Origin of the sequence: Litchfieldella xinjiangensis, from assembly GCF_000759345.1 — a bacterium.
GTDB lineage: Bacteria > Pseudomonadota > Gammaproteobacteria > Pseudomonadales > Halomonadaceae > Litchfieldella_A > Litchfieldella_A xinjiangensis.
This window is the reverse complement of the sequence record NZ_JPZL01000001.1, coordinates 1,202,266-1,259,936: the sequence shown is the minus strand read 5'-3', so window position 1 is coordinate 1,259,936 and position 57,671 is coordinate 1,202,266. Positions and strand designations below refer to the sequence as shown.

Sequence of the window (57,671 nt, the reverse complement as noted above, 5' to 3'; positions counted from 1 at the left end):
CGTGCCGATACCTATCACCTGAGTGTCAACAATTGGGCCAACATCATGATGCTGGGCGCCATTGGCGTGGCGTTCTTCCTGGCCAACGGGCTGGGGTGGGCCAGTGCCTCGGTGGCCGCGACCTTTGCCTTGACCCTGCTGTTCCTGCGCACGCCATTGATCCAAGCCGTCGGTGCCTGGCCGACACTGATCAACGCCCAGGTCGCCTTCGACAAGCTCAACAGTCTCGAGCTGACCGAGTACCAGGCGGGCTTTGAAGTAGACGATGCCTTGGCTGACTGGCGACAGATCGAGCTGCGGGGCGTCACGTACCGCTATGCGTCAGGCGAAGCCGGGGAGGGCTTCGTCGTCGGGCCGATCGACCTGACACTGGTACGCGGAGAGCAGGTCTTCCTGATTGGGGGCAATGGAAGCGGCAAGTCGACCCTGGCGCGGCTGCTGTCCGGGCTCTACCGCCCCCTCGAGGGTGAGATCCGGGTCGACGGACGCGCCCTGACCCCGGCGGAATGGGGCGCTTACCGGGCGCGCTTTGCCAGCGTCTTCACCGACTTCCACCAATTCGACCGGCTCATGGGGCCGAATGGCGACGCGCCCGATCCCATGCTGGTCGAGACCTGGCTCGAGCGGCTGCAGATGCAGCACAAGCTTCAGTTCGCCGGGGACCGGGTCACCAATCCGCATCTTTCCCAGGGGCAGCGTAAGCGCCTGGCACTGCTGCTGGCCATTGCCGAATCCCGCGACATCCTGTTGCTCGACGAATGGGCCGCCGACCAGGATCCCCAGTTTCGCCGCCTATTCTACCGCGACCTGTTGCCCCACCTACGCGAGATGGGCACGACGGTCTTTGCGATCAGCCATGACGATAGCTACTTTGCGCACGCGGATCGCCTGCTTGAAATGCGCCAAGGGCAACTGAGCGAGCTCACCGGTGCCCAACGCGAGGGGGCGAGTCGCGATGCGGTGGCCCGCGTTGGCTCGGAGTGAGTCAAACGAGAAGGAGTGTTTTCGGATAATGAGAAAGGTTCCATTGTTTCTGTAAATGATAACTTTTATCATGATGGCCAATAGGTTCCGCATTCCCGTGCATCAACCGAGATCCCATCATGGCCCACTCACCCGCCCGCCGTATCCCGCACCCGCTAGCCACCGCCATTCGCCAGGCCATGGGCCTGTCGCTCACCGGCCTGATGTTGGCCGCCCCCAGCCTCGTGCTGGCGCAGGATACGGGCCAGGATGAGGCGGTCGAATCCGACACCATGGTGGTGGTGGGGACGGCGTTGAAGGTGGATGCGCCGCTGGTCGAAACCCCACGTCCCGTCTCGACCGTCAACCGAGAAGAGCTCGACGAGCGCAACGTGCAGCAGCTAGATGAGACGTTTCGCTATCGGTCTGGCGTGTTGTCGGGCCATTATGGGTCGGATAACGATACGAACTGGTTCAAGGTTCGAGGGTTCGATCAATCGACCTATCAAGATGGGCTTCGCCTTTATCAAGAGGGGTATTATTACTCGACCCCCGAGCCATATGGGCTGGAAAGCGTCGAAGTCTTCAAGGGCCCATCTTCTATTCTCTACGGTGAAGCCCCTCCCGGCGGGATGATCAATGCCATCAGCAAACGTCCAACTGAGGAACAACAAGGGCGATTCGATATCCAGGCGGGCAACCGTGACCACCGTCAGGTGGGTATCGATACGTCTGGACCATTGACGGAGTCGGGAGATGTACGCTATCGCTTCGTGGGGACCTATAAAGAACGCGATGGTGATTTGGATCATACTTATAATGATCGTTATTATTTGGCTCCCAGTTTAGAATTTGATGTCAATGAAGATACAATGCTTACCTTGTTAGCTAGTTTTCAAAGAGATGATGGGATTCCTACAAATCCGTTTAAACCTATTTATGGGACTGTAGAAAGTACACCATTCGGGGAAATCGATAGATCAACGAATTTGGGGGAGCCTGGCTATGAGCGGAATGAGCGAACCCAAGCATCACTAGGCTATGAGTTAGATCATTACATCGATGACACGTGGCGGCTTGAGCATTCTCTGCGTTATAGTGAGATGGAGCTTGATCTCATTAGTATTTATTCATTTAGAAGCTCTGGCGATCTTCCGAGAGAGACGAATCGCGGCTTGGCTTACAGAGATGGCAAGACAGAGACCTGGACAACTGATAACAGGTTTGTCGGTAATTGGAATACAGACCGGCTTGAAAACACCCTGTTATTAGGACTGGATTATCAGGACCTAAAAAATAAGGGTGAAGAGTATGATGATTTCGCTTATGGTACCATTGATATGTTTTCCCCTTCGTATGGCAATTACACTAGGGTGACAGATGGTCAGTTAGCGTATCGTGAGATAAAAAAAGAGCAATTCGGCGTGTACGTTCAAGATCAGCTTCGCATCGATGATAAATGGGTGCTACTGGGTAGTGCGCGCTACGACAAGGTTTCTACGGATAATGTAAGTACTGGCTCTGTTCAACAAGAAGGACATCGTAATGACTCAGAAGTATCCTTTTCTGGCGGTGTCATGTATCTTGCCGAAAACGGAATATCACCTTATCTTAGCTACACAGAATCATTCGAAGCTTTAACAAGTTTTGGCGCGGATGGGCTATATGAACCACGAAAAGGAAAGCAGTGGGAGGTAGGGGTAAAATATGCGCCGCTAGATTGGGATGGTTATGTTGCAGCTTCAGTTTTTGATTTGAGTGAAGAGAACTCAATTTATGGGTATACGTTTACCCAGAGTCAAATAGCAGAGAGAAGTTCCACGGGGCTGGAGCTAGAAGCGGTGGGGTATGTTACAGACGAACTTCAGTTGACTGCAGCCTACACCTATACTGATGCTCGAATTGATCAGTCAGAAGAAATTCGAGATCAGCGCGCTTCATTAATCCCCCGGCATATGGCGTCTACATGGCTAGATTATGCCTTTACCCAAGGGACTGTTGCTGGGCTGAAGCTGGGCGCGGGTGTGCGCTACGTGGGCGAAAGTGTAGATGGAGATGTAAAGGTCAACGATTTTACTTTGCTTGATGCAATGGCAAGTTATGATTTTGCCAATAACTGGCGAGCCCAAATCAACGTAAACAACGTTACTGACGAAGATTATGTGGCAAGTTGCGACACTGGATGGTGCTACTACGGCGAATCCCGTAGCGTAATCGGTAGCCTTAGCTACCGCTGGTAAGTCTCCAGCCGTAACGAAACCGCCCGGCCAATTGGCCGGGCGATCTATTTAACGCCTATCGACAGGTTACGCGATCAGAGCATGAAGTCCTCGGCGCGCAGGGTATCGACACCCACCACGTCGATCTGAAGGTCGACGACCCCATCCCCATTGATGTCCCCCTGCACCAGGCTCCCTTCGCTACGAAGCTCACCGGCCGTGCCTGTGAAGGCCGCATTGCCTACCCAGGCAAAGGCCTGGTCGCCGTCGCTGGCCAGGTCGGCATCGATGGCCGACAGGTCGATCTGATCGCCTCCCAGTTGGTCGAAGTCGACGATGATGTCGCTGTCGAACGCGGTGGATTCGAAGGTCGAGAGCAGCACGAAGGTATCTGCGCCGTCGCCGCCGCTCAGCATATCGCCGCCCAGGCCACCATAGAGCGTATCGCTGCCTTCGGTGCCGTAGAGGGAATCGCTGTCATCGCTGCCCAGCAGGCCACTGTCGTCGCTTTCGACGACACCGTCCAACTCACCGGTGGCGACCAGGTTGTCGGGCAGGGCATGGCTGCCGTCCTGCACCTTGTACGAGAAGCGCCACACTTCACCCGGATCCAGCACCTTGCCGCCATTGGCTGCATCGACGGTGTAGCCATTCTCGCCCTTCACATACGCGCCATTCCACAAATCGGTGATGGTGCCGGGCAGCGTGAAGTTGACCGAAGGGGCATTGACTGCCACGTCTGAGGTATTGGTCACGAAGACTTCAGTGACATAACCGGTCGACCAGGCACTGGAGACATTGCTGGTGACTTCGAGCACGTCGGCAGCGCTTACGCTTGGCTCCATGGCATCGAGAAGCGAGGTGTCGGCTGCTTCACCGGCGACTAGGGCCGAAGGATCGAAGGTCAGCGTCGTTCCGTTCAGCGCCAGGGCCGTCGGTGCCTCGCTGGTCGGGGCATAGGCCTTGAAGGAGAAGCGCATGATGCCGCCGGCCTTCAGTGCGTCGCTGCCATCGTAGCTGACACGATACTGATCGCCTGTTTGAGACAGCAAGGTGGCGCCGTAGAACTGGGTGACGTCCGACGGCACGCTGAACGCGATCTCGGGGTTGGCGATGTCGCTGTCCGAGTGGTTGGTGATCTCGACGCGCATCACGTAACCACCATCCCAGCGATTGACCATGGCCAGGCTGACTTCCATGGCACCGGCTTCGATGGCTGTCGCGGGTTCACTGACCGCGACCGGCTCGGTTACCTCAGCCTCAGGCTCGATGACCACAAGCTCGGGCTCGACGACAACGAGTTCAGGTTCGATGACCACGAGCTCGGGCTCGATAATCACAAGCTCGGGCTCGGCGACTACCGTCTCGGCCACAGGCTCGAGCGCTTCGCTAGGCTCGGTCGTCACTGGTTCCAGTACCAGTTCGGGCTCGGTTACCGGCTCGGATACAAGGACCGGCTCGACTTCTGCGATCGGCTCCGGCGCCGGCTGGATCACCGGCTCGCTGGGTGCGATGACTGTCTCTTCCTGCTCTTGCTCACCGTCGGCGAGAATCTCCTGGGGCGTAGGCACGCTGGGCGCCGAGCCTTGGGTGGTCTTGCGCGAAGCGATATCCAGCACGGTGCCGTCGGCGAAGATGGCTTGCTCCATGCCGATCAGGGTGTTGTCGTCGCTGCTGCCGTCAAGATAGACGCTACCATCGTCATTGAAGCGAATCTTGTAGGCGCTGTAGTTCTGTTCCAGGTGTGCGGTATCGAAGCCGTCACCACCAATCAGACTGTCCGTACCCAGGCCGCCGCGCAGGATGTCGTCTCCGGCACCGCCATACAGCGTGTCATGGCCCAGCGCGCCGTCCAGGTAGACACCGTTATCGGTACCCTGAACGATATCGTTGCGGCGTGAACCGACCACATAATCGAAAGTCGTGTGGTTGGCCCCGGCTTCGGTGATGGCGCCATAACTCACGCCGCCGTTGTTGTACCACAGGGTGGTGGACATGCCGTCGGCATCGGCATCACGGATCGACTGTTCGACGTGAACGGTATTGTCGTGATCCTGGCCACCGTGGAAGTTAATGTCACGATCGGTGGAGAGTACATGCACATCGTTGCCTACCGACGAGCGCCATGAAGCAAACAGGACGCTGTGGCGCATGCCGGAGTCTTCGAGATTGGTCAGCGCGCCGTCATAGCTTTCGCGCAGTTCGAAGGCGTAGCCATTGCCACCGGCACCCTTGTTGAAGGCGCCATGCGCACCGAGGGCATCGGCATGCAGGTCGAGCGAGAGCGCGAATTCGAAGGCCGTTGAGGGGCCATTGAGCACCTCGATATCCTTGACCAGCGCATCCACGGTGCCGTTGAGCTTGATCGCCTGGTAATCGGTCAGCTTCGAGAGGGTGTTACTGAAAACGGCGTTGTCGGGCGTGCCGAGTTCGTAGTCGACCGTGAAGCCTTGAAGCGTCACGTTCTCCAGCACATCGATGCGCTGTACATGGGTCTCGCCACCGTCGAAATCGAAATGAACCCCACGGTCGAGCGTGACCTTGCCGCCTTCCACCGAGACGACATTGGCCATGCTGGTACGCAGCGGTGCATTCAGCTTCTGCCAGGAGGTGTCACCGATCTCGTCGAAATATTCCTGGGTGTTGTCCTGCCAGATACGTACGGTGTCGCCGACCTTGAGGCCATGGCCCGAAGATAGGGCCAGCTCGTGGCTGCCTTCGGCAGTATCCTTGAGCAATAGCCCAGCCGAGGCGGTTCCGGCGCCCTCGACCAGGAAGCCGTTCTGATCGCCCAGCGAGAGCGCCTTGTCGGTAAACGTGATGATGGTCTCGCCGCGGCCGGCGCCGACAATTGTGATATCCGAGCGCTCGATAGTAATGTTGCTATCGAAGCGGTAATTACCCGCTGCCAGTTTCAGCACGCTGCCATCGGGCGCGCTGTCGATCAGCTTTTGCAGGTCACTGCTGCTGGTACCGGCCGCCACGTTGATGACGTTTTCCGCTTCTACCGTCGGGGCGGTGCTGGTGCTGGTACTATCGACAAATGCGGTTTCGGCAGGCGCCTCTTCAACGACAGCGGTCTCTTCCTGAACTGTCGGTTCGCTTACCTCTACCGGCTCGCCCTCAAGCGTCGGTTCGCTCTCGGATTGGGAAACCTGAAACAGGCTGCTCGCTTCGGGGGAGAATTCCGGTTCTACGCCATTGACGGTGAAGGCCGACGGCAGTTCACCGTTTTCGGTCTGCACCTTGAACTTGAAGCGTACGGTTTCGCCCGGGGCGATGTCGTTCTGACTGTCGTCATCAATGACTGTGTAACGATCGCCCGTGTGAGCGCTGACGATGCTATCCCACATGTCGGTGATCGTACCGGGCAGCGTGAAATCCACCTGGTAGTCAGTGATGGTCTCGGTTCCCTTGTTGGTGATGAAGATTTCCATCACGAAGCCGCCATTCCATTGGCTGCTGAGAGTGGCATCGATATAAGGACGCATTGGGCTACCCGTCGGTCTAGCGTAGGGAGTAGGCCCGGGCTCATGCTCGGACCCGCACAATGTCGACTGCAGATAAGGCGAAGCACGCAAGGAGGGAGAGCAGAGAGGCTCAATTCAGTGCGGGTGGGCATTCGTTGCCCGAGTGTCGTCCCTGACTGGCGCTTGGCTGACAGGACGAGGCGACTATAGGGGAAGGGTTACATCAGGTGTGCCACGATAACCGGCATGTAATATGCGGTGATCGGGGTTAAAGTTTTGTCAGTACTTGCCGAGAGGCCCTAATATAAGTTAGCCAGGGGGAGAAAAAAAAGGTACCACAAAACTGTGGTTAGAGGCGGCGCAGCCCCCACATGAAGTAGGCGCCACCCAATAGCGATGCGACCAGTCCGGCAGGAATCTCCTGGGGAAACAGAAGTTGCCGCCCCAACCAGTCGGCGGTGACCATGAGGACGGCCCCCACCAGTGAGGCGCCGAGCAGATGAGCGCCAGCGCGCGAAAAGCCCATCAGGCGTGCCATGTGCGGCGCGAGCAGGCCCACGAAGGAGAGCGGGCCGACCACGAGCGTGGCACAGGCGGTGAGCAGGGCGACCAGGCCCAGCAGGGCAAGGCGCGAGCGGTCCACGCCGATGCCGAGTGAGCGGGCGGTAGGCGCGCCCAGCGGGAGGATATCCAACCAACGGGCGAAGGGGCGGGTGGCTAGCGCGAGGCACACTGCGACAACGATGACCACCAGGGCGCTACTCAGGTCGACGTAGTAGGTGGAGCCCGATAGCCAGGCGATCACTTGCTGCCCGCGGGGATCGCCCCCGGCGAGGACGTAACTGCGCACGGCATCGAACAGGGCGGTCATCGCCACCCCGGTCAACAGCAACCGTTCCGGCAGATACCCGCTGCGCCGGTTGAGAACGATCAACACGCAAAGGGTGATGAGGGCGCCCAGTGTGCCGGCAGCAACCAGTGTCAGGTTACCGGGCGAGGGCACCAGGAAAATGGCGGCGATCAGGGCGATGGCGCTGCCCCCGCTGATGCCCAGGATTTCAGGGCTGGCCATGGGGTTGGATGTGAGTCGCTGGATCAGCGTACCGGCAATCGCCAACATGATCCCGCTGCCGGCCGCTGCCAGCATGCGCGGCAAGCGCCATTCCATCACGTCCCAATCACCGGGGCTTAGCCACTGCCAGCCTGCCGCACCCTGGCCGAGCAGCAGGGCGACCAGGATCATGACGAACAGGCCCAGCGCCAGACCAGTCGCCAGGCGCCCTGGCGCGGGATGACGTCGCCCGAAGCTACCGGTGGCACCGCCCGGGGGCTGCCCACCCGCCAGGCGCAGTCGAGGAATCAGCCACAACAAGAGCGGTGCGCCGAGGGCCGCGGTAGTCGCCCCGGTAGGAATCAGGGTCGGCAGGGCGCCGCTGAAGCGTTGCAGGAACTGATCCGTGGTGGCCAGCAATAGCGCACCGAGCAGGGTCGACCAGACCACACGCTGACCGAGGCGGCGTGCGCCGGCCAGACGAACGATATTGGGCGCGGCCAGCCCGATGAAGCCGATGATCCCGACCACGCTGACCACACAGCCTGTAATGAAAACGGCCAGGCCCAGCCCGGCCAGGCGCAAGTGCTTGAGCGAGATCCCCAGGCTGCGTGCGCTGGCATCGTCGAGTTCGAGGATCGTCAGGGGGCGCAGCAGCAGCCAGGCTGCCAGGGCAGAAAGGGCCAGGCGGGGCAGCAGATAGACTACGTCGTCCCAGCCGTTCTGCGAGAGTGAGCCGGCCCCCCAGATCAGCAAGCCCTTGAGGGCCTCCTGATGAAACAGCAACAGCACCATGGCCAGCGCGCCGAAGTAGAGATTGACTACCAACCCGGCAAGCACCACGACCATCGGTGCCAGGCCACGTCGCCACGCCAGCAGGAACACCAGCCCCATGGCCAGGCCCCCGCCGGCCAGGGCCACCCACTCGCGCCCCAATACCAGAAGCCCGGGGGCCATGAGGGTAGCCGCCATCAAGGCCAGATTGGCACCGCTGGCGACACCCAGCGTCGTCGGGGCGGCGATCGGGTTGCGCAACACCTGTTGCATGAGCACGCCGGCCAGGGCCAGGCCACCCCCGGCCAGAAGCGACATGGCCAGGCGCGGCCACCAGCTGTAGTGGAGCAACAGGCTCTTCGAAGCCTGGCTGGAAGACGCCTCGAAGGCCGCCAGGACACCCTCGACGATGCCTTGCTGCGCCTGGAGCGCGAACAGCACCAGGCCGAGCAGCGGCAGGGCGAGGAAGAGGCAGACGCGTCCCGGGGTGAATCTCACGCGCTCAGCGAGCATGGCTAGCCTCCAGCGCCTCGACCAGCGTCTTTGCGAACCGCTGGGCCGAAGGCAGGGCGCCAAAGCTCCAGGTCGGCGGCAGGTAGACGACCGAATCGTCCTGTACGCTGGGTAGATGGCGCCATAGGCCGCTTTCGGCCAGCTGTGACTCGACGCCCACCGGCAAAGGCTCGACCACGACCAGTCGGGCATCAATATCGACGAGCGCATCGAGGCCGACCAGCGAGAAGCCCCAGGCGTTAGTGACGCCAGTCCATGCGTTTTCCAGCGCTAGACGCTCGAGTACGGCCTGGAACAGGCCATTGTCGCCAAAGACGCGAACGTGGCGTGCATCCATGAACTGGACGACGAGCAGGGGGGGCTGGTCGTCTGCGAGCTGGCTTCGCAGATCATCGAAGAGGGCTTGGGACGCTTCGATGAGATGCTCTCCCTCGCGCTCCCGGTCGACTAGCGACGCGACTTGGCGCGTCAGGGCTAGCATCTGCTCCCAGGTGTCTTCATCGGGGGTATACAGCGAGAAACTTTCGACCGGGGCGATGCGAGACAGGCGAGGCGTCAGGTTGGCAAACATCGGCGAAAGCAGGATACGATCCGGGTCGAGGCTGGCCAGCAGTTCAAGGTTGGGTTGCGTGCGCAGGCCCAGGTCATGCACCTCGGGCGCCAACCTCGGTTCGGCGACCCATTCGTGATAGGCGTCGATCTGCGCCACCCCCTGGGGCATCACGCCGAGCGCGACCAGCGTTTCCGCCAGGGTCCAATCGAGGGTGACGATATCGAGCGGGGGTCGGTCGGTATCGCTCGCGGTAACCGGCTGAGCCAACAGGAATCCCAGGCAGGTGACGAAGCAGCCCAAGGCAAGTCGATGCAAGCAACGAATGACGCCTGGCTTCATCAAGCCACCACGGCAATGGGGTGGGCGCTCCCGGGGGGTGTCATGACCTGCATCGGAATGCCATAGATGGCTTCCAGGGTGGCGTCTTGCATCATTTCAGTGGGGGTGCCGCGTGCCAGGACACGCCCGCTATGCAGGGCCACCAACTGGTCGCAATACCTTGCTGCCATGTTCACGTCGTGAAGCACGATCACTACGCCGAGCCCCAGCTCACGGGACAACTGGCGAATCAGGGCCAGCACCTCGACCTGGTGGGCGATATCCAGGGCGGCCAACGGTTCGTCGAGCAGCAGGAAACGGCTGCCCTGGGCGATCAGCATGGCGAGCCATACGCGTTGACGCTCCCCACCTGACAACGTATCGACCAGCCGATCGGCGAAGGGCTGGGTATGGGTCAGGGCAATGGCGCGCTCGATCTGGTCGCGGTCCTGCTGGGTATGCCGGCCCAGCAGGCCGTGCCAGGGGTAGCGGCCGAAGCCGATGAGCTCGCGCCCGGTCAGGTTTTCGGCACTGGGAAGATGCTGGGGAAGATAGGCGACCTGGCGAGCGAACTCACGATTGCCCCAGGCCGACAAGGCCCGATCGTCGAAGCGAATCTCGCCATGGCTGGGTGGCTGCTGCTGGGCCAACAGCTTGATCAATGTCGACTTACCCGAGCCGTTGTGACCGATCAGGCCATGCACGCGGCCTTCATCGATCGTCAGATCGGTGGGTTGCAGCAAGGGCCTGCCGTTGACTTCAAAGGCAGCGGCATCGACATTGAACATGGTCTGGCTCCGCATCGCCGTTTTTGCGGGAAAAGGGTTGGCGCCAAGGCGCAGCTGGGAAGCCTAAAGCAAATAAGAATAATTATCAATATGTGGCCGCGTCGCGCTACGGCCTGGCGCGATCGATAACGGTTATCTATATAAGAGATAAGGCTTTGTATTAGCATCCTTCGCCAGCCTCTGCCATCCTTAGGCATGAGGTTGGGGAATAGCCCCTTGTTCCATCACGGAGGAGTCTGTATGCCGCATACATTACCCGAACTGCCTTATAGCTATGACGCTCTGGAACCGCACATCGATGCCATGACCATGGAAATCCACCATTCCCGGCATCACAACACCTATGTCAACAACCTGAACGCTGCGCTCGAAGGCACCGGGCTTGAAGACACCCCGGTTGACGAGATCCTCGCCAATCTGGACCGCGTGCCCCAGGACAAGCGTCAGGCCGTCATCAACAATGGCGGTGGTCACTCCAACCACTCCAAGTTCTGGGAAATGATGTCTCCCAACGGCGGTGGCAAGCCGCACGGCAAGGTGGCCAGCGCCATCGACAGCGAGCTGGGTGGCTTCGAAGCCTTCCAGGACGCGTTCGTCAAAGCGGCTACCGGTCGTTTCGGCAGTGGCTGGGCGTGGCTCAGCGTGACTCCCGAAAAGAAACTGGTGGTCGAGAATACGCTGAACCAGGACAGCCCGGTCATGCACGGCAACACGCCGGTACTCGGCCTGGACGTCTGGGAGCACGCGTATTACCTGAAGTACCAGAACAAGCGTCCCGATTATGCCAAGGCGTTCTTCAACGTGGTCAACTGGGAAGACGTCGAGCGTCGTTACCAGGAAGCCACTGCCTGAATCAGGCACCCCTGAAGTGAAAGAACCGCGGCCCTCGGGTCGCGGTTCTTTTTTTGTCAGAAACGATTTTTATCAGAATCGGTAGTCGAGCGAGGCGATGACGCTGCGCTCTGCGCCGAAGTAGCAGAATTCGAGCGAGTTACACGACGCCACGTACTCCTTGTCGAGCAGGTTGGTCACGTTGATTCGTGCGCTCATGCCGGCGAGACCGACCCGGGCGAGGTCGTAACCGAGGGTGGCGTCGACCAGGGTGTAGTCGGGTACGGTTTCGGTATTGGCGCGGTCGGCATGGATGTCTGCGTGATAGCGAACGCCCAGTCCGGCATCGAGGCCGGCGTCGAACGTGTAGTGCCCCCACAGGCTGGCCTGATGACGCGGTGAGTAGATGGCATGGTTACCTTGATTGCCGTCGTCGCTGCGCTCATAGGTGGCATCCGTATAGCTATACCCCGCCTGCACGCTCAATTGCTCGGTCACTTGGCTGCGTGCCTCGAACTCGACCCCCTGTGACTGGATCTCGCCCACGGCGCGATAGTCGTCGGTGGGCTGCTCCTTGGTACCGACATTCTCCTGGTTGATGCGAAACAACGACACGCTGTAGCGATCCTCGCTGCCCGGCGGCTGGAACTTCAGGCCGGCTTCGACCTGTTTCCCCTCCATGGGTTGCAGCAAGTCGCCATTGGCATCGACGAAGCTGGTTGGCGTGAAGGCGGTGGAATAACTGATGTAAGGGGCCATGCCACTGTCGAATAAATAGAGCAGCCCGGCCCGGCCGCTGAACTGGGTGTCGTCCAGCTCGCTGCTGCTGTCCGTGTCGAGATCGGTGTTGGCGATATCCACCCAGTCGTAACGACCGCCCAGCGTCAGGCGCCAGTTATTCATGGCCATCTGGTCCTGCAGGTAGACCCCGGTCTGCCTGAGGTCATGGGTCTGGCGGGTCGGCGGGTACATGGCGGTGGGCTCTGCACCGTACTCGGGATCGAAGGCGTCAATATTGGGGAATGCGCCGGATGGCCAGACGATGTCGTTTTCGCGGTTCTGGTAATCGAGCCCGACGAGCACGGTATGATCGATGAAGCCGCTCTTGAGGTTGGCTTGGAGCTGGTTGTCGACCGTCCAGGCTTCCAGCGATTCGTCGCCCCCCGAGTAGAAGCGGGTTAGCTCGGTGTCACTTGCCCAGCCGTAGGCATAGACCTGGTTGAGCTCGACATCGGCATTGAGGTAGCGCAGCCGCTGCCGGGCGGTCCAGGCATCGCTGAAACGGTGCTCGAGCGCGTAGCCGAACATGCGCTGGGTCCGCTCGAACGTGTCGTAGTCATCCTCGCCTTCGAAGAACCCGTTCGAGATACGCCGCCCGTTGCGGCCGGTGACCGTGCCCTCGTAGGGCAGGCCGCCGTGATAGCCCCCCTCGGGTTCCTTCTGCAGATAGGCATGCAAGGTCAGGCTGGTGGCATCGGTCACGTCCCAGGTGAGTGAAGGCGCAATGGCATAGCGCTCCTCCTCGACGGGGCCGAACTGGGTATCGGCGGCGCTGGCGATACCGGTCAGGCGGTAGGCGACACGGTGCTGATCGCCAAGCGGCCCGGTGAGGTCGAAGGCGGCACTGCGGTGGGCGTTGTTACCCATGCTCAGGCGCAGGTGGCCGCTGTCCTGGAATTCGGGGCGCTTGCTGTTCAATGCCACGACCCCGCCGGGGGAGGCCCGGCCGTAGAGCACCGAGGCCGGTCCACGCACCACCTCGATGCTGTCTAGGAACCACGGATCGACGGTCAACGAGCTGTAGGAGTTGGTGTCGCCGGTGATCTTCAAGCCATCGAGAAAGGTATTGTCCAGGCTGCCATCGGAAAAGCCTCGCAGCACCAGGTAATCGTAACGATTCGAGGCGCCGATCTGGTTGGTGAATACCCCGGGCGTGTAGCTGGCGGCACGCTGCACGGTGCGTGCTCCCTGATGCGCCATCTGCTGCTCGGTGATCAGCGAGACGGATTGCGGTGTCTCGACGAACGGTGTCGCGACCTTGGTCGCTGCCTGCTGGGCGGTCACCGTTAACGTGTTCAATGCTTGTGTCGGTTGTGATGTTGCGGCTTGCTCGTCCTGTGCCTTGGCCAGGGCGGGCAGGGTCATGGCCAGGCTTGACGACAGGGCGGCGATGGCAATCGAAAGCGGCTTCTTGTGCAGCATGAACGGCATGGCGGGGCTTTCCCTGAATGAGAATATTTCGGTAATGAGAATTATTGCACTGCAGGGTTGCCGCCGGGCTATGCGCAACGACACAAAAGCTATGCCAGCTGACAAACCGGCACCGGCGCAGGGAACGATTACGCCAAGGGTTTAGTAAAGCGCGCTGGGCACGACGCCGTAACGGCGCTTGAACGCCGTGGTGAAGTTGGTGGCATGGCGGTAACCGACGAAGTGGGCCGCTTGCTGAACGCTATACCCCTGACGCAGATAATCGTGGGCCAGCGCCAGGCGGCGATCCCGCAGGTAATCGAATATGGATTGGGCATAGGTGGCCTGGAACTTCTGGCGCAGACTGCTGGGGCTCATGGCGGCCTGTTCGGCCAGGCTTTGTAACGTATGCGGCTGTGCCGGGGTATCATCGAGCAGTCGCCGGACGGCTTCGAGGCGTTGGCGTTCCTGGGGTGCCAGCGGCGTGCGGGCAGGGCAGGCTGATCCTTGAGGCAAACCATGAGCGAGCAGTTGCAGGGCGAGCCCTTCGAGCAACCACTGGCGCTGAGGCATCGGCCAGGCGCCAGCCGAGGCATCCTCGAGCGCCGAATTCAGTGAGCCGGGCAGTTGCCATGGGTGCAGCCAGACCCGCGGAAGCGTGAGGGCGGCGTCGAGCGGCAGCCCCGTCGCCATGGCGTCCTGCCCAAGTGAGAGCGTCAGGGTTCTCAGGCGTTGTCCCGATGCCTGGCAGGCGCGCAGCGCATGGCGCTCGTCGAACCGGGCACTCACGGCGCTCCCCTGCGTCAGGGTGACCGCGTCGTCTCCCAGGCGAATCTGAACGGTTCCCTCCAGGATCACCACGATCAATAGCCATGCTTGTTGGCGCGAGGTCGATTCGTAGTGCTGAAGTACATCGATATCCGAACAGGTCAGGCGTAGCCCGGGGCGCAGGTCGTATTCCTCGACGCGCCCGCGAACCACGGCGGGCTGTGCCAGAGCGTGGCGCGGCGTCGAACCGAACATGGGGAAACGGTAATCGATGCCGTAGTGCTGGCCGAAATCCAGGAAGTCGCTCACCGAGTAACTGTGCTGGGCCGGCTGGATCGAGGAGAGCATCTGGGTCATGAGCGAGTCGCCTGGAAAAAGCCATGCCCGAAGGCATGGCAGTGCGAGCAAACGATCGAAGTCAGTTCAGTACGCCACAGACCAGGAGAGGGTGTAGGTGCGGCCACGCCCCTGGTAATCGTAGAGATAGGCGGGGCCGTAGTTCGGCGAGTACAGCGCGATAGAGCGTTGCCCCCAGACCGTGGAATACTGATTGTCGAGCAGGTTCTGCACGCCGAGGCTGAACGTACCGAAGTCGGTCAGTTGGCTGAGCGCCAGGTCCAGCGTGGTGGCGCCATCGATGCGGCCCCCGGCATCGTCCTCGAGATCGAACTCATGGTTGGCCTGCAGCCGGGCCGAGCGATCCAGGTCGGCCCAGCCGAGATAGGCCGTGGCACTCGACGGCGATGACGTCGTCACGCTGCGGTCTTCCCATGCGCCGCTGTCGTTCTTCTGCTCCGAGCGCACCACATGCAGCGTGCCCCCCGCTTCGAAACCGCTGTCAAAATAGCGTGTCAACGCGGCTTCAAAGCCATAGTCGCGCTTCTTTTCGTCGAGTACGTCCAGACTCAGATCGGCCTTGTTATAGGCAATGGCCTTATCCGACCAGGCGTAATAGGCTGCGGCTTGGGCAACCCAATCCCCACCGCGGTAGCGCCAACCGAGTTCGACCTGGTCGGTCTCGATGGCGGTCAGTGGGTTGTCGGCTACCGACAACCCCTCCTTGCCATAGTACTTGGCGGGGTCGGGCAATTCGAAGCCTTGGCTGTACTGCAGCCAGGTCTGCTGGTCGTTGCCGAAATCGTAGAGCGCCTTGGCATTGATCAGCGTGGCGTCGTAATCGTTGGCGCCGCCGGGTATGCCCTGGAAATCGTCGACCTCGACGTCCATATGCTGGCGCCGCACACCGGCCGACAAGGCGATGGCATCGGTCGCCTGCCAGTCGCCCTGGGCGAAGGCGGAGATACCATCCACCTCGAAGCTCGGGTAGCGGGGGGCGACGCTATCGCGTTCCTGAACCAGGCCGCCGGTGGCGTCACTGGTCGCCCGGTCGAAAATCATCTGGCTGGCATCGAAGCGTTCGCGATCCAGGTCCAGGCCGTAGGTCAGGCCGATGCGATCCGTCAGCTCGACATCGAACAAGGCCTTGATCCCGCTCAGGTCAGTGTTCTGCTTGGATGTGCTGAAATAATATTGTGAGACCGGCTCGCCGTATGCCCATTTTCCGTCACCGTCGAGATCGTCATAGGCACCAACGTACGGGAAGGGATGAAAGCTGACTTCCTCCTCGCGATGGAAGGCTTGTAGGTAGAAGTCCTGCCCCAGCAGGTCGCCGTTGTGGTACTGCAGGTTGAGCATGCGGCGCACGGTTTCCGGCTCGCGGTCGGCGCTGAAGCCGTCGCGCATCTCGGCACCTTCGAGTGTCACGGGGGTGGCTTCCAGGTTGGGAAAGTAGACGCCGCGGTCGCCTTCGTAACCCGAGCGATAGAGCTGGGCGCTGAGAGCCAAGGTCTGTTGTTCGGCCAGGCGGATATCGAGGTTGCCGAAGATATCGATGCTGCGGTTGTCCTGCAGGTCTGTCTGCGAGATGTCGGTGAAGATCTCGTCGCCGTTGGCGTCATAGTGGCGGCCGTTGTCCTGCCAGGCCACACCGATGCGCCCCTGGATACGCTCGTTGCCGCCACTGAGCGATTGCGCGTAGCGGGTGTCGAGATCGTCGCTGGCGTTGAAACCGCTGGTGACGCCCGCCTGGGTCTGCCAGTTCGGGCCACCGCGCTCGCCGCGCTTGGTGATGATATTGATGATGCCGCCGGTCGCACCGCCGCCGTAGAGGCTGCTGGCGCCCGAGAGCACCTCGATGCGTTCGATGTTGAACGGGTCAATGGCATCGAACTGGCGCGAGACGCCGCGTGAACTGTTCATCGACACGCCGTCGATCAGTACCTGGGCGGTACGGCCGCGCATGTTCTGGGCATAATTGGTTCGCCCCTGCGGCGCCTGGTCGAGGCTGGGAATCAGGTTGCCCAACGCCGTCTTGAGGTCGGCGCCACTGTCGATCTGCTGGCGAAGCTGCTGCTCGTCGATGACCTGCACCGCCCCGGGGATCTGGCTGATCTGAGTCGGCGTGCGCGAGCCGACCACGACCATCGTTTCCTGGCTCTCTTGTGCCTGAAGACACAGTGGCGCTGAAATCGCGGCGACGGCGAAGCTGAGCGGGAGCGTGCGTTTCATGGGAATACCTTGCTTGCGCTTGGTTGTGTTGTGTTTGGCCTAGGGTAGCGATTGTGCAAATTAATCTCAATAAGAGTGATTTTCATTAACGTGAAGGTCATGGGGTATACTCATCGCCAGCGTGACCAACCGACTCATGAGGGGAGTACCGATGCGCGTGGATGTGGCAATCGTAGGCGCTGGCCCAGTGGGGCTGAGCCTGGCGCGTGCACTGGCAGGCGAGGGCCTGTCGGTGGCACTGATCGATCGGCAGCCGCTGGCAGCGCTGCGTTCACCCGCCCCGGATGGGCGCGAAATTGCATTGTCGCAACCGTCCCGGGCGATTCTCGAACGGCTCGGTCTCTGGGCAAGGTTGCCGGAAGATGCGGTCTCCCCCCTGCGGGAAGCGCGCGTCTTCAATGGCAGTTCGCCCTTTGCCCTGAACCTGGCCGCGCCCAACGTCAGCGCGGGGCAGCCGCTGGGTGTGATGGTGCCCAACCATGCGATTCGCCAGGCCGCGTTCGACGAAGCCTGGGCCTGCGACGGTATTCGCTGGTGCGAGTCCGCGCTGACACGCATCGATACCGATGCACATGCGGCACGCTTGTGGCTGGAAGATGGCACCGCGATCGAGGCGGCCCTGGCCGTGGCCGCCGACAGCCGCTTCTCCGAGACCCGGCGCCAGATGGGGATCGCCACCGAGATGCGCGACAACGGACGCAGCATGCTGGTGTGTCGGATGACGCACGAGCGCACCCACGACCAGAGTGCCTGGGAGTGGTTCGACCACGGCCAGACGCTGGCGCTGCTGCCCCTGACGGCGCATTGCTCATCCGTGGTGCTGACGTTGCGCAGCCGGGACATGGACGCACTGGTGGCGATGCCGCCGGCCGCGTTCTCGGCAAATATTGCGGCCCGCTTCGCCCACCGCCTGGGGGCCATGCACAAGCAGGGCGAGGCTTACGTCTATCCGCTGGTGAGTACCTACGCCGAGCGCTTCGTGTCACGCCGCTTCGCCCTGGTCGGCGATGCAGCAGTCGGTATGCATCCGGTCACGGCGCATGGCTTCAACTTCGGTGTGCAGGGCATGCAACGGTTGGCGGATCGTATTCTCGCTGCGCATCGTTCCGGCCGGGACATCGCCGATCCCCTGGCCCTGTCCCGGTATGAGCGCGAACACCGCCTGGCGACGCGGCCGCTTTATCTGGCCACCCAGGCCATCGTTTCGCTGTATACCGACGATCGCTTGCCAGCGCGTTTACTGCGTCATGCCGGGTTGCGCCTTGCCGAGCGGGCCTATCCGTTCAAGACGGCCATCGCCCATACCCTCGCACGGCACTAGCGGGCGGTTTAACGCCCGCGCCAGCCTTTCAGGCGTTGGGCCGCGCGTTGCCACACGTCAGGGGAGTCGGCAAGTTGTTCCAGGGCGTCACGCAGCGGCGACAGAATGGCATCGAGATGCTGGTGGCAGAGCTGGCCGGTCAGTGCGCCCGGGCACAAGGCCAGCAACAGCCCGCACTGGGCGCTGGCCGTGTCGAGACGCTGGCGAAGGACGCTCTGTGGCGGGGCCTGGCGGCAGCATGCCTGCAGTTCCCGAGAGAGCATCAACAGCATGTCGCTGTCGAGCCAGCAGGGGGATGTATCCTGCTCGCGCCCGGCCAGCGAGCGCTTGATGGCCTGGAACGAGACATGCAGGAAGATACAGGTGTAATGCAGTTGGGTGTGACCGGCACGCATGGTGAGGGTCCATTCCGTCTGAGTTGTTAATGAGAAACATTATCAATCTATGTTAGGCTAGGCCCGCTGTCAAACGGGGAATTCGCTCTCTATGATGACCGCTGGTCTTGCCCGCTAAGGACGCGTCATGTCTAGTAGTTCGCCTGCCTCACATACCGGCAGCTTCCATGCCCTGGTTCGCCTGCTGCGCTATGCCCGGGGCTATCGCCGTCGCATCGTGGCGGCCAGCACCTGTTCGATCATCAACAAATTGTTCGATATCGCCCCGGAAATTCTGATCGGCGTCGCCATCGACGTGGTGGTCAACCAGGAGAGCAGTTTCGTCGCCCGGCTCGGCTTCACCACGCCGCAGGAACAGATCGTGATGCTGGCGGTGTTGACCTTCTTCATCTGGGTGGGCGAGTCGCTGTTCGAATACCTCTACAAGATCTTGTGGCGCAACCTGGCCCAGCGCCTTCAGGCCGATCTTCGCCAGGACACCTACGAACACGCCCAGCGTCTCGACATGGGCTTCTTCGAATCGAGGAGCTCCGGCCAGTTGGTGGCCACCATGAACGACGACGTCAATCAGCTCGAACGTTTTCTGGATGGCGGGGCCAATGCCCTGGTGCAGGTCGGCGTGACGGTGGTCGCGGTGGGTGCGGTGTTCTTTGTCATCTCGCCCCTGGTCGCCGTACTCGCCTTCACCCCGATTCCGCTGATCATCTGGGGCGCATTCTATTTCCAGCGCAAGGCGGGCCCGCTCTATAGCGACGTGCGCGAGAAGGTCGGTGATCTTTCCAGCCGGCTCACCAATAACCTGGCCGGCATCGCCACCATCAAGAGCTTCACCAGCGAAGGGCGCGAAGCCGAACGGCTGCGCACGGCCAGCGAGGCTTACGTCGAGGCCAACCGCCGGGCGATCCGCGTCAGCTCGGCCTTCATCCCGGTGATTCGCATGGCGATCCTGGCCGGCTTCCTGGCGACCTTTACCGTGGGCGGCATGATGGCTCTGCGTGGCGACCTGAACGTGGGTGCCTATGGCGTGCTGGTGTTCCTCACCCAGCGCCTGTTATGGCCGTTGACCGGCCTGGCCGAGGTCATCGATCTGTTCGAGCGCGCCATGGCCAGTACCCGCCGTATCCTCGATCTGCTGGCGATGCCCATCGTGGTCAAGGACGAGGCCACACGCACGCTCGATACACCGGTCCATGGTGCGGTGCAGTTCGATGGGGTGAGTTTTCATTATCCGACGAGTGGGGTGGGCGTCGATGGGGTGAGCCTCGAGGTACCCGCGGGCCATACGCTGGCGCTGGTGGGCGCGACCGGCTCGGGCAAATCGACGCTGATCAAGCTGCTGCTGCGCTTCTACGACCCCGAGCAAGGTGAAGTGCGCATCGACGGCCAGCCGATCCACGGCGTTAGCCTGGAATCACTGCGCCAGGCCATTGCCCTGGTCAGTCAGGATGTCTATCTGTTCGAAGGCAGCATTCGCGACAACATCGCTTACGGCAGGCCCGATGCGGATGAGGCGGACATCATCGACGCGGCACGCACCGCAGAAGCCTGGGAATTCATCGACGCCTTGCCCCAGGGGCTCGACACACCGGTGGGCGAGCGGGGCGTACGGCTTTCCGGCGGGCAGCGCCAACGCCTGTCGCTGGCGCGGGCCCTGCTCAAGGATTCACCGATCCTGATTCTCGATGAAGCCACCAGTGCGGTGGACAACGAGACCGAAGCCGCCATCCAGCGCTCGCTCAAGCGTATCGCTCACGGGCGTACCGTAATCATGGTCGCCCACCGGCTCTCCACCATCGTGCATGCCGACGAGATCGTGGTGATCCACCAGGGCCAGGCGGTCGAGCGGGGCACGCACGAGGCGCTGCTCGAGAAGGACGGCCGCTACGCCGCCCAGTGGCGGGTGCAGACCGGTAGCGCACGGGCCGAGGATTCGCTCACGCTCAGCGATTGATCAAGGTAACGTCGAGCTCCACCGGCACCTCCTCGCCGATCTGCTCGTAGCCGAGTAGCAGCATTACGGTGCGGGCGGTCTGGTTGGCCATGAGTTCCTGGCCTTCGATCGACACCTCTTCCGCCGTGGTCACATGAACGGTATCGAGCCCGCGCCGGGTAAAGCGCAGCGCAATCGGCTCGCGGTGGGTGGCGTTCTCGGCGCTGATACGAAACTCCAGCGTCTCGGTCAGCGACTCGCCGATATCCAACCCCTCGAGCCGCTCCGGCGGTAGCTGGGTTTGCAGCGTGACCAGCGGCATGCGGGCCAGGCCGGATAGCCACGGCGGCAATTCGCCCAGCCGCTCGATCACGTCGGTCTGGTCCAGGCGCAGCGGCATGCTCAGCGTGCCATCGGCAGAGATATCGCCGCTCAGTTCGCGCACGTGATGGCGATGCGGCACTTCCCCGTTCGGGGTGATCTCGGTGACGGTCGCCTCGACCTGCGAACGGCTGGGGTCGAGTTCCCACGCGGCCAGAACGGGTAGAGAGACGGGCAGGGCGAACAACAGCGGCAGGGCAGCATGCAATCCTTTCACGAACACCTCATTACGTAAGCAGACACAGCAGCAGACCCGCCAACGCCAAAAAAGTGCCCGCGCGAGCAACGAAGCCTTCACACCTCTGGCCTAGCCCGCCACCATTCGCTATCATACGCCCGCGCAATGCAGGGCCTATAGCTCAGTTGGTTAGAGCAGGGGACTCATAATCCCTTGGTCGTAGGTTCGAGTCCTACTGGGCCCACCATTAAAATCAGTGCGTTAGCAATTCTTTCTGGTGAGTCCCATGTTCCAAGGGTACAGTTTCGGTACAGTGCCGATCCTTCAGCCCCCTGGAGATTCTCATGGCCACCATCGTCAAGACCCCCTCTGGTAGCTGGAAAGCCGTCATCCGCAAGACTGGCTGGCCTACCACCGCCAAGACCTTCCGCACCAAGCGCGATGCTCAGGATTGGGCGCGTCGCACCGAAGATGAAATGGTGCGTGGTATCTACATCCAGCGCAGTGCTTCAGAGCGCATGACCCTAGAAGCCGCCCTCAAGCGGTACCTGGCCGACATTACACCCACTAAGAAGCCGAGCACCCAGAAAAGTGAACGCCAAAAGGCCAACACGCTGATCGAGCATCTGGGCAAATACTCCCTTGCAGCCCTCACGCCGGAGCTGATCGCCAACTACCGCGACATTCGGCTCAACACTCTGGGACGCCGGGGGCGGCTCATCAGTCCCAACACCGTGCGCCTGGAGCTGGCTCTGCTCGGCCATCTCTACACCGTGGCCATCCAGGAATGGGGCCTGGGCTTGACCTACAACCCCGTCCAGAACATACGCAAGCCCAGCCCGGGGGAAGGGCGCAACCGCCGACTGAGCCCCGACGAGGAGAACCGCCTGTTCGCCGTGCTGCGGCAGCACAGCAACCCCATGCTGGCCTGGATCGCCAGAATCGCCCTGGAGACGGGCATGCGCTCGTCGGAGATCCTGACCCTCACTCGCGCCCAAGTCGACGTGAAACGCCGTGTGGTGCGTCTTATAGACACCAAAAACAACGAAGCTCGCCTGGTGCCACTGACTCAGGCCGCCACCGAGGTGTTCAAGCAGGCGTTGAACAATCCGGTGCGTCCGCTCGACTGCGACCTGGTGTTCTTCGGCGAGCCTGGTCGGGACGGTAAACGCGGCCCCTATGCATTTACCAAGCTTTGGAATCTAGCCAAGAAGCAGGCAAGGCTAGATGACTTCCGCTTTCACGATCTCCGCCATGAGGCTGTGAGTAGGTTAGTCGAAGCCGGCCTGAGCGATCAGCAGGTAGCTGCAATCAGCGGTCACAAGTCGATGCAGATGCTGAGGAGATATACACATCTCCGAGCTGAAGACTTGGTTGATCAACTCGACGCCATTGAGCAGCGACGCTCGTAAACAACCAAGAAGGCATGACCATCCAAGACTGGCAGTGCCTGCCCCTCCGGAAAACTAGGTACTGTCGAGCCCGCCAGGGCGAGTAAGTTACAGGTAAACGGACACCGCCAGCTCGCTGGCGGTGGACCGTTTACACATCCTGCCCGTTATCTAAGCTGCACAGCAGCGACACAGCTACAACTTGGAGACCAACGCGGACCGTAATCGAGGAAAATTTTGAAATATTTATAATATTTTTTCATAACCAATAAGCTTTTAATGTCTTCAGACCGTCGAGTGTCTTTAAAGTGTCGATGCACTGTCTTAAAAGTGACGATGAACTGTCTTTAATGTGGCGCTAATGTGCCCTTAGTGGTTATTTTTCAGCAGCTTACGATATATCGTAAGTATACAACTTTGCTCGACGTTCATAACCTTCGTAAGGCAAGTATCAACTACGGAGAATTACACAATGACTATCGAGGACTCTCTTCTCGACCGTTTTGGGCCCCTGCTGAGCCTTCCCCAATTGGCCACTATTCTCGACCGTTCACCTGACGGCTTGCGCATCAGCCTGCGCTCAAGCAACAGTTGGGCGATGGAGATCAACCAGGCAAGGCTGAAGGTCGGCCGACGTGTCTATTTTCGGACTTCCCAGATTGCGGAGCTGCTGGACAGTAACCGACTCTGCGGCGACCGAGGGTAAAGCATGGCAATTGATCTGCTGTGGGCCTTTGAAAACGAGCCGCCACCCTTGGACTTTATCTGGCCTGGCTTTCTGGCGGGCACCGTAGGGGCTCTGGTTGCTCCTGGCGCGACGGGAAAGAGCTTCTGGACGCTAGAAGCTTCGATGTGTATCGCGTGCAGCGTTGCTGGTGGCGACATTCTGAAGCTGAATCCACCCAAGACGGGCAGGGTCATCTATTTGGCAGGCGAAGATCCAGAATCGGCGTTACTGCCGCGTATCCATGCCATTGGCAAACATCTGAGTTCCACCGCCAGAAAGTCCATAGCAGAGAACCTGGTACTGGAATCGATAATGGGTAAGGGGCTCAACATCATGGATCAACGCCACATGAAGAAAGTATTAGAGTTCTGTCATGGTGCGCGCCTGATTGTCATCGACACACTGAGCCGGGTTCATCATCTGGATGAAAACAGCAATGGTGACATGGCCCAACTGGTTTCCCGGCTAGAGCAGGTTGCCTATCTCACTGGTGGTTCAGTTCTGTATCTGCACCATGTCAACAAAGGAAGCACCCGAGACGGTCAAGCCGACCAGCAGCAGGCCGCCCGAGGCGCTTCAGCCTTAATCGACAATGCCCGCTGGTGCGGTTTTGTGGAAAAGATGTCAAAGGAGAAGGCCCGGCTTATGAGCGACCGCCATTTTGATCGTCGTCCGATTGGTGATGCTCAGCGCAAACATTTCATGCGGTTTGGTTCCAGCAAGCTCAACTATGACGCTGAGCAAAGTGATCGGTGGTACGAGCGCCAGGCTGGAGGTGTGTTGATACCTGTTGAACTTTTCCCGGCCATACAAGAAAACACCAAAAGGGAGCGGGCCGCCAATGCGTACACTGGCTGAAAGCTGTGTTCGCATTGAATACGCTCGCTACGATCCGGCTTTAGGCATGGCTTCGTTATTCCGCCCAGTGTATCGTGGCCGCCGTCCTGGTGGGCTAACCATTGAGCATAAGCACGGTGGCCTGCGGCTGAAATTCAATGTTTGGCAGGCCCTGGATACTCGCGACCAATCCGTCCTGTTGGCGGCTATCGCTCTGGCCGGAATACTGGGAACTCAGGACTTGCACGCCGGTATTGATCACTCGAGAGCACAACAGCTCTGGCAAAACCTGAAGCCTGAAGATCTGGCAGTGATAGATCAAGCCATCGTCGTCAGAACGACGCGCTACGCCTTGTTGCGGGCCGCCGGGTTTGCAAAAAAAGGTCAAAACTATGGGCTACTCGAAGACTGTCTGGAGCGGTTGAGCATGGTCGGTTGCCGTGCCCGCAAGGATGGCTACGATTGGTCGATGCGTTTGCTGTCCTACACGGAGGCACCGGATGGGAAGTTACATATAGCATTAAATCCACGATTCGCTCAGGCCTTATCCGGCCAGTACGTGCGAGTATCCCTGTTTGAGCGCCGTCAGCTGAGCGGCGACACCGCCATGCTGGCTCACGCCTGGCTATCGGCATGGCTGAGGACTGGCTACAGCAATAGCATCCGCTTAGACCTGCTGGCCGAAAAGGTCTGGGGGTCGCCTGGGGAGGCTGCAGCTACAAACAGGAAGCGCCGAGAGCGGATTACCAAGGCATTGCAGGAGATCAGCCAGCTGAAAGGTTGGCAGGTAAGAATTGAGGGCCGGGGAAACAATGCCAAGACAATCCTCAAGCGGTCTCAACTCATTAAACAAAAGTGATAGAGACCAAACGGTCACATACTGGGGACCAAACAGTCACGTTTTATAGACCAAACGGTCACATTTGGGATTGAAAAAAACCGCTGCAAGCCCCGCCACCACTGGCTTTCAGCGGTTCTACTAAAAATGGTACTAGTATTTACTACTAAAATACTAAGCTGCGCGGCACAGCCCGCGCCTTGATGGCGCGAGCTGGCCTTGCTCGTTAACGCCAAATAGAGCCCGCCTACTCGCCACGGTTGGTAATGGTAACATTCGCCCCCTTTTGGCGTTAAATCAGGAGGTGTTGTATTCGGCCGAGGGTGGCAGTAGGCCGTGTTAGATCCCATAAAGCAGTGTATTACGGTTTTAATATATTTCTAGGCATAGTGACATTCCTGATGTTTTTGCCTATACTTAATAAAATACCTAGCGATTTTTGAGTTTTTTGTAATTTGATAGGAGGTGGAGTTGAGTTATTACGCTGAATTATTAATATTAATTGCCTTGGTTTTAGGGCCTATATTTATTGGTTTGTATTTGAAGTGTCGTCACGACAAGGGCTAATAATGCTGGGTATCATTACTAATGAGCCTTCTAACGTAAACAGTAAATTGATTGTATTTGATGGGCATTTCTCCTTTTTGTGTAGATGCTTCCATATATTAATGGCGTTATCCCATCCTTCAAGGCCTCTTTTATCTTCTTTGTATTTTAAAAAAGCATACCTGCCGTGAGTCTTAGCCTTTTCCTCTCTTGCTATTTTATGCCTTCCAATAAGTCCTTTTTGTTTATTCCTGCAGTGATATGGATTGAAGATACTTTGCATCTTGCTCTTAGTTAATTTAGGTGAAGCCCACCGTCGAGCTTATTTTTCCGGAAGGGAGGATTCGCTTAATTAGGAGAGCTTGTTGCATGATATGCCACACTAGGATATTTTAATGAAAATTCTGTATATTTTTCGAACAGGGGTAATAGATTAGCGCACTCAGAGTGTATTTGACTTCACTTGATATTAAATCTGCCATTGTTGCGTTTTTATCCACGCTTAGTGCCTGGTAATACGTTTTAGTGCACTGGGTAGAGTGGGCTGGGTAGAGCGGGCAGGATGTGTAAACGATCCACCGCCAGAAAGCTGGCGAGGACCGTTTATCTGCAACTTACTCGCCTGGCGGCTCGACGTATCCTGTTCGCTGAGGGAGTCGATGCTACCGCAGGGGCTGCCGCTGGTGGGATTATATTTAAGGTGATACGTAAAAAAGTGGCGTGATTCTTTCGCGGCGGAGTTGGTGCTGGAGGACCGCATCGAGGAGCGCCAGACCTACAACCGCAAGGCTTGGCAGACGGCGGCTAAGGACTTGGTGCAGAGCCGCGATCCCTACGACCAGGAGCTGGCCAAGCGCATCGTGGCTTTTGTGAGCTCCATGCCGCCGATGAAGGCTGAGCGTCATGAGCTCCAGGAGAAGGTCGCGGGCGCGGGGCGGCTGCCAGGGAGTGCTCAAACGCACCAGGGGGGAGAGAAGGGCAGGGCGCAGATAGTTGAGATGGATTCCTAGTGGGCTGGCTGCTCAGATTGGCGTATCTGAGCTTCAACGCGCCTGCTGGTCACCTACTTGTGCTGGTGAGAGCATCGGCTTCTACCTGCGTTGGCGAATCGGGCTGCGATAGGACGCCCATGCCGTGTATGATTCTTTTGGTTACTCATAATTAGCGTCTGATACGTGGGGGAAGGCATCGTGGACTCTGGATGTCATGCACAGTGGGCGGCCTTAATCGGTTTCTGGCTTTCAGCGAGGGCATGTGACGATGGACCTCAGCGCTTTGCAAGCCGTCCTGAAGCGTGGCGAGGATAGTCGCCATCAGTTGGCCGGCTTGAGCCGACAGGTCGTTGGCCGACTCAACCAACTGACCTCCAATGCGGCCAGCCAGCTTGTGCGTCTCCCGCTCCACCCCACCGGCCACAATGTCCTGTCCTTATGAACGCAGTAGAAATCGAAGCCGCAATATCAGATCTGGCGCAGCAGCCGTTTGACCCGGCTGAATTCCCCTATGCCTTCCTAGAAGCCTTCGGCAATAAAGCTACCACCATCAAACGGTTGCGCTCGGGTGCATCCAACAAGTCCGATCTTGGCGGCGTGTTGCAGACCAACAATATCCATATCGCTGTGGCGGATGCCGGAGCCGTAACGCAAACCTTGGAGGCCCTCAAAGCCAGCCCGGCGACCACCCGTGCCAAGGCGCGCTACATACTGGCTACTGATGGCGTGGATTTTGAGGCAGAGGATCTGAACACCAGCGAGACAGTCGCGTGCACCTATAAGGCCTTCCCGGACCACTTCGGCTTTTTCCTACCGCTGGCGGGCATCACCACCGTCAAACAGGTGCGAAATAGCTCTTTTGATATTCGTGCGACCAGCCGTCTGAACCGGCTGTATGTGGAGTTACAAAAGGACAACCCGGACTGGGGCACCGAACAGCAGCGCCACGAGATGAACCACTTCATGGCGCGCCTGATCTTCTGCTTCTTTGCGGAAGACACTGACATCTTCGATGGCAGCAGCCTGTTTACCGACACCGTCACACGAATGAGCGCCCGGGATTCGGCGAACACCCACGAGGTGATCAGCGAAATCTTCCGTGCCATGAATACCAAGCAGGCCGAGCGTGCCGCTGCCGGTATTCCCCGCTGGGCTGACAACTTTCCATACGTTAACGGAGGCCTGTTCTCCGGCAGTGTTGCAGTGCCGAGCCTCAGCAAAATTGCCCGTTCCTACCTGCTACACATCGGCAGCCTGGACTGGACCCAGATCAACCCCGACATTTTTGGCTCCATGATCCAGGCGGTCGCCGACGACGAAGAGCGTGGCGCCCTAGGCATGCACTATACTAGCGTGCCAAATATCCTGAAAGTGCTGAACCCGCTGTTCCTAGATGAGTTGCGTGAAAAGCTGGAGGAGGCAGGTGACAACGCCCGCAAGCTACTGAACCTGCGCAATCGCATAGCCAAAATTCGCGTATTTGATCCCGCCTGCGGCTCGGGAAATTTCCTGGTCATCGCCTACAAGCAAATGCGGGCCATCGAAGCCGAGATCAATCAACAGCGCGGCGAGCCAAACCGGCCAACAGACATTCCGTTAACCAACTTCCGGGGCATCGAGCTGCGGGACTTTTCGGCAGAGATAGCCCGGCTTGCCTTGATCATTGCCGAGTACCAGTGTGACCTGCTGTATCGAGGCAAAAAGCTGGCTTTGGCCGAGTTTCTACCGCTGGACTCGCAAAATTGGATAACTCAGGGAAATGCCTTAAATTTGGATTGGTTGAGCATCTGTCCGCCTGCAGGAACCAATGTCAAACTGCACGCAGATGATCTGTTTGATTCACCGCTAGACCAGGCGCAGATTGACTTTGAGAATGAGGGGGGGGAAACATATATCTGTGGAAATCCACCGTACTTAGGAAGTCAGGACCAAACACCAGATCAAAAGCGGGATTTAGAAAATGCTTTCAAAGGAGCTATCAAGTCTACCAAGTCAGCAGACTATGTGGCGGGCTGGTTCATAAAAGCCCGTCGCTATGTGGCTGCCAATGGAGGCTCTTTTGCTTTTGTTACCACGAATAGTATTTGTCAGGGGCGCCAAGTTTCTCTGTTCTGGCCTGCATTTTTAGGTGACGATCTAGAGATTCGTTTCGCTGAGCCTTCATTCCTGTGGAGTAACCTCGCGTCAAAAAAAGCGGCAGTCATTGTGTCTATTATCGGAATTGGAAGGAAGTCTGCACTACCAAAGAAACTTTTTGATTCTGGGCATGTGTTGAAATCTACATATATAGGGCCATATTTGGTACCTGAACATGACACTATTGTTTCCCCTTCCCGCAAAGTCCTGTCAGACCTTAGGACAATGACAAACGGATCAATGCCAAACGATGGTGGAGGCCTGCTGTTAAGTCTCGACGAGTATCGTGAGCTCATCTACAAATACCCTGATGCTGATCGTTTTTGTCGTAAGTTTCTTGGATCAAACGATAGTATTCAAGGGGATCTGCGATATTGCCTTTGGATTAAAGATGATGATGTTTCTCAGGCCAAGCAGTACCGAGAGATTGCTGAAAGGATTGATGCTGTCTGGATGCATAGATCAAAAAGCACCAGAAAAGAAACAAATGCTTTAGCAAATATTCCCCATGCTTTCGGAGAGAGGCGCCATCGTGATGGCATAACGCTATTGATACCACGGCATAGTTCGGAGAGAAGACCTTATCTTCCTTCGATCATGGTTGATGGCTCGACTGTTGTTGGTGACAGTGCAATTGCTATGTACAACGTTCGGTTTATAGACTTTGCTATATACTCGTCAAAGATGCATCTTGTCTGGGCAGCCACAGTCTGCGGGAAAATTAAGGAAGACTATCGTTATTCCAATACTATTGGCTGGAATACTTTCCCCGTGCCCACATTGACCGAGAAAAACAGGGCGGACCTTGCCCGTTGTGCCGAAGATATCTTGCTGGCCCGAGAAGCATACTTTCCGGACACCATTGCCGATCTCTACGATCCAGAAAAAATGCCAACTGATTTGCGTGAAGCCCATGAACGCAATGACGAGGTACTGGAGCGCATCTATATCGGTAGACGTTTCAAGAACGATACTGAGCGCCTGAAAAAGCTGTTCGAGCTGTATACCAAGATGAGTGCCCCCTCTACTTTGAAGAGCAAGCCGAAAAGGAGGGTATCCTGATGAAAGGCTATTCTCTTTTTCAAATGTGGGAGCCATACCGGAAGTCCCTGATCACCGGACATCTTTTCTACGTAGAGCAAGCGAGGAAGCGACTTCTCTCACAATTTGATGATATTGAAGCCGAAGCTGACAAGGCCTCCGATGAGTGGCTGGAAAAGAACAGCCACCGTTTTGATCCTGAGAGGCACGATGAAGGAGACTTCTACGAGTCAGCACATGAAGCTGGCATTGAGTTCTACCAGCTCCTTAGCGATATGCGGGACAGAACCCGACTGAGCGTTGCTGCCGGGATGTATCACGAATGGGATAAGAATTTTCGTAAATGGCTGACGGATGAAATACGCCATTGGCATACCGGAGAAATCGTTTCAAACAAGGTGTGGACTGTGGACTTGGGCAAGCTGACCGACCTTTTAGAAGGCCTTGGTTGGCCGGCTCGCGGTCAAGATTATTTCCCTAAGCTTGATGCTTGCCGCTTGGTGGTCAATGTCTATAAGCATGGCAAGGGAAACTCGCTGAATGATTTGAAGAAAAATTACCCAGAGTATCTTTCTAACTCATTCAGCCACATTGGTGGTGCCTTTTCAGACTTGGATTATTTGGATCACACTCACCTATCTTTGAGTGCTGCTCAGCTACACGATTTCTCAGACGCTATTGTGGCTTTCTGGAAAGATGTTCCTAAAAATATTTTTGTCCGTGAAGACTTGGAAGTACCAGGTTGGTTCGCTAGAGCCATGTCGAATGACCAGCAGGCTGCGAGTCACCAGCAAGGAGGCCTCAATCTATGAGTGAGCTGATCCTGTACACCACGAACGGTGGCCGAACCCAACTGCACCTTCGGGTGGGGGGTGACAGCATCTGGCTCAGTCAGCTGGAAATAGCCGAGTTGTTCCAGATCACCAAGCAGAATGTCTCCCTTCACGCCAAATATATATTTAAGGATTATGAGTTAGACACAGAGGCAACTGTTAAGGAATCCTTGACAGTTCAATCCGAGGGCAACCGCCAAGTCAAGCGGAAGATCAGCTACTACAACCTCGACCTGATTCTGGCTATCGGCTATCGCGTCCGCTCACCTCGTGGTGTCCAGTTCCGCCAGTGGGACAGCACTTTGCGGAGGCCGAGGCCGCTGATCTGAAGGAAAACCGAACAACTGGAACAAGACCTCAAACACAAGGGCAAGAAGCCCTGACAGGTATAGCTTTATGACCAAGATAGTACCTTCAGTTTCCGTCTCGTACGCCAGCAATGGCAGCTCGGCAAAGTCGAATGTGCTGGGTATGCGTCCCATGCAGGAGCGCGCCTACGAGCGCCGAGGTGAACAGCACTTGTTGATCAAGTCACCCCCTGCATCGGGTAAGAGCCGTGCCCTGATGTATATTGCCTTGGACAAGCTGCACAATCAGGGATTGAAACAGGCCATCATCGTAGTGCCGGAGAAGTCTATCGGCTCCAGCTTCAATGTTGAGCCACTCAGTGACTATGGCTTCTGGGCAGACTGGCATGTAGAGCCCAAGTGGAATCTGTGCAATGCGCCGGGCTCCGATAATGGTGGCAAGGTCAAATCCCTGGGCGCCTTTCTGGAAAGCGATGACAAGGTACTGGTCTGCACCCATGCCACTTTCCGCTTTGCGGTAGACCAGTTTGGCGTTACCGCCTTCGACGACCGTCTGATCGCTGTGGATGAGTTCCACCACGTTTCGGCCAACCCGGATAACAAGTTGGGTGCCCATCTTGGCGACTTTATCGCTCGTGACAAGGTGCATATCGTCGCCATGACCGGTTCGTATTTCCGGGGTGATGCCGAGGCCGTATTGGCACCGAAAGATGAGTCACGCTTTGATACCGTCACCTACACCTATTACGAACAGCTCAACGGCTACGAGCACCTGAAGCAACTCGATATCGGCTATTACTTCTATTCCGGCTCCTACGCCGATGACATCCTCAAGGTGCTCGACCCTGCCGAGAAGACCATCGTGCACATCCCTCACCCTCAGTCTCGCGAGAGCACCAAAGATAAGATCCGCGAGGTAGAGCACATCATTGAGGAGCTGGGCGAATGGCAGGGTAGCGATCCGGTGACAGGCTTCCAATTAGTCAAAACGGCAGGCGGTAAAACCCTGCGTATTGCCGATCTGGTTGATCCAGAGTTCCAGGGAAAGATTCAGGAAAGCCTCAGATCCCCCGCAATGAGAGACGATAGAGATTACGTAGATATCATTATTGCCTTGGGCATGGCCAAGGAGGGTTTCGACTGGATCTGGTGTGAGCACGCGCTGACCGTGGGCTATCGCTCCAGCCTGACGGAAATTGTACAAATAATTGGCCGTGCCACGCGGGATGCACCAGGCAAGACCAGAGCCCGCTTCACTAATCTGATTGCCGAGCCGGATGCCGCCGAGCAGGCCGTGACGGAAGCTATCAACGACACGCTGAAAGCCATTGCCGCCAGTCTGCTGATGGAGCAGGTACTGGCCCCACGCTTCGAGTTCAAGCCAAAGAACCCAACCAGCGGCCCGCAGGAAGGCTTCGACTACGGTGAAGGTGGCTACGACCCCGGCAAGTGCAACGTAGGTGTGAACGAGGAAACCGGCAAGTTCCTGATTGAGATCAAGGGACTGGCTGAACCCAAGAGTGAGGAAGCCACCCGGATTTGCCAGGAAGACTTGAACGAGGTGATTGCCGGTTTCGTTCAGGACAAGACCACCATCGAGCGCGGACTGTTCGACGAGGAACTGGTGCCTGAAGAGCTGACCCAGGTACGCATGGGCAAGATCATCAAAGAACGATACCCCAACCTGGACGAGCAAGACCAGGAGGCCGTGCGTCAACACGCCATTGCCGCCCTGAACCTCACCCAGCAGGCCAAGCAGTTGCTAGTCGGTGGTGAGGCTGTTGATATCGGCAGCAACGAACCCAAGCCAAACACAGCGCTAATCGCTGGCGTACGCAAGTTCGCCATGGACGTACGGGAGCTCGATATTGACCTGATAGATCGCATTAATCCCTTCAGTGAGGCTTACGCGATTCTGGCCAAGACCATGAGTGAAGAGAGCCTCAAGCAAGTGGCCGCAGCCATCTCAGGCAAACGTACCAACCTGACTCCAGAAGAGGCAAAAGACCTTGCGCTGCGGGCGGTGAAGTTCAAGAAAGAGCGAGGCCGGTTGCCGTCAGTCAGTTCGCAGGATGCCTGGGAACAGCGTATGGCCGAAGGTGCTGCTGCATTCGTGCGCTACAAAGATGAGGGCCGTTATGACTGATCTGGACGAGTTGCGCGCCGAGTTGAATGAGTTCGCCCAGCCGGAGAAAAAGAAGGGGCTGTCCGCCAAGGAAGAACGCATCATTGCCGGTTTTGAAGAGATCGAGCGCTTTGTTGAAGAGCATGGCCGTGCTCCTCAGCATGGCGAAGACAATGACATCTTCGAACGACTCTACGCCGTGCGTTTAGACCGTATTCGAGCGCTTGAGGAATGCCGCACCCTGGTAACACCCCTTGATCATCAGGGCCTGCTCGATGGCACCTACGCCAGTGAAGCAGATTCCATAGAAGCAATGGACGATGACGCGCTGATTGCCGAGCTGGCCGGCGCTGCGGGGACTCCAGAGCTTACCCAGCTGAAGCACGTTCGTTCCAGCGCCGAGAAACGCGCGGCTGAAGAAATTGCCAACAGGGAGAAGTGCGAGGACTTTGCGACCTTCGAGCCATTGTTTGAACAGGTAGAGCACGAGCTGAAAGCCGGAGTGCGCATCACGCGCCCCTTCGGCAAGAACTCCACTATTGAGATTGGCCAATGGTTCATCCTGGATGGGCAAACTGCCTACGTGGCTGACGAGGGTGAAGAATTTGATTCTCCGCAGGGCAAGAAGGATGCGCGCCTGCGCGTGATTTTCTCCAACGGCACGGAAAGCAACCTGCTACGCCTATCGCTGGTCAGGGCGCTTTACAAGGATGAAGCCAGCCGCCGCATTACCGAGCCTGATGCCGGGCCACTGTTCAGTGAAACCTGGGAAGAGGACGACATAGAAAGCGGAACCATCTATGTGCTGCGCAGCCTGTCAGAACACTCTTTCGTTGTAGAGCACCGCGAGCTGATCCACAAGATCGGCGTCACTGGCGGTAAGGTAGAAACCCGTATCGCCAACTGCGCACACGACGCTACCTACCTGCTGGCCGATGTCGAAGTGGTCGCTACCTACAAGCTGGCCAGCATCAACCGCCGTAAGCTGGAAGCCCTCTTCCATCGCATCTTTGCACCGGCGCAACTTGAGCTGACCATCCAAGATCGCTTTGGTCATCCGGTGAAGCCGAGAGAGTGGTTCTTGGTGCCGTTCTATGTGATTGATGAAGCGGTGCAGCGAATCCGGGATGGGTCGATTACGGATGTGATCTATGACCCGAAGACTGCACGACTGATAAGTTAGCGCCACAAAACAACTAAAAGGAGGGGTAAGCCGTGCGTGCAGCCCGCATAAGAATCAACAACTTTAGAGGCATAAAGCAGGCGACGCTTATACTGCCAAAGCACGGCGTGCTTATTGGGGATAACAATACAGGTAAGACAACCATCCTGGAGGCGCTTGACCTAGTTCTCGGTCCTGACCGTCTAAATCGTCGACCGCCTATCGACGAGCATGATTTTTTCAGGGGCTTTTACACGCTCAGTCCCGATGTGGCTATGGGTGAAGATGAGGCTGAGGTCGCAAACGATGATGCCCCTAACCCTCTGACCGATGAAGCAGAGAGCACAGAAGAGGCACCAAGAATTGAGATTGAGGTTACCGTTGCCGATCTTACCGAGGAGCAGAAGGGGACGTTTGCCGATTACATAGAGTTCTGGGACTCTGTAACAGACAAATTATATGATGCCCCTGATCCTGCGGGAGTGGATGCCGCCAATATCACTGAAGCGCTCCGCATTACCTTTCACGGCTGGTATGACGAGGAGGAGGATGATTTCGAGGGGAAGACCTACTTTACTCGCAGCCTCACAGAGAGTGATAGGCCTGACCTATTTTCCAGGAGGCATAAGCAAGTATGCGGTTTTCTGTACCTCCGTTCCCACCGTACGGGGACACGAGCTCTGAGCCTAGAGAGGGGGAGCTTACTCGATATCATTTTACGCCTGAAAGAAGTTCGGCCACAGATGTGGGAAGCAGCTCTCGGCACTCTTTCTGATATACCAGTGGCGAGCGATCCAAATCTAGGCATTTCCCCTGTGCTTGAAAGCATCAATACGGTGCTTAAAAAGTACGTACCAAAAGAATGGGGCGTCGAGCCCCACCTAAAGGTATCAAATCTAACCCGCGAGCATCTACGCAAGGTCATCACCGCCTTCATCGCCACAGGTGAAGGGAAGCACGCAGCGCCGTTCTATCGGCAAGGAACGGGCACCATCAATATGCTTGTCTTGGCTATGCTGTCCCAAATTGCTGAAGACAAGCAGAACGTCATCTTCGCCATGGAAGAGCCAGAGACGGCGATACCACCTTATGCGCAGAAGCGAATCGTCCACGAAGTTCGCGATTTGGCCTCTCAAACCCTCTTCACATCTCATTCGCCCTATGTGCTAGAAGAGTTCACCATAGAAGAGACGATGGTACTCGCACGCGATGCTGATGGCATACTTACACGGAAACCCATCAATCTTCCTGATAATGTAAAGCTGAAACGTTACCGGCAAGAGTTTCGAACTCGCTTTTGTGAGGGGTTGCTTGCTCGCCGGGTTCTTGTGGCCGAAGGCGCCACGGAAGCATCGGCTTTTCCAGTTGCTTGCCGTCGCCTCGCGGAGCTCAGGTCGGACACATATTCTTCTCTTGAAGCCTTGGGTATTTGTGTCGTTGATGCCGACGGTGAGAGTAATATTCCAGGAGTCGCACAGCTCTATCGGGAGCTTGGGAAGAATACCTTCGCAATTTGTGATAAGCAGGAAGCCGATAACAAGTCCTTGATCCAAGCTCAAATCGAGCTACTGTTGATGCACGGCGAAAAAGGTTTCGAGGACATGGTGCTAAAAGGTGCATCCGAGTCGGCTCTGAAGCGCTTTGCGAATCAAATTGACTGGCCACAGCATCTAGCTCAGAAGTACCCAGAACTTGAAGATCAAGCGGAAGAAGCGTTGGCAGATTATTTCGCACGCTCGAAGGCGAATTGGGGTATCGCAGATTTCCTTGCTCAGTGCAGCGAAGATGAAATGCCCGATTGGCTCAAGAGTGCATGCCAAAAGATAAGTTACTATTGCACACTTGATATTGAAGGTTTCCGTCTCCTGTGGGGCGACCCTGTGACCGACGATGAAGACGATGCGCCCGCTGGAGCAGGCTCAAATCCAGAGGACGGTACCGATGGATCTGACTAAAGGCCAACGGGATGTCATGGAGGCGGACAGCCATCTCTTGGTTACGGGGGGGCCGGGGTCAGGCAAGACCACCATTTCCATCCTCAAGGCGGCACGGATCGCCGAACGAGACCTTCTCCCCGGGCAAAAAATCCTGTTCCTCAGCTTTGCTCGCGCAACGGTATCCCGGGTGGTCGAAGCGATTACGTACGAGCAGCAGGTTCCGCCCGCTCAAAAGCGACTCATCGACGTCGAAACCTACCATTCCTTTTTCTGGCGCATCCTCAAGGCTCATGGCTATCTCATCGGCCTGCCTCGGCGGCTCTCCATTCTTACGCCGCCGAGTGAAGCAATCGCGCTATCAGACGTTCGGTCTGCCTTTCCAGCAAGGAGACCTACCGACGCACAGAAGACAGCGAAGAAAGCGGCGGAAGAAGCCGAACGTGTACGTCTCGCATCGGAAGAAGGGCGTTTGTGCTTTGATCTCTTCGCCCCCAAAGTCGGCGACCTTCTACACGGCAGTGCACGCATCCGTCGCCTTATCGTCAGCATGTATCCTGTCATTATCCTTGATGAGTTTCAGGACACCAGCGACGCGCAGTGGCGCGTCGTCCAAGCGCTTGGCGAATTATGCTGCCTCATCGCTCTTGCGGATCCGGAACAGCGCATCTACGACTGGATTGGTGCCGATCCTGCTCGACTCGACCACTTTCGGAAAACACTCGAACCGACAGAAGTAGATCTCAGCACAGACAATCACCGCAGCTCTGGAACAGAGATCGCTATATTCGGCAATGACTTGCTGACTGGGGAATTCCGGCAGCAGTCCTATAAGGGGATCGACTTCGATGTTTTCGAGCCTTTCACCGGTCCGGCGATGACGAAGCTGGTGACGACGGTCTACGGTGCTAGAAAACGTCTCGTGGATGCTGGTGTCAGCGCCTGGTCACTGGCCATTCTGGTTCCGACCAAGAAGATGACGCGCATGGTGTCGGATACCCTGCGACAGCCACCTGCCAGCATGGCCGAAGTGCTGCACACCGCTGCCATAGAAATGGAAGCGGCTATTCTTGGAGCCGAGATTATCGCGCTTCTGATGCAGCCTGTAGATGGCCGGCACTTCGCTCAATTCATCGACCTGATGTGCAATTACTATCAGGGCAAGGGCGGTGATGAGCCCACGCAAGGTGCGCTCAAGGAGGCTGCAAATATCCGCAAGGCCTATGAAGAGTTGCTGGTCTGTCAGGCCGCCGGGAAAGCTATACGTAGAAACAGCATCCTTGTCAACATGAGCGCTGTCTATGAGCATGCCTGTTCCATCGAATTGACGGGTAATCCTGACAAGGACTGGCGTGCAGTGCGACGGATCCTTGAGGATGGTGCATGCACACGCTTGAAAGAGGTTTCGGGCGAGGCGCGCAACGTCCGTATCCTGGATCGTGGCACCCAGCTTCGCCAAGAGCTTTCACAGGATTGGAGAGACAACGGTAATTATTTCAACGCACTGGCGATAACACGACAAGCCTTCATCCAGGAGCACTTTTCGATGAACGCGAAGCCTGAGTCAGGCGTTATCGTGATGAACATGCACAAGGCGAAGGGGAAACAGTTCGATGAGGTGATCATCTTTGAGGGATGGCCAATCAAACGCAGAGGACAGCCTCCCTACAACGCTGATCGAATCGTTCGGTTCAATTCCAAAGAGCATATCGACAACCAAGCGCGCCAGAATTTCCGTGTCAGTGTCACCAGAGGAAAACGCCAGACAACTATACTGACCCCGAAAAGCGATCCCTGTGTCCTACTGCCTCCTGACGAATGAAAGGTGCTAAACCGCTCGAATATCATCGTCCCAGCCATCGAGAGCCACCACGCTGTCTAGCCATAGGTGTACAGGAACAATCTTCGGAGTACACTCCCGGTACACACACCAGCTTCGTGTGCTATCCTCAACCTTCGCTAAGTTACTGATTCCAAACAACTGTACCTTTCGCTTGATTACGGTTGCTTTTCCTTGTTTTTCAGTGGCTTATTGTTTTAAAGGCGAACTCATAATCCCTTGGTCGCAGGTTCGAGTCCTGCTGGGCCCACCATTCCGGATTCTTATTCGTAGTGAGCCACGCACTTTTAGTGCTTTAGTCGCGAGCCATGACGTGCTCGCGTCTTAGTTTGATGTGGTTCAAACACGGCTCCCGCCTCTTGGCTTACACGAGCAACGCGGGGGTTCTTACTTCTTAATTCCCTTTTATCTTGGGAAAATCGATTAAAGCCCCGAAGCTTTAACAAGCGAGAAAATAATCATCAACACTCGCAAGCAAAGCACGCAGTTGACTTATTTAGACCGTCGTCGCAGCATGACCGTTGCCATACCCGCCATGCCTCTCCTAGAAGCACACTTTGGCGGTTTTTTTGTATCTGTTTGCCGGCTCAGCACCCTCGGCTGAGCGAAAGCGAGCCAGGCGGATCGGCGAGCCATGCTAATTATAAAACAGCGTGAACATAAGGGGCTAAGAAGCGATGTTGGTCTACAGTGCCACCAAGCAGCAGTTTATCGACGATGTGCGAGCCAACGTCATCACCGACGCCATCGAGAACGAGGTGGCACGCAGACTGAACCGCAACTCGCCGCGCAGTGAGGTGACGTCGTGGGAGAACTCCTTGCGCTTCATGATGAGCGTTCTGCTCGACGAGGGCATCCCTGCTTCAGCGGGAGTGGCCATCGAATACAACATTCCGCTGACCAATCGCCGCGTGGACTTCATCCTGACCGGCAAGAACCACCAGCGGGACGATGCCGCGGTCATCGTGGAACTGAAACAGTGGCAGTCCGTCGAGGTGACGAAGAAGGACGCCATCGTCCGTACCCAGCTGGGCGGTGGCATACGCGAGACCAACCATCCGTCGTATCAGGCGTGGTCCTATGGCGCGCTGATCGAGGACTACAACGAGACGGTACGCTCCGAGTCGATCCGCCTGGTGCCCTGCGCCTACCTGCACAACATGAAGCAGGGGAACGCCATCAATGATCCCTTCTACGAGCATCACACGCGCCGTGCCCCGGTCTTCATCTCGCAGGATGCGTTGAAGCTCTCGGCGTTTCTGAGCCAGCACATCAAGTACGGCGACAGCAACAACATCATGTATCGCATCGAGCACGGTGTGATCAAGCCGAGCAAGAACCTGGCGGATGCCCTGGCCTCGATGATGCAGGGCAACGCCGAGTTCCTGATGATCGATGACCAGAAGCTGGTCTATGAAACCGCTATCGATCTTGCTCATCGTGCAGTTAGCGGCAACAAGCAGTGCCTGATCGTCAAGGGCGGGCCGGGCACCGGCAAGTCGGTAGTAGCCATCAATCTGTTAGTTGAGCTGACGAAGCGCGAGAAGATGACGCAGTACGTGTCGCGCAACTCGGCCCCTCGTGAGGTCTTCAAGAAGAAGCTGACCGGCACGCGCAAGAAAACCCACATCGACAGTCTGTTCAAGGGCTCGGGCAGCTACGTCAACGCCGAACCGGATACCTTCCATGCCCTGATCGTCGATGAGGCGCATCGCCTGAACGAGAAGTCGGGCATGTATCAGAACCTGGGCGAGAGCCAGATCAAGGAGGTGATCGCCGCGTCACGCTTCTCGATCTTCTTCATCGATGAGGCGCAACGAGTGACGCTGAAAGACGTCGGCACGGTCGAGGAGATCAGGCGGCGGGCAGCCGAGTGCGGCGCCGATGTCCACGAGCTCGAACTGGCTTCACAGTTTCGTTGCAACGGCTCGGATGGCTATCTGGCTTGGCTCGATCATGCGCTGCAGATTCGCACCACGGCCAACACCGACCTGGAGGACATCGACTACGACTTCCAGGTGTTCGATGACCCGAGTGCCATGCGACGGGCGATTCTCGAAAGGAACCGCAAGGCCAACAAGGCACGCATGGTGGCGGGGTACTGCTGGCCTTGGGCCAGCAAGAAGGACAAGCACGCCATGGACATCGTCTTCCCCGAGTACGGCTTCGCGGCCCAGTGGAACCTCGATGACGATGGCATGCTGTGGGCCATCGCCGATGGGTCAGCAGAGCAGGTCGGCTGCATCCACACCTGCCAGGGGCTCGAGTTCGACTACGTCGGTGTCATCATCGGGGACGACTTCGTGATTCGGGATGGCCGCGTGGTGACGGACGCGGCCAAGCGGGCAGGGCAGGATCGTTCCGTGCATGGCTACAAGAAGATGCTCAAGGAGCAACCTGAGCATGCCCGTGCCCTGGCGGACCAGATCATCAAGAACACCTATCGCACCTTGATGACGAGGGGCCAGAAGGGTTGTTACGTCTATGCCACGGACCCTGAGACCCGCGAGTACTTCGCGGCCTATGCTCGCTCTCAAGCAGCGACCGAACGGCTGGACGCGCCCGAGGATGCCGAGACGCTGGATGGCTTGCACCTTCCCATCGTGACGCGTGATGAAGCAGTGCCGTTCGAGCGCCATGTGCCCGTGTACGACCTGAGTATCGCCGCCGGTGAGTTCAGTGAGATGCAGATCGCCGACGCCGAGCACTGGGTCGAGCTGCCGGACTTCATGCGCGCGAGCCCCAACCTGTTCGTCAGCCGGGTGGTGGGGGAGTCGATGAATCGGCGCATCCCCAATGGCGCCTGGTGCCTGTTTCGTGCCAACCCCGGCGGCACTCGGCAGGGCAAGGTCGTTGTGGTGCAGCATCGCGCCATTGAGGACCCGGATCACGGCGGCAGCTTCACTATCAAGCTGTATCAGAGCGAGAAGGTCGAGGAGTACGGCGAGTTCGTGAACCAGCGCATCGTGCTGAAGCCCCAGACCAACGCCTTCGGCTATAAGGACATCGTGCTCGAGGACGAGCTTGAGGATCTGAAGGTCATCGGCGAATTCCTCTCCGTGCTGTGAGCAAGCAGGCGGCCGGATCGCCGCCTATGCCGATGTAGGCTAGATAGCGAGCGGCAGAGCAGGCATGCTCACCGCTATCCGATACCGTAGAACCAGGTGAGCCCTAGATGTCAGATCCGTTCAAGCAGCTCCGCGACGCCATGGACCAGTTCGCCACCGAGCGCGATTGGGACCAGTTCCACTCGCCCAAGAACCTGGCCATGGCGCTGACGGTGGAGGCAGCAGAGCTGCAGGAGTGCTTCCAGTGGCTGACCGAGGCGCAGTCCAGGGAGCTGGATGAGCAGCAACTGGCCGCCGTGCGCGACGAAATTGCCGATGTTCAGCTCTACCTGATCCGGCTGGCGGGCAAGCTGGACGTGGATATCGAAGCGGCATGCCGGGCGAAGATGGAGAAGAATGCGGAGAAATATCCCGCCGACCAGGTGAAGGGAAGCGCAAAAAAGTACACGCACTATCAGGATTGACGTGATGTGTGGCCGCTTTGTCCCCTGCAGCGGCCTTCTCAGCCTAGCTTCGTCCCTAAAGCTACCTCCCGCCAATTTGGGCTCAAGCAGGACCGGAGAACCAGCTTTTGGTTTAAATTCTATGATAAAATCGGCCTTGGATGCCGATTTTGTGCTTGAAGATAAACCGACGTGGTTTATTCTTCACTCTGAAGACGGAATGTAAGGCCGCTTTTTCTCGTGAAAATAAACCAATTGCTGCAAAAGCTCCCGTATGGCGCCGTCGTGACGACCGCCTGGCTGGCATCACACGGCGTCACCTCGGATCAGGCGCGTAAGCTGGCCAGCAGTGGCTGGCTGCAACGCGTGGGACACGGCGCCTACTGCCAAGCGGGGGAGCCTCTTACCTGGGAGAGCGCTGTTTTCGCCCTGCAGGCGAGCGACGACACGGGTTTACCAACGCTTTGGCCGGGTGGCCAGACGGCCATGACACTGCATGGCTTTGCCCACTATCTGCCCATGGGGGAGCGCACGACGCACCTGTATGGCAAGGAGGCCGCTCGGCTGCCCCGGTGGTTGAGTGATGCCGAGTGGGCAGGGCGGATGGTACTCCACACTGAAAAGGGCCTGCCAGTGCAGCTTCCCGGTAGTTTCACTGACTATGCGCCGGATGGCAGGGCCTTCAGCTTGCAGGTATCGACCCCTGAGCGAGCGGTCCTAGAGTGGATCGCCGTGACGCCGAATGAGCTGCTGTTTAGCAGTGAGCTGGTGGATACCTTCGGCGGGCTCAATACGCTGCGTCCGCGTCGGCTGCAGGCATTGCTGGAGGGATGCCGTTCGGTGAGAACCAAGCGGGCCTTCCTGGTGCTGGCTCGCCACGCCGGGCATGCCTGGTACGGTCGTCTGGAATCTCGTCGAATGGATCTCGGCAAGGGCAAGCGGCAGCTCTGCCAGGGCGGCAAGCTAGACAGGGAATATCACGTGACGGTGCCGGAGGCGTTCCTGCATGCCGATTGAAGCTCGCTTCCACGAACAGGTCCGGCTGTTGGTCTCGCTGCTGCCTTTTCTCAATGACGAGCCGTGCTTCGCCCTCAAGGGCGGCACGGCCATCAACCTCTTCGTGCAGCCATTACCCCGTCTATCGGTCGACATCGACCTGGCCTACCTACCGCTGGAGCCCCGTGACGAGGCCCTGCGACGTTGCCGCGAGGCACTGCAGCGGCTGGCAGATCTCTTCAGTGCCAGACTGCCAGGCGTGCGCGCCGAGCTTCAGGATAATCGCCGAGATGAGCTGAGGATCTTGGTGCGCCGGGGTCGTAGCCAGGTGAAGGTGGAGGTATCGCCAGTACTGCGTGGCACTCTGCACCCGCCCCAGGAGCGCGATGTCGTTGAAGCCGTGGAAGACGAGTACGGCTTTGCTGCGGTGCAGGTGGTGTCACTACCGGACCTGTATGGCGGCAAGATTTGCGCCGCGCTGGATCGCCAGCACCCACGGGACCTTTTCGATGTGAAGCTGCTTCTGAACCAGGGCGGCCTGGGTCGAAGCGTATTCGAAGGCTTCCTGGTCTATCTGCTGGGGCATCCCAGGCCCTTGAACGAAGTGATCAACCCGCGACTGAAGCCGTTGGACGATGTCTACCGACAGGAGTTTGTCGGGATGGCCAGAGTTGACCTTCCATTGCAGGAACTGGAGGACGTCCGGCACGAACTCCTGACGTGGTTGGGCCAACTGATGACGGATGAAGACATTCGCTTCCTTCTGGCCTTCAAGCAGGGGGCGCCTGACTGGGCGCTGCTTCCGCTGCCGGGCGTCGAACGGCTGCCTGCCGTGCGCTGGAAGCTCGCCAACATTCATAAGATGCATTCGGCCAAGCACCGTCAATCACTGGAGCTGTTGGAGCAGGCCTTGGGCAGGCTTCGCCAATGATGCGGCGTGCCCTAGCGGTTTAACGGCCTAAGTAGACTTCTCCTTAACTCCCTAAGACGCTAGGCTGTTACGCATAGTTACGCCAGGCGCAGGGGGATGACATGGTGAACAGCAGGGAAGCTCAGCTCCAGTGGGACATTTCCAAGGACATGACCGCTCGCGGCTGGAAGGCCGGTACGGCCGGCGGCTACGTCCATAAGGATGAGTATGTCAGCGAGCTGGAGCTGACCCACTACTGCCTCACCAAGCGCGAGGAGAAGCGTTGGCGCCTGGAAGAGGCCGAGGGCGACTACGGCCTCACCCCGGTCAGCGAGGTGGGCTCAAGCAAGCCCCACGATCACGAGAAGCAGAGCCTTAGCGAGAATATCGACCGACTCAGCGACCTCTACGGCGCCGAGGTCAGCGACGACGACAAGCTGCATTTCGCCAACGGCATTGTCGACCGCATAGAACGCGACGAAGCGGTAATGGCCCAGGTGCGCAGCCACAGTAAAGACCAGATGATGCACTGCCTGCTCCCCAGAAAGGTCACTGGAGGCCGGTGTGAAACGAGCAGCTAGATAAATAGCTTATCGACTCATCCCTTGATGATGATCAGCTCCCAGTTTCTCTCATCTTGTAGCCTGGGTTAATGGTCAACATGTGACTTTATCTTAGTAGAAAGTAAACAGTGGTAGCAGGTGGCTCAGGGAGAAAGCGATTTGAAAAAAAGCGAAAAGCCAAAGCCCTTGAATGGTCGATTCAATACCAACGAAGAAACCAAAAGGATCGTCTGGGTCCAGGCTGCTGGTCACTGCGAGCTTTGCGGGAGTGATCTAACGTACGATTATCGTGTAGGTCAGCCCATGAAGTGGGGAGAGGTAGCCCATATCCTTCCGGCCAGCCCCAAAGGGCCGAGGGGGGTCAAGGAGCATGATGAAGCAACGGCGCAGGCGCTCACGAACGATAGTGCTAACCTCATGCTCCTGTGCCCAAGCTGTCACGACAGGATTGATCGTGACGCGGACGGTTATCCTGAGAATGACTTGACTGGACTACACCAAGCTTACCTAGAACGTATCCGACTCGCGGCCACAACACCAGATGGGGGCCGTGCTATTCCCGTGATCGTGCAAAGCCAGCACTTAGCGACAATAAATGATATTCCCGTTCGCGATCTTCTCACTGCAATGTCTTCCGAGGGGTTGGCTGCCTTCGATCACGAAATTAAAATCATTTTTCCGCCACCAGGACCACGTGGGAGGGATGAGACCTATTGGCAGAATATTAAGGATAGTATCCAGCACGATATGGAGCAGCAACTAAGGCGTCGTGGAGGCAGCTATGGCGACACACCTGCTCTGGCTGTGGTTGGATTGGCTGATATTCCAGCGTTGATGATATTGGGACAGGCCATCGGTGACCGTTCCAAACGCCTGCTTTTTTCCTTCAACCGCGAGCATGGGTTGCGCTGGCCTAATCAGTCCGCTGAACCGCCAGAGTTTCTGTTTACTCCTCCGCCTGAGGGTGATGCGCCGCTGGCACTGGTGCTATCTATCTCTGCGCAGGTCCCGCATCGCGATGTGAACGATGCGCTACCTAATGCGCGTATTGCAGAGCTGACCATCCCTGAACCAAGCTATATGATGGTTCAAAACCGCCGGGTAATCCATGCATTCCGAGATGCACTCCAGATACGACTGAGCCAACTCGAGGCCCTGACGCCAGAAACGATACATGTCTTTGCTGCCATCCCGGCCGCTTTAGCGATCGAATTTGGTGCATTGCTAACGACTCAGCATCAGCATCCGTACCTGATATTCGATCGAGATAAAGAAAGCCATAACCAGTTCAAGCCGACACTAAGTTTGGGTCATAAGGCCCAGGAGGCTCAATAATGATCTTGAGAAAAGAAGACACGAAACGTGGCAGTTGGGAGCACTTTCTGCTCCGTGCAGCACGTGAAATATCCTTATCCGAAGCGCAATATGAAAAGATAGACTCACGTTACTCACAGCTAGAGAGTATCCTCTCGTCATCCAATGACCCTCTGCTAGCGGAAGCTCATATCTTTGTTCAAGGGTCCATGAGGCTTAAGACAACTGTTAAGCCTGTATCAGAGGCCCCCGAAGATCTGGATACCATCGATGCGGATGCCATTGTCTGGTTACCTCACGCACAGGGAGCTGAGGCGCATGAGGTGCTGGAGGCAATTGAACAACGTTTTAAAGATGGGAGTCGTGTACAAGAAGGAATCAAGCCTCTGCGCCGAGGGGTCCGGATAGTCTATGCAGATGAAAATCCAGGTTTCCATATTGACGTCACTCCTGCACGAGCTATCAACGGGAACAGTGAAGAAAAAGGCGAAGGAAAGCTGGAGGTGCCAGACCGAGAAATGGGCTGGAAGGCAAGCAGTCCTATTCCTTATTCTAATTGGCTGCAGGCCGCTTCTGAGCAGGAAGTCACTTTAGAGAGCCTAGTGGTCGCAAAGAGTGAGCGATCAATTGATGCGGCTACCCAGGATCCTCTCCCTGACTATCAGGATTATCTCGATCAGGATCCACTGCGGGCAAGCATAAAGCTGCTGAAGCGGCACCGCGATGAGTGGGCCATCCGGACCAATAATGCGGACCACCGTCCCATATCCGCCGTTATTACGACATTAGCCACCCATGCTTACCTTGACGTGGTGGCAGAATCCAAGTCGAAACCGCTCCAGCCGTTGGATGCAATCTTGGAAATAGTTCATAGGATGCCACGGCACGTCGATTACACTGAGTTAGGCTATCAAGTCTGCAATCCCGGAGATAAGGGAGAAAATTTCGCCGAAAAGTGGAATAGGCCTCGTGATGGAGAAAGCTACCGGCAAGCTTTTTATGATTGGCATGCAAACGCTAGCTCGTCAATATCTTTGGGGCTAGAGAGTTTCGAAACCGCCGACTCATTCGCAAAAGCTGTGAAAGAGAGTTTTGGTATGGGGCCAGCATTTATCACTGAAGTGAACAACGAAATCCCGGGTGATTGGACGATTCCCGGCCGGCAAGATGGGGTCACCCGAAATTCTTTGTCGATGGGAGCACTTTTTGGAGGCGCAAGCGGTGATGAAAGCTCTCAGGCGGAAGTAAAACCGGTTGAACGCCTTGGTTGATCGCGATGACATAGCACTGAAGTGCGGTATCGCCGCGCTTCAGAGTTTTTTGGGTAAAGATAACGCCTCAGCTCTGCTCAGGCCTGCCCCTCTAAGAGCTGGTGAAGCAAAGAGCTTCTTCTTCCCCTTGCCGGTTGATTACACGGGGATGGAACGGCGACTGCGTATTAGCTTTCCAGCCAACTTCCCACGAGATCAGTTGAAGCTCCATGTCGAGCCTTCTCCTTGGTTGGTTTGGCCACATGCTATGAAGTCCGGACTATGTTTGCATGGATTTCAAGAGCGACCTGTCACGGGCTCGCCCGAAGCTGTGGTCAATGACAGTATGTTTCGCTTGGGAAAAATTGTGTCTTTATCTACGGCAGGATCCAACAAGGCCATCCGCGACGCAGAGTTTCAGAATGAGATCACATCCTACTGGTCCATACAGCACGGACAATCCACACAAAATCTAATTTTGTTGCACCGCCCTCAGGAAGCGTCTGAACTATTTGCCCTTAGTGATCCTCGGCACGCCTTGTCATCGTGGAATGGACCGGTCTGGCTAGCGTCAGACGTTTCTGTACTCAATAACCACTATAAGCGAGTGGTCGGAAGGTCCTCGATAGTCAGGGCGCCGCTGATGCCAGCATTCTACGTCAAAATGCTGACCTATCCAGATGTTCGCATTCCGGATCCAAAGCACTTGTTGCCCTGGCTTACACCACATCTGAAGCCTGGCGATGCAAAGCGACTACAGACTTGGTTTGTAGAGCACGGTTCGCTGACCAGTCGATGGATTGTCCTGGAGCTTCCCGGAGACGCATTCGCACCAATCTACTGTCTAAACTTAATATCCCACGATACATCGACGGTGCGGGGGACAAAATTCGGCTTACGCTCTGCGCGTCGAAATCCTGTCAAGACTTCGCATCGTCCTCCAGCGCGCGTCCGCGCTTCAGAGCTACATGTGCTCGATCGTGAAGCTATTTTGTCTCGTGACCTAAGCGGCACCGCCAAGAGCCTTGAGAATTCTCGTGTTGTTTGCATCGGCGTTGGATCGCTCGGGAGCCCTGTGGCAATGCAGCTGGCTCGCTCCGGAGTAGGTCACCTTACCCTTATTGACCCTGAAACCCTCGAGTCAGCTAACCTTGGCAGGCACGTTCTGGGAGCAGATGATCTGGGATACTCGAAGGCCAAGGCGCTGCGAGAGAGGATCCGCAGGGACCTACCTACCATCGAAGTCGCCGCGCACGCGACCTTTGCCGAGGTTGTGATGGATAATAGGCCCGACGTATTCGATAAAGCGGATTTGGTTATAGTCACCACTGCAGATTGGCAGTCAGAAGCGACATTCTGGAGAGCCAAGTCTAGTGGCACTGCCTGGGGGTTGCTACAGGCCTGGAGCGAACCCCATACACATGTGGGGCATGCCCTCTTAGCCCCCTCTGGAACGTTTGATGCTACAAATCTGTTTAAAGAAAACGGTGATTTCAAATATAAGTTAACTGAGTGGCCGAAAGGAGGGATCGTTGCACTCCCTGCCTGCGGTGAGAGCTTCATTCCAGGTGGTTCGCTGGGGATGGTGAACATCGCCTCAATGGTGTCGGAAACTGCTTTGCGCACCTTGACCGGCAACGTCAAAGATTCAGTGTGGGTCAGCAGTATCTACAGACCTCAAGATGTGGCGGAACTCGGTGGGGAATACCTTGGCCCTGAACTGCCCGACGGAGTACGGCAATCCTTGCTGGAACGCGAATGGCCAAGGAATAAGGAAAGAACGGAATGACGGATATTGCTTGGCGCTGGAAATGGCCGGAGGTAGGGGTCGAACTCCTAGTGTCTCAGGAGGTTGTTGACGTTCTGGATAGCCATCGTCAGCGAGGCTCGGGCGTGGAGCGAGGGGGGCAATTGTTTGTTAATCCACTTAACTGCACCGGGTTGCTGCTTGCACGGGCTACGCCTCCTCACCGGGACGACCGAGGGGGCAGATCGTGGTTGGAGTTGGATTCGAGACGCTGCCGTCAGGAGATAGAGAGTGCCAATGCGAAAGGTCTGCGCTTGGTGGGGTATTGGCATACCCATCCCCAGATTGCACCAGTAATTTCGCCTGCAGATGTAAGGAGTTTCTCTAGGTTTTCGGCACGCTATATGCGGGATTTGCCACACCCGCTAGCCATCATCGTTGGCACGTCAGATAAGTCAGAAGGCATCAAGGCGTGGTCATTTAGAGGGGGAAGGTATATAGAGGCTATTAGGATTAGTTGAATGATAGCCTAGTCATGAATCTTGGATGCCGGTCAGCGGTCATTTCTGTTCGCGAGCATTAGAGCGAAAAGTTCAGCCTGAAATCTGGCATCATCCAATGCGTTGTGGTTTGGCGCACTGCGTGGTTTGAGCTTGGTGCTCATGTGGGAAGACTTTGTTTCACCCCAGCTACAACCGCTAGCACCCATGAAGTAGGCCTTCATATCGATTGCGGTGAACCCAAATGGGTTACTTCCCAGATATTTATGGAAGTAGTAGTTGACAAATGACCAGTCGAACGGTGCATTAAGGCCCACGAAAACAGCTTTCTGTCCCCGCAGGCAAGAGGATTCTAGCCATCGTTCAAGTGTACGCATTGCCTCTTGTGGGGCGAGACCCTCCTGCTTCAATTTCTCTAGATCAAGTCCGGAGACAGCAACTGCCTCCGGATCGTGCATAGTGCTGTCCGGCTGTAGTTCAAGATAGATGGACGTGTTGGGGTCGGCTACAAGGCAGGCCCCAATTGAAAGCAGGCTATATTCACCAGGTACCGGTCCTGAGGTTTCGACGTCGACGGAAACATAAAGCTCGTTATTGGTCATGCCATATCCTTATCGTTAAAACCCACTGGGGCATGGGACTGGCTCTCAGCTTTGGGATACACTTGTTTCTGAGCCGAGGAGAACCTTTCATGGATAGGGTAACAAATCAGATGCTCCGCCGCTCGGGAAAGCCTTCATCGAGGAAACAGCATGTGATGTGGCTGTAGCCGAATCTACGAAGCCGCATAGCCAGCTCACGAATCCGATTGCCCACAAGGCCTAATCCTGGCTTTCCGTGGGCTGTGAGAAAGCGTGAAAACAGGTTGATCAAGCTGATGTGAATTTTCCAGTTGACCCCAAGGCTTCTTTAAGCAGCAAGGAAGGTACAACAGAAGTACACACACCAGCTTCGTATGCTATCCTCAAATTTCGCTAAGCTACTGATTCCAAAGAACTGTACCTTTCGCTCGATTACGGTTGCTTTTCCTTGTGTGTCAGTAACTTATTGCTTTAAAAGCGAACTCATAATCCCTTGGTCGCAGGTTCGAGTCCTGCTGGGCCCGCCAAATTCATGACCCTTATTCTCGATGCCTACCTATGGCTCAGCACGCTACCAGTCGCCAAGCATAGGTGATATCTCGCTTGTCTTTTGCGCTAGCATTGATTGCATAGATAGCACGAAGCGAAAATGACCATGGCATCCATAACGATCCGCAACTTGGATAAGCAGCTAAAGGCTCAGCTTCGCATGGAGGCGGCTAAGCATGGCCATTCCATGGAAGAGTAGGTTCGTATCATTCTGCGAAATGCATTAAAACAGCCTCAAGCAAAGGGGCTGGGGTCTCGTATACGTGAGCGATTCGCAGACATGGGAGGCATCGAACTGGAAGTGCCATCCAGGTCTGATAAGCCTCGTTATCCGGGTTTCGGCGCGTGAAAGGATTTCGAGACGCTGAGCGTCGAGACGGCCAACCCCTGGAAATGGGCTGATCTTAATACACTGACGGTACAGTGGCTGGTTCGGGTAGGTCACGATGAATTTCGAACTCATAATGCTGAATCGGCAGCAACGTGGCCAGACGTTCTACCATTGGGGCAGCCTGGGGCAACCGACGGGCTTAATCCAATAGAGCAGCAGCGGAGCCTCACGGGCGCGGTGAAGATACGTAGGATCGAAGGCCTCGTGATGGGTGTCGTTGAACGTTTCAGAGCGAGCAGAGCGGGGTAGCATCCATGGTCACGGCGGTGTGCGTAGGCTGGTGTCTTGGTGGCCAGCTACTCGATTTTACCGTCGTTCCCCTATCCCGCTCTGCCTTAGGCCCTTCTTGGTTCACACTTGGCTGCGATGAACCTTGGAAAGGTTCGACTGCTGATGTCAGCCTTCTTCGCGGTGCGTCAGTCGCGCTGCCAATACGCACAGCGCAATGGCCATGATCCCGCAGAGGGCGATGGTCAAAGGCATCAGCGCCGGTCCCTGCGTGGCCAGACTGACCAGATAGCCCACACCAGCTGCCAGCAAATAATGCAGTGTGCCCATCAGTGCCGAGGCCACACCCGCCTGCCGGCCGCCATGGTTCATGGTCAGTGCCGTCAGGTTGCCGAACACCAGTCCGAGCGACCCGATCGCAACCGCCAGTAATCCCACATAGACCTTGAAGGTGGCCATGCCGGACGTGACGGCTAGGCTTAACAGCGCACCAGCCAGAGCATGCATGCCAAGCCCGATGTAGGTGACCCGCGCAGGCGTCATGCCGCGCGCGGACAGCTTGTTGGCTACTATCCCGCCGATGATCAGCCCGACCGAGTTGGCGGCAAACAGATAGCTGAAATGAGTCGGCGTCATGCCGAAATGCTCGGTAAACACGAAGGCGGCAGCGCTGATGTAGGTAAAAAGCGACCCCAGCACAAAGCCGCCGGCTGCCGTGTAGGCCATATAAACCCGGCGGCGGGACTGGACTAGATAGCCCCGTACCACGTTGCCTACACTCAGCGCCACGCGACGCTCGGGATCGAGTGATTCAGGAATGGACATGAGGCTCCACATCAGGCCAACGAGGCCGAGTGCTGCCAGTACCCAGAAGATGCCGCGCCAGCCCCCATGCTCGAGCAGGAAGCCGCCCATCATGGGCGCCACCACCGGGGCAATCATCATGACCTGCATCAGCAACGAAAAGATCCGGGCAGAGCTGCTCACGTCGCAGAGATCGGCCACGATGGCACGCGGGGCCACCAGTCCGGCGGCTGCGCCAATGGCCTGGGCAAAACGTGCAGCCAGAAGCCACTCGAGAGTTGGCGCAAGTGCAGCGGCGATAGACCCTGCCACAAAGATCACAAGCCCTGCCATGAGTGGCATCCGGCGGTCAAAACGATCCAGTAGCGGGCCATACAGACACTGCCCCAGCGCCAGCCCGGCCAGGAACACGGAAAGCGTCTGCTGCACGCTGCCGGCCGAGACATCATAAGTCTGGGCAATCATCGGCATGCCGGGCAGGTACATGTCGATGGCCATGGCATCGAGTGCGGTCAGCAGGGCCAGCAAAATCACCAGCGCCATACCGACAGTATTTTGAAGGGCGCTTGCCCGAGCAGCCTGTTCAGTCATGACGTTCTCCTCTAGCAAGCCTTGCGATGCTGTCGCTCATGAGATGTTCGAGGGCATTGAGGCGCGCCTCGAAACGCGCCTGACCGATGTAGATCAATGCCACGTGAAGGCTATCGACCATGCCCATCCAGGCGTGCCCCATGATCTCGGCGTCCCGATCGGAAAGCGCATCCCCGACATGGCGGCGCAGCGCTGTCGTAAAGTCCGCCAGCAGTTGCTGCATGTAGGTCTCATAGCCCTCCTGAAGCTCGTGAAAGAGCGGCTCAGGCGGGATATAGGCCGTGCGCAGCAGAAAGCGGAAATGCTCGGAATCGGCGTAGCGCGCCAGCAAGGACGCGCAATAGTTCTGCCCTGGCAACTTGGGATCGGGACGAGCAAAGCAGTCTCGGGCAAAACGCGCTTCGCTGTGCAGCGCGTCTTCAAAGACCGCCATGAACAATGCGTCCTTGTTTTTGACGTGCGAGTAGAGCGACGCCTTGCGAATCCCGGCGTCAGCGGCAATAACGGACAGCGATGCCCCTTCATAGCCATGCCGGGCGAACTGAACCACTGCAGCGTTGAGCACCCGCTTGAGCGCGGGTGTCGTGGTGGATGCCATTATCGGTACTCAGAAAGTTGAAACCCGGTGTCGCTCGCCTTTAGGGGTTCGAACACCGAGCAGCGAATCCTAACCCAGAAAAGCTACCGACCGGTAGGTAGTATTGATAGTAAAAAGAAATGGCCACGAGGGCCATTTCCTATCGACGCCAATCCGGAGCTATCAGGTCAGTTACGCTCTGTTCGGCTGGACATTAATCAGTAGCCAACCGTGAAGCGCTGACGTACATGGGCAGGTTTTTCCAGCTCATCTACCAGCGCGATGGCGTAGTCTTCAAAAGAGATACTGGAGCCCGTTGCATGGGTCAGCAGCATATCCTGTCCAAGACGAAACTTTCCGGTACGCTCACCGGGAACGAACTCTGCCGAAGGCGACAGGAACGTCCAGTCGAGATCATCAACGCCGCGCAGGAAGTCCAGAAACTCACTGCCAGCACGTGCTTCGGGCTTGTAGGCTTCGGGAAAATCGGGCTGATCGATGACCCGCTCGCCGGGCGCGACCTCGAGGCTACCTGCCCCGCCCACCACCAGATAGCGCGCTACTCCGGCCTCACGTACGGCCCCCACGAGCTTTCTGACGTCGCTGGCCGTAAAGGGCACGGCACTGATGACCGCGTCATGCCCCTTGAGCAATGCTCCCAGCGCCTGCTGGTCGTTGGCATCGCCCTGCCTCGGCGTAACGCCAGGCAATGAGGCAATCCTGTCCGTATTTCGAGCAATGGCTGTCACCCGATGCCCCCGATCGGATAGTTCTGCGAGAATACGTGAGCCTGCATCACCCGACGCCCCGATAAGCGCAACATTTGCCATGAGACACTCCTATAAGTTCAGTTTTGAAACTTGGTCTAACATGTAGACCGTGAGATAAACTTAAAGGAGATACCGAGACGGCACAAGAAGTCACTTTTACCTGACCGGGTCACGACAATGTGACCATGCACGACCACTCATTTACGGAGAGACAATGACAACGGTCCCTGACGAAGAGATGTTCGAACAGCCTTGCCCGATTCGCGACGTGCTCGATCGCATTGGCAATCAGTGGAGCCTGCTGATCCTTGAGGCTCTGGCTCCCGGCACCCTGCGCTTCAATGCCCTGATGCGCGAGATTGGCGATATCTCGAAGCAGATGCTCTCCCGCACGCTCAAGCAGCTGGAGCAGGATGGTTTCATCACGCGTACGCTCTATCCCGAGGTTCCCCCACGGGTGGAATATACCCTGACCCCGCTGGGGCGCTCCTTTCTCGAGCCGATGCAGCAGCTGGTGGTCTGGGCGGATACGCATCACGGCGCCATTGTGGCTGCCCGCACCCGGTATCAGGCCCTACAGGAGTAGACCTGAAGCTTCTTCCTGCACTGCGTTCAGCTCCGTACGGACCCGTTCTCTTCCAGCGCCCCGCGGATGATTTCCAAATCGTTAATCATCTGTTTCTGTCCTGGCGTCTTACACCCCTGGGGAAACTACTGCACGCTACGCATAACCTCATCAAAGTACTTGGTGGCTGACGGCGGGTCTCAGTCACATTCAGCTTCGGAGAACGTTATGCCAGGCCTTATCAATGGACAATGGGTGAAGGGCGAGATTGCCGAAAGCGAAATCAGAGGGGGTGCCTTTGACCGGGAGCCCACCAAGTTTCGGCGCTGGATCATGCCCTATGGCGAGTCGCGGGCGAAGGCCAGCGACGCACCGCTCGCCGAGCCAGGACGTTATCAACTCTTCGTCGCCTACTGCTGCCCCTGGGCTTCACGTACGCTGATCTTTCGCAAGCTCAAGGGATTGGAAGACCTGATCCCGCTCTCTGTCGCCGATGCGGCACTGGGGGAAGAAGGCTGGAGTTATGCCGTCCCGCAGGATGCCGGACCGCACCTAAGCGAAGTCCGACGCCACCATCAGCTCTATACAGCGAGTGATTCCCACTACACCGGCAAGGTGTCGGTCCCGGTGCTATGGGATCGGGCTCAAGGGCAGATCGTCAACAACGAGTCGGCGGATATCATCCGGATCTTCAATAGCGCATTCGACCATCTCACGGGGAACAACCTCGACTTCTACCCCGAACCGCTGCGCGCGACGATCGATGCCTGGAACGAGTTCGTCTACGAGAAGCTCAACAATGGCGTCTATCGGGCCGGTTTCGCCAGGAACCAGGCAACCTATGAGGGTGCTGTTACCGAGGTGTTCCAAGCGCTCGATCGCCTCGAAGACCACTTGGCCACGCATCGCTACCTGGCAGGCACCTTCCTGACCGAAGCCGACTGGCGTCTCTTCGTCACGTTGGTACGCTTCGATACGGCTTACCATGGTGCCTTCAAATGCAATATCCGTCGCCTGGAAGACTATCCGCACCTGTCGAGCTATTTGCGTGAGCTCTATCAGTGGCCGGGTGTACGCGAGACGGTCAACCTCGAGCATATCAAGATCGGTTACTACACCAATGCCGCGCTCAACCCGACGCTTATCGTGCCGCAGGGTCCTGAGCTGGATCTCGAGCGAGCGCATGAGCGGGATCATTTACCTGGAGAAGGCATATGGATACGCACGGAAGCGGCTGGATGAATCAATCACTTCCCCCGATTGGTTTCGGTCTTGACGAGCTGGCTGATCAACAGGTCGCCCGATTGATTCCCGCCGCCTGGCAGGCGGGATTTCGTGCCTTCGACACGGCCCAGCTTTATGGCAACGAGGCCGCGCTCGGCCGTGCCCTGCGCGATATTGGCATGGATCGCGATGCGGTATTCGTCACCACCAAGGTGATGAACAGTCATTTCTCGGAATCTCGTTTCCTGCCTTCGGTTCAGGAAAGCCTCGAAAGGCTCGAGCTGGATAGGGTCGACCTGCTGCTCGTGCACTGGCCCGGTCACGGCATGCCGATCGAGCGCCAGATCGAGCTATTGAATGAAGTCCGCGCACGCGGTTGGACGCGCCATATCGGCGTCAGCAACTATAACGCCACCCAGCTTGCCCGCGCGGTCGAGATAAGCGAGGCACCGATTGCCACGAACCAGGTCGAGATCCACCCCTATCTCGACCAGTCGACGTTGCGAAAGCATGCACATGAACTCGGCGTGCCGCTGACCGGGTTCTTCGTGATGGCGATGGGGGCGGTGCCGCGCGATCCGGTGCTGGCCCGTATCGGTGCGGCGCATGGCAAGAACGCGGCACAAGTGGTCCTGAGGTGGGTGCATCAAAAGGGCGACGTGCCCCTGACCCGCAGCACCAGGCCCACGCGCATCGCGGAGAATATCGCCATCTTCGACTTCGCCCTGTCATCCGACGAGATGGCCGTGATCGATGGCCTCGCGCGTACGGGCGGCCGCATCCTCAGTCCGGACAATCTTGCCCCTACCTGGGACCAGTGAAACCAGCCTTGCAGCCATAAGCCCAGGTAGACCCAGGTAGGTGGAGCTCTTCATTGCGACACGGATGGCCAGCGTAGGCGCAGGGCGGCGCCCATGCAGACCGGAATGCCGGTGTGTTGGGGAAACCCCGAGTTCAACTGGCGAGCACAATCGAGTAGCTGTTCGTGACCAGAAACCTCTGAATTCGGAAACATAATTACACGTTAAAGATGGGCTACGGACCAAATCCTATGCCATGCTGACCGTGTTATTGAATCTTCGTTTCATCTGGAATAAAGGGAGGACCACCATGCGTTTTATCTCGACTCGAGTACACGGGTTGGTCGATTATCCGATGGGATTGTTACTTATAGCAGCTCCTTTCCTTTTCGGCTTCGCTACGGGGGGAGCCGCTCAATGGGTGCCGATTATACTAGGTGTAATCATGGTGGCTTCAGCCGTCATGACAAAGTATGAGCTTGGCCTCATGCACCTTATTCCCATGCCGATTCACCTCACCATGGACTTGGTCAGCGGTATTCTGCTGCTGGTTTCTCCCTGGCTGTTCGGCTTCGCGGATACAGTATATCTGCCACATGTGATCCTCGGCCTTCTCGAAATCGGTGCTAGTCTAACCACGGAAAAGCAGCCGAGAGACCTGCCAGCCACAGCGAATCGAACCTAAGTGTCGTTGGGTTTCGGTTCAGGATCGGAGCAGGGCTAGATCAAAGCTGCCATTATGGTAGGCGGGGTCGTCGAGTAATTTAAAGCCTGTTCACTTGCGATCTCGCCCACTTTAAGGCGGTCTTGAAGCACTTGGAACATCGAATCGAATCATGACCCTAGCGTAGGCGCCCATTCATCCGCTTTATAAGAATGGGCGCTTTTCGTCATGTTCGAAACATTGGTCAATTACTCGAAACAGGCGTCAGTGGCTCATCGTCAGTGTCCGGATCATGCTGGAAGGTGGCAGCCAGCGTATTGGCTCGCACTCCGACTGCCCTCGCCAGTTTGGGGTGAAGCGACGGGGGGGCTACTTGCACGTGACCTGATTCGACGGTGGCATTCAAGACCAGTAAGAACTGGGGATGATCATAACGATAGACGAACTCATGGCGAACCTTGTCGTCGTCGATAATACGCAGGCCTGCCTGTACTAGCTCCAGGTCCTCGCTTTGTATGAGCACCTCCTTGGTGTCGCCAGAGACCTGTAGCGTCACTTGGCCAGTCCATTCCAATGGCATGTTTCACCTCCTTGTGTTGTTTATCAGAAGCTTAGCCACATTTACCCCGAATGAGAGTCATATCGCCATCCAAGCTGGCGATTCGTTCCCTGCGAAGCAAGTAAACTCCAACAACCTGCCGAGAGAACAAGTAGATTGCTATCGTTAGGTAGAGGCAAGTCCTCGTGAGTACGAAAATAGCTGATATCAATGGCCCAGTCTAAAAGGGACGGCTACTTAGGCTTTTGCATAGCGATCACCCACAGATATAGGCTTGTAGCTGGGCACGCCCAGCCAGGCAGCGACCTCGGTGACGGGGTGGCCCCGCGCCGGCTGAACGGGCAATCAAGCGCTCCGAAGCCAAGACAGCTGCTATGGAACACCTGCTGGACTACATGGATAGCCCATGATCGACCACATGTCTTTACGGCGGCTACGATGCGCTATGCATTCCATTAAGCACGCGATGGATACAAGCGTTCTCGTCAACTACGCTGCGTTAACCTGCGGCATCGTGAAGCTGTTTGCGGGTAGAAACAACCGTGCCTTGACGTGATCGCGAGCCTAAATACAGCCGTCGTAATTTAGCTAAACCTACTTATTGACTAAACTAATATGGAGGCAGTGTGTTAGAGCTTGTAAGGCCGATTGCAGAG

Annotated in this window: 47 protein-coding genes and 1 tRNA gene (2 of these 48 only partly in view); 34 read left to right on the top strand and 14 right to left on the bottom strand. The window is 57.3% G+C overall.

Annotated elements, in window-relative coordinates; genetic code table 11:
* A protein-coding gene (locus JH15_RS05820) for a multidrug ABC transporter permease/ATP-binding protein (RefSeq protein ID WP_043527869.1) crosses the window boundary here: on the top strand, positions 1 to 984 show its 3' portion. 675 nt of this gene lie to the left of the window's left edge; the window shows 984 of its 1,659 coding nt (coding positions 676–1,659); its start codon lies beyond the left edge, outside the window; the stop codon is at positions 982 to 984.
* A 119-nt stretch (positions 985 to 1,103) separates the two neighbouring features.
* Positions 1,104 to 3,203 (top strand): TonB-dependent siderophore receptor, encoded by a 2,100-nt coding sequence (locus JH15_RS05815; protein ID WP_043527867.1) that lies wholly within the window; start codon positions 1,104 to 1,106, stop codon positions 3,201 to 3,203.
* Positions 3,204 to 3,277: 74 nt separating this feature from the next.
* Here JH15_RS05815 and JH15_RS17475 read toward each other — a convergent pair whose 3' ends face one another.
* The 4 genes from JH15_RS17475 to JH15_RS05790 all read right to left on the bottom strand — a co-directional run bounded on the left by JH15_RS17475 (position 3,278) and on the right by JH15_RS05790 (position 10,649).
* On the bottom strand, positions 3,278 to 6,673 hold the full coding sequence (locus JH15_RS17475) for a cellulose binding domain-containing protein (RefSeq protein WP_052383915.1): 3,396 nt from the start codon (positions 6,671 to 6,673) through the stop codon (positions 3,278 to 3,280).
* 328 nt (positions 6,674 to 7,001) lie between these two features.
* The gene (gene fhuB, locus JH15_RS05800; RefSeq protein WP_043527865.1) at positions 7,002 to 8,990 is read right to left on the bottom strand and encodes a Fe(3+)-hydroxamate ABC transporter permease FhuB; all 1,989 of its coding nucleotides are present in this window, start codon (positions 8,988 to 8,990) and stop codon (positions 7,002 to 7,004) included.
* Positions 8,980 to 9,882 (bottom strand): iron-siderophore ABC transporter substrate-binding protein, encoded by a 903-nt coding sequence (locus JH15_RS05795; protein WP_052383914.1) that lies wholly within the window; start codon positions 9,880 to 9,882, stop codon positions 8,980 to 8,982. Before JH15_RS05795 ends, fhuB begins: the two co-directional genes overlap by 11 nt.
* The gene (locus JH15_RS05790; RefSeq protein WP_043527863.1) at positions 9,882 to 10,649 is read right to left on the bottom strand and encodes an ATP-binding cassette domain-containing protein; all 768 of its coding nucleotides are present in this window, start codon (positions 10,647 to 10,649) and stop codon (positions 9,882 to 9,884) included. Before JH15_RS05790 ends, JH15_RS05795 begins: the two co-directional genes overlap by 1 nt.
* A gap of 240 nt (positions 10,650 to 10,889) precedes the next feature.
* On the opposite strand from JH15_RS05790, the gene JH15_RS05785 reads away from it, so the two are divergent.
* Positions 10,890 to 11,501 (top strand): superoxide dismutase, encoded by a 612-nt coding sequence (locus JH15_RS05785; RefSeq protein WP_043527861.1) that lies wholly within the window; start codon positions 10,890 to 10,892, stop codon positions 11,499 to 11,501.
* 72 nt (positions 11,502 to 11,573) lie between these two features.
* On the opposite strand, the gene JH15_RS05780 is transcribed toward JH15_RS05785, so the two are convergent.
* The 3 genes from JH15_RS05780 to JH15_RS05770 all read right to left on the bottom strand — a co-directional run bounded on the left by JH15_RS05780 (position 11,574) and on the right by JH15_RS05770 (position 17,006).
* Complete coding sequence (locus JH15_RS05780) at positions 11,574 to 13,682, bottom strand: TonB-dependent siderophore receptor (RefSeq protein WP_052383966.1); 2,109 nt, start codon at positions 13,680 to 13,682, stop codon at positions 11,574 to 11,576.
* A gap of 150 nt (positions 13,683 to 13,832) precedes the next feature.
* Positions 13,833 to 14,795 carry a helix-turn-helix transcriptional regulator gene (locus JH15_RS05775; RefSeq protein ID WP_081948910.1) on the bottom strand — a complete coding sequence of 321 codons (963 nt, stop codon included), beginning with the start codon at positions 14,793 to 14,795 and terminating at the stop codon, positions 13,833 to 13,835.
* Between the two features lie 66 nt (positions 14,796 to 14,861).
* Positions 14,862 to 17,006, bottom strand: coding sequence for a TonB-dependent receptor (locus JH15_RS05770; RefSeq protein WP_043527857.1), 2,145 nt, complete (start codon positions 17,004 to 17,006; stop codon positions 14,862 to 14,864).
* A gap of 151 nt (positions 17,007 to 17,157) precedes the next feature.
* Between JH15_RS05770 and ubiM the strand changes: the two genes are divergently transcribed.
* A complete protein-coding gene (ubiM, locus tag JH15_RS05765; protein WP_043527855.1) occupies positions 17,158 to 18,327 on the top strand; it encodes a 5-demethoxyubiquinol-8 5-hydroxylase UbiM in 1,170 nt (389 codons plus the stop codon).
* A gap of 8 nt (positions 18,328 to 18,335) precedes the next feature.
* Here ubiM and JH15_RS05760 read toward each other — a convergent pair whose 3' ends face one another.
* Positions 18,336 to 18,722: a hypothetical protein gene (locus tag JH15_RS05760; RefSeq protein ID WP_043527854.1), complete on the bottom strand. Its 387-nt coding sequence runs from the start codon at positions 18,720 to 18,722 to the stop codon at positions 18,336 to 18,338.
* Between the two features lie 127 nt (positions 18,723 to 18,849).
* Here JH15_RS05760 and JH15_RS05755 point away from each other — a divergent pair, with 127 nt between their 5' ends.
* A complete protein-coding gene (locus JH15_RS05755; RefSeq protein ID WP_043527852.1) occupies positions 18,850 to 20,673 on the top strand; it encodes an ABC transporter ATP-binding protein in 1,824 nt (607 codons plus the stop codon).
* On the opposite strand, the gene JH15_RS05750 is transcribed toward JH15_RS05755, so the two are convergent.
* The gene (locus JH15_RS05750) at positions 20,663 to 21,250 is read right to left on the bottom strand and encodes a hypothetical protein (RefSeq protein ID WP_043527850.1); all 588 of its coding nucleotides are present in this window, start codon (positions 21,248 to 21,250) and stop codon (positions 20,663 to 20,665) included. The genes JH15_RS05755 and JH15_RS05750 overlap by 11 nt on opposite strands.
* Positions 21,251 to 21,381: 131 nt before the next feature.
* Between JH15_RS05750 and JH15_RS05745 the strand changes: the two genes are divergently transcribed.
* From JH15_RS05745 to JH15_RS18585, 23 genes are all read left to right on the top strand, one after another.
* Positions 21,382 to 21,458, top strand: a tRNA-Ile gene (locus JH15_RS05745).
* 97 nt (positions 21,459 to 21,555) lie between these two features.
* Complete coding sequence (locus JH15_RS05740; protein ID WP_043527848.1) at positions 21,556 to 22,623, top strand: tyrosine-type recombinase/integrase; 1,068 nt, start codon at positions 21,556 to 21,558, stop codon at positions 22,621 to 22,623.
* Positions 22,624 to 23,074: 451 nt separating this feature from the next.
* Complete coding sequence (locus JH15_RS05735) at positions 23,075 to 23,308, top strand: hypothetical protein (RefSeq protein WP_043527846.1); 234 nt, start codon at positions 23,075 to 23,077, stop codon at positions 23,306 to 23,308.
* A 3-nt stretch (positions 23,309 to 23,311) separates the two neighbouring features.
* The gene (locus JH15_RS05730) at positions 23,312 to 24,187 is read left to right on the top strand and encodes a helicase RepA family protein (RefSeq protein ID WP_043527843.1); all 876 of its coding nucleotides are present in this window, start codon (positions 23,312 to 23,314) and stop codon (positions 24,185 to 24,187) included.
* Entirely contained in the window at positions 24,171 to 25,025 is an 855-nt protein-coding gene (repC, locus tag JH15_RS05725) for a replication protein C, IncQ-type (protein ID WP_043527841.1), read from the top strand. Before JH15_RS05730 ends, repC begins: the two co-directional genes overlap by 17 nt.
* 1,268 nt (positions 25,026 to 26,293) lie before the next feature.
* A complete protein-coding gene (locus JH15_RS05720; RefSeq protein WP_043527838.1) occupies positions 26,294 to 26,560 on the top strand; it encodes a hypothetical protein in 267 nt (88 codons plus the stop codon).
* Between the two features lie 250 nt (positions 26,561 to 26,810).
* On the top strand, positions 26,811 to 26,984 hold the full coding sequence (locus JH15_RS18040; protein ID WP_197053277.1) for a hypothetical protein: 174 nt from the start codon (positions 26,811 to 26,813) through the stop codon (positions 26,982 to 26,984).
* Entirely contained in the window at positions 26,981 to 29,740 is a 2,760-nt protein-coding gene (locus JH15_RS05715) for a class I SAM-dependent DNA methyltransferase (RefSeq protein WP_043527836.1), read from the top strand. The genes JH15_RS18040 and JH15_RS05715 overlap by 4 nt, the downstream gene beginning before the upstream one ends.
* A complete protein-coding gene (locus tag JH15_RS05710; RefSeq protein WP_043527834.1) occupies positions 29,740 to 30,531 on the top strand; it encodes a zinc ribbon-containing protein in 792 nt (263 codons plus the stop codon). Before JH15_RS05715 ends, JH15_RS05710 begins: the two co-directional genes overlap by 1 nt.
* On the top strand, positions 30,528 to 30,881 hold the full coding sequence (gene rhuM / locus JH15_RS05705; protein ID WP_043527832.1) for a RhuM family protein: 354 nt from the start codon (positions 30,528 to 30,530) through the stop codon (positions 30,879 to 30,881). Before JH15_RS05710 ends, rhuM begins: the two co-directional genes overlap by 4 nt.
* A gap of 67 nt (positions 30,882 to 30,948) precedes the next feature.
* Positions 30,949 to 33,006, top strand: a complete 2,058-nt coding sequence (locus tag JH15_RS05700) for a DEAD/DEAH box helicase (RefSeq protein WP_043527830.1) — start codon at positions 30,949 to 30,951, stop codon at positions 33,004 to 33,006.
* Positions 32,999 to 34,168, top strand: a complete 1,170-nt coding sequence (locus JH15_RS05695) for a GIY-YIG nuclease family protein (protein WP_043527829.1) — start codon at positions 32,999 to 33,001, stop codon at positions 34,166 to 34,168. The genes JH15_RS05700 and JH15_RS05695 overlap by 8 nt, the downstream gene beginning before the upstream one ends.
* A gap of 32 nt (positions 34,169 to 34,200) precedes the next feature.
* Complete coding sequence (locus JH15_RS05690; RefSeq protein ID WP_081948908.1) at positions 34,201 to 36,102, top strand: ATP-dependent nuclease; 1,902 nt, start codon at positions 34,201 to 34,203, stop codon at positions 36,100 to 36,102.
* Positions 36,089 to 37,903, top strand: a complete 1,815-nt coding sequence (locus JH15_RS05685; RefSeq protein ID WP_043528917.1) for an ATP-dependent helicase — start codon at positions 36,089 to 36,091, stop codon at positions 37,901 to 37,903. The genes JH15_RS05690 and JH15_RS05685 overlap by 14 nt, the downstream gene beginning before the upstream one ends.
* 695 nt (positions 37,904 to 38,598) lie before the next feature.
* Positions 38,599 to 40,989, top strand: a complete 2,391-nt coding sequence (locus tag JH15_RS05680; RefSeq protein ID WP_043527827.1) for a DNA/RNA helicase domain-containing protein — start codon at positions 38,599 to 38,601, stop codon at positions 40,987 to 40,989.
* Positions 40,990 to 41,096: 107 nt separating this feature from the next.
* The gene (locus JH15_RS05675) at positions 41,097 to 41,453 is read left to right on the top strand and encodes a nucleotide pyrophosphohydrolase (RefSeq protein ID WP_043527825.1); all 357 of its coding nucleotides are present in this window, start codon (positions 41,097 to 41,099) and stop codon (positions 41,451 to 41,453) included.
* A gap of 219 nt (positions 41,454 to 41,672) precedes the next feature.
* Positions 41,673 to 42,449, top strand: a complete 777-nt coding sequence (locus JH15_RS05670) for a type IV toxin-antitoxin system AbiEi family antitoxin domain-containing protein (protein ID WP_043527823.1) — start codon at positions 41,673 to 41,675, stop codon at positions 42,447 to 42,449.
* Positions 42,439 to 43,359 (top strand): nucleotidyl transferase AbiEii/AbiGii toxin family protein, encoded by a 921-nt coding sequence (locus JH15_RS05665; RefSeq protein WP_043527821.1) that lies wholly within the window; start codon positions 42,439 to 42,441, stop codon positions 43,357 to 43,359. Before JH15_RS05670 ends, JH15_RS05665 begins: the two co-directional genes overlap by 11 nt.
* A 101-nt stretch (positions 43,360 to 43,460) precedes the next feature.
* Positions 43,461 to 43,919, top strand: coding sequence for a hypothetical protein (locus JH15_RS05660; protein WP_043527819.1), 459 nt, complete (start codon positions 43,461 to 43,463; stop codon positions 43,917 to 43,919).
* Positions 43,920 to 44,060: 141 nt separating this feature from the next.
* A complete protein-coding gene (locus JH15_RS05655; RefSeq protein ID WP_043527817.1) occupies positions 44,061 to 45,236 on the top strand; it encodes an HNH endonuclease in 1,176 nt (391 codons plus the stop codon).
* Positions 45,236 to 46,486 carry a nucleotidyltransferase domain-containing protein gene (locus tag JH15_RS05650; protein ID WP_043527815.1) on the top strand — a complete coding sequence of 417 codons (1,251 nt, stop codon included), beginning with the start codon at positions 45,236 to 45,238 and terminating at the stop codon, positions 46,484 to 46,486. Before JH15_RS05655 ends, JH15_RS05650 begins: the two co-directional genes overlap by 1 nt.
* Positions 46,470 to 48,254, top strand: coding sequence for a ThiF family adenylyltransferase (locus JH15_RS05645; RefSeq protein ID WP_043527813.1), 1,785 nt, complete (start codon positions 46,470 to 46,472; stop codon positions 48,252 to 48,254). Before JH15_RS05650 ends, JH15_RS05645 begins: the two co-directional genes overlap by 17 nt.
* On the top strand, positions 48,251 to 48,733 hold the full coding sequence (locus tag JH15_RS18585; RefSeq protein ID WP_081948907.1) for a Mov34/MPN/PAD-1 family protein: 483 nt from the start codon (positions 48,251 to 48,253) through the stop codon (positions 48,731 to 48,733). Before JH15_RS05645 ends, JH15_RS18585 begins: the two co-directional genes overlap by 4 nt.
* Before the next feature lie 32 nt (positions 48,734 to 48,765).
* Here the strand turns inward: JH15_RS18585 and JH15_RS05640 are convergent, their stop codons facing one another.
* The gene (locus tag JH15_RS05640; protein ID WP_043527811.1) at positions 48,766 to 49,314 is read right to left on the bottom strand and encodes a 3'-5' exonuclease; all 549 of its coding nucleotides are present in this window, start codon (positions 49,312 to 49,314) and stop codon (positions 48,766 to 48,768) included.
* Positions 49,315 to 49,942: 628 nt separating this feature from the next.
* On the opposite strand from JH15_RS05640, the gene JH15_RS18580 reads away from it, so the two are divergent.
* Positions 49,943 to 50,041, top strand: coding sequence for a FitA-like ribbon-helix-helix domain-containing protein (locus tag JH15_RS18580; protein WP_422730548.1), 99 nt, complete (start codon positions 49,943 to 49,945; stop codon positions 50,039 to 50,041).
* A gap of 588 nt (positions 50,042 to 50,629) precedes the next feature.
* Here JH15_RS18580 and JH15_RS05630 read toward each other — a convergent pair.
* The 3 genes from JH15_RS05630 to JH15_RS05620 form a co-directional block, all read right to left on the bottom strand.
* On the bottom strand, positions 50,630 to 51,856 hold the full coding sequence (locus tag JH15_RS05630; RefSeq protein ID WP_052383913.1) for a multidrug effflux MFS transporter: 1,227 nt from the start codon (positions 51,854 to 51,856) through the stop codon (positions 50,630 to 50,632).
* On the bottom strand, positions 51,849 to 52,454 hold the full coding sequence (locus JH15_RS05625; RefSeq protein WP_043527809.1) for a TetR/AcrR family transcriptional regulator: 606 nt from the start codon (positions 52,452 to 52,454) through the stop codon (positions 51,849 to 51,851). The genes JH15_RS05630 and JH15_RS05625 overlap by 8 nt, the downstream gene beginning before the upstream one ends.
* Before the next feature lie 197 nt (positions 52,455 to 52,651).
* Entirely contained in the window at positions 52,652 to 53,263 is a 612-nt protein-coding gene (locus tag JH15_RS05620; RefSeq protein WP_043527806.1) for an NAD(P)-dependent oxidoreductase, read from the bottom strand.
* 154 nt (positions 53,264 to 53,417) lie between these two features.
* Between JH15_RS05620 and JH15_RS05615 the strand changes: the two genes are divergently transcribed.
* The 4 genes from JH15_RS05615 (at position 53,418) to JH15_RS05600 (ending at position 56,477) form a co-directional block, all read left to right on the top strand.
* Complete coding sequence (locus tag JH15_RS05615) at positions 53,418 to 53,789, top strand: winged helix-turn-helix transcriptional regulator (RefSeq protein WP_043527804.1); 372 nt, start codon at positions 53,418 to 53,420, stop codon at positions 53,787 to 53,789.
* A 207-nt stretch (positions 53,790 to 53,996) separates the two neighbouring features.
* Positions 53,997 to 55,010: a glutathione S-transferase family protein gene (locus JH15_RS05610; RefSeq protein ID WP_043527801.1), complete on the top strand. Its 1,014-nt coding sequence runs from the start codon at positions 53,997 to 53,999 to the stop codon at positions 55,008 to 55,010.
* Positions 54,983 to 55,813, top strand: a complete 831-nt coding sequence (locus JH15_RS05605; RefSeq protein WP_043527799.1) for an aldo/keto reductase — start codon at positions 54,983 to 54,985, stop codon at positions 55,811 to 55,813. The genes JH15_RS05610 and JH15_RS05605 overlap by 28 nt, the downstream gene beginning before the upstream one ends.
* A gap of 289 nt (positions 55,814 to 56,102) precedes the next feature.
* A complete protein-coding gene (locus JH15_RS05600; RefSeq protein ID WP_043527796.1) occupies positions 56,103 to 56,477 on the top strand; it encodes an SPW repeat domain-containing protein in 375 nt (124 codons plus the stop codon).
* A 223-nt stretch (positions 56,478 to 56,700) separates the two neighbouring features.
* On the opposite strand, the gene JH15_RS05595 is transcribed toward JH15_RS05600, so the two are convergent.
* A complete protein-coding gene (locus JH15_RS05595) occupies positions 56,701 to 57,036 on the bottom strand; it encodes a hypothetical protein (RefSeq protein WP_043527794.1) in 336 nt (111 codons plus the stop codon).
* A 605-nt stretch (positions 57,037 to 57,641) separates the two neighbouring features.
* On the opposite strand from JH15_RS05595, the gene JH15_RS05590 reads away from it, so the two are divergent.
* Positions 57,642 to 57,671, top strand: the start of a protein-coding gene (locus JH15_RS05590; protein ID WP_197053276.1) for a DUF1622 domain-containing protein. The gene runs 321 nt beyond the window's last position; only the first 30 of its 351 coding nucleotides appear in the window; it begins with the start codon at positions 57,642 to 57,644; its stop codon lies beyond the right edge, outside the window.

What these genes read in the sequence shown, in the direction of transcription:
- JH15_RS05815 (WP_043527867.1), top strand. Translation starts at nt 1,104, where the DNA reads ATGGCCCACTCACCCGCCCGCCGTATCCCGCACCCGCTAGCCACCGCC.
- JH15_RS17475 (WP_052383915.1), bottom strand. Translation starts at nt 6,673, where the DNA reads ATGCGTCCTTATATCGATGCCACTCTCAGCAGCCAATGGAATGGCGGC.
- fhuB (WP_043527865.1), bottom strand. Translation starts at nt 8,990, where the DNA reads ATGCTCGCTGAGCGCGTGAGATTCACCCCGGGACGCGTCTGCCTCTTC.
- JH15_RS05795 (WP_052383914.1), bottom strand. Translation starts at nt 9,882, where the DNA reads ATGAAGCCAGGCGTCATTCGTTGCTTGCATCGACTTGCCTTGGGCTGC.
- JH15_RS05790 (WP_043527863.1), bottom strand. Translation starts at nt 10,649, where the DNA reads ATGTTCAATGTCGATGCCGCTGCCTTTGAAGTCAACGGCAGGCCCTTG.
- JH15_RS05785 (WP_043527861.1), top strand. Translation starts at nt 10,890, where the DNA reads ATGCCGCATACATTACCCGAACTGCCTTATAGCTATGACGCTCTGGAA.
- JH15_RS05780 (WP_052383966.1), bottom strand. Translation starts at nt 13,682, where the DNA reads ATGCTGCACAAGAAGCCGCTTTCGATTGCCATCGCCGCCCTGTCGTCA.
- JH15_RS05775 (WP_081948910.1), bottom strand. Translation starts at nt 14,795, where the DNA reads ATGACCCAGATGCTCTCCTCGATCCAGCCGGCCCAGCACAGTTACTCG.
- JH15_RS05770 (WP_043527857.1), bottom strand. Translation starts at nt 17,006, where the DNA reads ATGAAACGCACGCTCCCGCTCAGCTTCGCCGTCGCCGCGATTTCAGCG.
- ubiM (WP_043527855.1), top strand. Translation starts at nt 17,158, where the DNA reads ATGCGCGTGGATGTGGCAATCGTAGGCGCTGGCCCAGTGGGGCTGAGC.
- JH15_RS05760 (WP_043527854.1), bottom strand. Translation starts at nt 18,722, where the DNA reads ATGCGTGCCGGTCACACCCAACTGCATTACACCTGTATCTTCCTGCAT.
- JH15_RS05755 (WP_043527852.1), top strand. Translation starts at nt 18,850, where the DNA reads ATGTCTAGTAGTTCGCCTGCCTCACATACCGGCAGCTTCCATGCCCTG.
- JH15_RS05740 (WP_043527848.1), top strand. Translation starts at nt 21,556, where the DNA reads ATGGCCACCATCGTCAAGACCCCCTCTGGTAGCTGGAAAGCCGTCATC.
- JH15_RS05735 (WP_043527846.1), top strand. Translation starts at nt 23,075, where the DNA reads ATGACTATCGAGGACTCTCTTCTCGACCGTTTTGGGCCCCTGCTGAGC.
- JH15_RS05730 (WP_043527843.1), top strand. Translation starts at nt 23,312, where the DNA reads ATGGCAATTGATCTGCTGTGGGCCTTTGAAAACGAGCCGCCACCCTTG.
- repC (WP_043527841.1), top strand. Translation starts at nt 24,171, where the DNA reads ATGCGTACACTGGCTGAAAGCTGTGTTCGCATTGAATACGCTCGCTAC.
- JH15_RS18040 (WP_197053277.1), top strand. Translation starts at nt 26,811, where the DNA reads ATGGACCTCAGCGCTTTGCAAGCCGTCCTGAAGCGTGGCGAGGATAGT.
- JH15_RS05715 (WP_043527836.1), top strand. Translation starts at nt 26,981, where the DNA reads ATGAACGCAGTAGAAATCGAAGCCGCAATATCAGATCTGGCGCAGCAG.
- JH15_RS05710 (WP_043527834.1), top strand. Translation starts at nt 29,740, where the DNA reads ATGAAAGGCTATTCTCTTTTTCAAATGTGGGAGCCATACCGGAAGTCC.
- rhuM (WP_043527832.1), top strand. Translation starts at nt 30,528, where the DNA reads ATGAGTGAGCTGATCCTGTACACCACGAACGGTGGCCGAACCCAACTG.
- JH15_RS05700 (WP_043527830.1), top strand. Translation starts at nt 30,949, where the DNA reads ATGACCAAGATAGTACCTTCAGTTTCCGTCTCGTACGCCAGCAATGGC.
- JH15_RS05695 (WP_043527829.1), top strand. Translation starts at nt 32,999, where the DNA reads ATGACTGATCTGGACGAGTTGCGCGCCGAGTTGAATGAGTTCGCCCAG.
- JH15_RS05685 (WP_043528917.1), top strand. Translation starts at nt 36,089, where the DNA reads ATGGATCTGACTAAAGGCCAACGGGATGTCATGGAGGCGGACAGCCAT.
- JH15_RS05680 (WP_043527827.1), top strand. Translation starts at nt 38,599, where the DNA reads ATGTTGGTCTACAGTGCCACCAAGCAGCAGTTTATCGACGATGTGCGA.
- JH15_RS05675 (WP_043527825.1), top strand. Translation starts at nt 41,097, where the DNA reads ATGTCAGATCCGTTCAAGCAGCTCCGCGACGCCATGGACCAGTTCGCC.
- JH15_RS05665 (WP_043527821.1), top strand. Translation starts at nt 42,439, where the DNA reads ATGCCGATTGAAGCTCGCTTCCACGAACAGGTCCGGCTGTTGGTCTCG.
- JH15_RS05660 (WP_043527819.1), top strand. Translation starts at nt 43,461, where the DNA reads ATGGTGAACAGCAGGGAAGCTCAGCTCCAGTGGGACATTTCCAAGGAC.
- JH15_RS05650 (WP_043527815.1), top strand. Translation starts at nt 45,236, where the DNA reads ATGATCTTGAGAAAAGAAGACACGAAACGTGGCAGTTGGGAGCACTTT.
- JH15_RS18585 (WP_081948907.1), top strand. Translation starts at nt 48,251, where the DNA reads ATGACGGATATTGCTTGGCGCTGGAAATGGCCGGAGGTAGGGGTCGAA.
- JH15_RS05640 (WP_043527811.1), bottom strand. Translation starts at nt 49,314, where the DNA reads ATGACCAATAACGAGCTTTATGTTTCCGTCGACGTCGAAACCTCAGGA.
- JH15_RS18580 (WP_422730548.1), top strand. Translation starts at nt 49,943, where the DNA reads ATGACCATGGCATCCATAACGATCCGCAACTTGGATAAGCAGCTAAAG.
- JH15_RS05630 (WP_052383913.1), bottom strand. Translation starts at nt 51,856, where the DNA reads ATGACTGAACAGGCTGCTCGGGCAAGCGCCCTTCAAAATACTGTCGGT.
- JH15_RS05625 (WP_043527809.1), bottom strand. Translation starts at nt 52,454, where the DNA reads ATGGCATCCACCACGACACCCGCGCTCAAGCGGGTGCTCAACGCTGCA.
- JH15_RS05620 (WP_043527806.1), bottom strand. Translation starts at nt 53,263, where the DNA reads ATGGCAAATGTTGCGCTTATCGGGGCGTCGGGTGATGCAGGCTCACGT.
- JH15_RS05615 (WP_043527804.1), top strand. Translation starts at nt 53,418, where the DNA reads ATGACAACGGTCCCTGACGAAGAGATGTTCGAACAGCCTTGCCCGATT.
- JH15_RS05610 (WP_043527801.1), top strand. Translation starts at nt 53,997, where the DNA reads ATGCCAGGCCTTATCAATGGACAATGGGTGAAGGGCGAGATTGCCGAA.
- JH15_RS05605 (WP_043527799.1), top strand. Translation starts at nt 54,983, where the DNA reads ATGGATACGCACGGAAGCGGCTGGATGAATCAATCACTTCCCCCGATT.
- JH15_RS05600 (WP_043527796.1), top strand. Translation starts at nt 56,103, where the DNA reads ATGCGTTTTATCTCGACTCGAGTACACGGGTTGGTCGATTATCCGATG.
- JH15_RS05595 (WP_043527794.1), bottom strand. Translation starts at nt 57,036, where the DNA reads ATGCCATTGGAATGGACTGGCCAAGTGACGCTACAGGTCTCTGGCGAC.